The sequence below is a fragment of the Sphingomonas sp. genome (assembly GCF_019635455.1).
In the GTDB taxonomy this organism is placed as follows: Bacteria; Pseudomonadota; Alphaproteobacteria; order Sphingomonadales; family Sphingomonadaceae; genus Sphingomonas.
In genome coordinates, this window is sequence record NZ_JAHBZJ010000007.1 from 1 (window position 1) to 55,693 (window position 55,693).

Here is a 55,693-nt window from a genome sequence, read left to right on the forward strand (position 1 = left end):
TCCCCCCGCGTGTCCCTAGAGGCGGCTGCCCTGCTGTCTCCCTCTCTCGGGAGAAGACCGATGATCACGCTTGGGACTGATGGAGTCCGAAGCGATCATGGTCTAGCGCTCCGTCACTCTCGCGAAGGCCGGGGCTTTATTCGGCAACAAGGCTCGCGAAACCGCTAGTCCGAAGAGCGCGCCGATTACCTGTGCGACGAGGAAGCTGGCGACGTCATCGGGTCGGATGCCGGCGAATGTGTCGGTCAGGATGTGTGCCAGCGTGACGGCGGGATTGGCAAAGGAAGTGGAGGCGGTGAACCAATAGGCGGCGGTGATATAGAGCGCGACGCTCGCCGGCACCCATTGCGGCCTTGCCTTGATCGTGCCCAGGATCGTGAGCAGCAGGCCGAACGTCGCGACGCCTTCCGCTGCCCACTGGCCGACGCCCGAACGCAGTTTCTCCGAAAACTCAAGGATGGGCTGGTCGAACATCAAATGCGCGAGCCAGACGCCGAGGATACCGCCGACCAGTTGCGCGATCAGGTAAGCGAATGCGGCCCCGGTTCCGATCTCGCCTTTCAAGCGGAAGACCAGCGTCACGGCGGGGTTGAAATGCGCGCCCGAGATCGGCCCGAGCATGGTGATCAGGACGAACAGGATCGCGCCGGTAGCCAGCGTGTTGCCGAGCAGCGCAATGGCAACGTTACCGCCGGACAGATGCTCGGCCATGATGCCCGACCCGATCACCGTGGCGAACAGGAAGAGGCTGCCGACTGCTTCGGCGAATATCGCACGCGTAACGGGGGTCATGCAGCGTGCGCGGGGATACGATTGCCCGTCTCGTCGATGACCTGTTCGCCGTCCTCTTTGAAGAATGGCCCGCGCTGCGATGCCGGAAGGAGATCGAGGACTTCTTCCGAGGGGCGGCAGAGCTTCACGCCCAGCGGCGACACGACCAGCGGGCGGTTGATGAGGATCGGATGCGCCATCATGGCATCGATCAACGCCGCGTCGCCAAGGGCCGGATCGCCGAGGCCCAACTCGCCATAGGGCGTGCCTTTCTCGCGCAGAAGCGCGCGGGGAGTGATGCCCGCACGCTCGATCAGGCTTTCGAGCATCGCGCGCGACGGCGGCGTTTTGAGATACTCGACGACGTGCGGTTCGATACCGGCATTGCGGATCATCGCGAGCGTGTTGCGCGACGTGCCGCATTCGGGATTGTGATAAATGATCACATCGGTTGGCGTTTGCGCGCGCCCCGAAGCGCCCTCGCTTTGGCCGATGGCCTTAAGCGCCGCCCTGAGCGCGGCGCGATCCATCGTTTCCACTGGCAGCGCGATCAACTGTCCGATGCGCGCAGCCAGATAGCCATAGGCGCGCAGAAACGCTTCTTGCTTGCCGAGGCCATCGGCGGATGCCGGATCGTCGATGCCCCAATGCACGGTCAGCGGATGACCTGGCCATGCGGGGCAGATTTCGCCGGCGGCGTTGTCGCAGACGGTGACGACAAGATCGATCCGCGGCGCGTCGGCGGCCGCGAACTCGTCCCAGCTCTTAGAGCGGAAAGAAGCCGTGCCGTGGCCGAGCGATTGCAGGACCTCAAGCGCCACGGGGTTCACTTCACCGCGGGGAAAGCTGCCCGCCGAGAAAGCGCGGAAGCGTTCGCCGCCGAGGCGGTTCAAGATCGCCTCGGACAGGATCGAGCGCGCCGAGTTGGCGGTGCACAAAAACAGCACGTTGAAACTGGTGTCGCTCACGCGCAGCCCTCCGCCGCGCAGCGGCTATCCAGCACGAGCGCCGCCAGCGGCGCGCAGATTTCCGGCGACCCGCCGCAGCAATCCTGGAGCAGATATTGGAGCAGCTCGGTCATGTTCTCATAGCGCGCGGAATAGATGATCGACCGGCTCTCGCGCCGTTTGTCGATCAACCCCGCGTTGCTGAGAATGTTGAGATTGGAGGACAACGTGTTGGCCGGAAAATCGAGCCTGCGCGCAATCTCACCCGCCGCGATACCCTCACGACCGGCCTGCACCAACATGCGAAAGACACTCAATCTTCCCTCATGGGCGAGGGCCGATAGTGCCGCGACTGCGCTTTTTAGTTCCATGATTCGACCATACCGGAAATATCGTATTCATCAACGAGCGCCTTTGAGCTGAAGGCGCTCGCCGACGCACTTATTTTGACCGTTTGATGCGGAACTCTCCGCTGCCTCGATTATCGACCAAGGTGCAGTCGCCCTCGGCCGCGCCCTTGAAGGGGCAATCCCAACCAGCGCCGACGATCTTGATCGTAAGCCCGCGCTTGTTCGACTCGTAATGACAGGTGGCGCTCTGCATCCGGCCGTCGCGATAGACAGGGCGTGCCTTGTTGAGTTCGCGAAGCCCTGGATTGATGGCGCTTTCGACATCGCACCGTACATACCAAGTGCCTTCGCCCGAGGCGCTGATTTCAATCGGCGCGCCTGAACCCGTGGGTTCGGCAGCCTGTGCGGAAGCGGAAGCCACGAGCGCGGCCATAAGCGCAATTCTGATTTTCACCTGATCCTCCCACCGAATGGAGATGCATTGATTCGATATTTCTATGATAAAGGAAATATGGAATCATGAAAATTGAGATCGGTAGGTGATCAGAGACAGGTGTGAAGTTTGGACCGATCAGGCCCGGTCGCTGAGCCCCCGAATCGATGCGTTCGATCACCATGGAATTTGGGCTGAAAATCCGCCGAAAGCCGCACATTCTTCGCCACGCCATCCGGCGTTGCGAATTCCGCTGCTTCCGATACGCTTCCAGTTTCAGGAGGGGAGTTTGCCGCCCCTTGAAGGGGCGGCGCTAACCCATTGATCCGCCAGAGGGAATCTGGTGCTGCCGGTGAGGATTGAACTCACGACCTCAGCCTTACCAAGGATGCGCTCTACCACTGAGCTACGGCAGCACTCGGCGCGACCGAAGGCTCGGTCCCGCGCGGGAGCGGCCCTTTCGCGCGACACGCGCCTGTTGTCAAGGCGAAGCGGGGCGGTTTATCGCCGGACGCGATGAACGACGCCGACAAACATGCCCGCCGGGCCGCCGCGCTGCGCGCCAATCTGCGCAAGCGCAAGGAACAGGCGCGACGGGTGGATGCCGAACGCTCCGCCCCCGCGTCGCCCCCGCCCGACGAAACGGCGTGACGCGACGCTATCGCGCGAAGATCGGCCGGCACTTCCCCTCCAGCCATGCCCGCTCGTCGGGCGACAGCTGCGGCCCCAGGATTTCGAGCACCTGGGCGTGATAGGCGTCGAGCCATCGCCGCTCTTCCCCGGTCAGCAGCGCCGGTTCGATCAGGTCGCGTTCGATCGGGCAGAAGGTGAGCGTTTCAAAGCCCAGCATCGGCGATTCGGCGCCGGGAATCTCCTGATCGACCACCAGCACCAGATTCTCGATCCGGATGCCGAACTCACCCGCCTTGTAATAGCCCGGCTCGTTCGACAGGAACATGCCGGCGCGCAGCGGCTCGGCAGGGCCGCCGCCCGGATAATTGGGCGCGGCGATGCGCTGTGGCCCCTCATGCACCGCCAGATACGCGCCGACGCCATGGCCGGTGCCATGGCCATAGTCGCAGCCGACCTCCCATAGTGGTCGCCGCGCGAACGCGTCGATCTGGCCGCCGGTCGTCCCGGCGGGGAAGACCGCCGTCGCGATCGCGATATGCCCCTTGAGCACCCGGGTGAAGCGGTCGCGCATCTCCTCGCTCGGCTCGCCGACCGGGATGACGCGCGTCACATCGGTGGTGCCGTCGGCATATTGGCCGCCCGAATCGACCAGATAGAGCTGACCCAGCTCGATCGGCAGGCTCGACTGGGCGGTCACCTTGTAATGCGGGATCGCGCCATTGGGGCCGGTCGCGGAGATCGTGTCGAAGGACAGGTCCTTCAGCACGCCGGTCTCCTCACGAAACGCCTGTAGCCGGTCGGCGGCGGACAATTCGGTGACGCCGCCCCGCGGCATTTCCGCTTCCGCCCATTTCAGGAACCGGGCCAGCGCGGCGCCGTCGCGCGCCTGTGCCGCCCGGTGTCCGGCGATTTCGGCCTCATTCTTGATCGCCTTGGCCAGCACCACCGGATCGCGCAGCTTCAGCACCTTTGCCCCGCCCGCGTCGAGCGCGTCGAAGATCGCGGCGACCGCGCGTTCCGGGTCGGCGGCGACGCGCTTGCCGGAGAAGTGGGCCAGCGCGGGCGCGAAATCGGCACGGTCGCGCACCCGCACCGCATTGCCCAGATGCTGCGCCACGGCGTCGCCCACCTTGTCCCTGGCGACGAACAGGTCGGCGGTGCCGTCGGCATGGACGATGGCATAGGCGAGCGCGACCGGGGTGTGACTGACGTCCGCGCCGCGCACATTGAACGCCCAGGCGATCGAATCGAGTGCGGACAGCACCACCGCGTCGGCCTTGCGCTCCGCCAGCCAGTCGGCGATCTCCGCGCGCTTGGCGGCGCTCGTGCGGCCCGCCGCAGCGTCATCCTGCACGGTCAGCTGCGCGTCGGACGGCATCGGCCTGTCGCCCCACACCACGTCGATCGGGTTGCGCGTCACCGCGACCAGCTCCGCGCCCTTCTCCGCCAGCGCCTTCGTCGCCTCGACCACCCAGTCGCGGGTGTGCAGCCAGGGATCGTAACCGATCCGCCCGCCCTCGGGCGCATGCTTGCCCAGCCAGTCGGCGATGCTCACCTGAGGCACCGGCACATAGTCCCAATCGCTGCCATCGACCTGCTGGCGCACCTGCAACGTGTAGCGGCCGTCGGTGAAGATCGCCGCCTCTTGAGGCAGGACGACGGCGCTGCCCGCGCTGCCCTGAAACCCGGTGAGCCACGCCAGCCGTTGCGCATAATCGCCGACATATTCGCTCATATGCTCGTCGGTCAGCGGCACGACGAACCCGTCCAGCGCATCGCGCCTGAGCTGTTCGCGCAACGCCTTCAGGCGATCGGCATGGGTGGACATGGCTGGCAATCCTCGACTGTGAATGATGCCGATATGGGGCCGCGCGGGGCGGTCGCAACATGCCGGCACGCGCGGTTGGTGCCGCATCGCGCACGCTTTGAAAAGAGGCCGTGCGCGCGCCTGCGGCCGGTCCCTTAACGTCGCGCGCCGCTGTCCCATGGTGACACGCCGGCCAATCAGGGGGTGGTCAGCGGCATCTCAAATCCCGATCAGGGGTCGGATAGGGATGGCGACGATCGACCGGAGGTAGTTCGACATGCGGTTTTGGGCCTGGGCCTCGCGCACGGCGGCGCTTGGCGGGATCACGGTTGGCGCCGTGGCCGCCGGCGCGCTGTTGCCTGCGCCCGAACCCGCGCGCAGCCAGATGCGGGCCGATGCCGAGCCGACGGCGGGACTGGTCCCGATTCCCGATTTCTCCAGACCGGACGCACGCCCCGCTGCGCCCGCCGTCGCGCCCGCAGCGCAACCGGCGGCTCCAGCGCCCGCGCCCGCCCCGCGCGAGGGCGCATTCGTCGTCAAGCGCATCCTCGACATTCCCGGGCCGATCCGCTTCGGCGACTATTATTGGGATGCCGACGGCATTGCGACCAGCGGACAGCTGATCATCACCGTCGATCTGGAGGCGCAGACGATGTCGGTGTTCCGCGACGGGTATGAGATCGGCGCGACCGCGATCCTCTATGGCTTCGATGAAAAGCCGACGCCGCTCGGCACCTATCCGATCACCCAGAAAAAGGTGCATCACATCTCGACCATCTACGGCGCGCCGATGCCGTACATGATGCGCCTGACCAATGACGGCATCTCGATCCATGGGTCGGAGGTCGAGATGGGCCTCGCCACCCATGGCTGCATCGGCGTGCCGACCCCGTTCGCGAAGCTGTTGTTCGAACAGGCAAAGCTGGGCGACAAGGTCATCATCACCCGGGGCAAGCGGATCGGCGTCGGCAGCACGATCCTCCGCTAGCCTGGACCACGGGCCGGTCGCTCCGCGCGGCCGGCGCGGACGGCGATGCCCGTCGATCGATCCGGCCCGCCTATTCCGCGATGCGCAATGCCTTGCCCACCTGCCGTGCCTTTACCTGCGCCGGGGTGTAGGGAAAGCGGTTCCAGCGCTTCTGCGAATACATCCGCGTCTGGTCGCCATACCAGGGGGAGGCGGGGTCGGGCGACTGCGAATAGGTCAGCACCGTATCCGCGACTGGCCCGTCCGCATCGAACCCGACGATCTGGATATAGCTCGATCCGTGGCGCGGGGTGACGCCGCCCGGCGCGGGGACCGGGATCTGGACGTTCAGCACGCCCAGCTGCCCGTCGCCGCCATGGATCGGGATGCGCGCCTCGCCACGCTGCGCATATTGGACGTCGCCCCATGCGGCTTCCAGCGCGATGCCGGCCTTGCCCACCTCGTCCGCCGCCGCCTTCAGCGCGTCGGCAAGCTTCGTCGCGCGGTCGTCCGACACGCGTTCGATGCGCGGCGTGTTCAGCGGATCGCGGACGTCGAACTTGACGTCCCACAGGTCGGATATCGTCCGCGCCCGCGTCCAGAACCGGTCGAACAGCCACGCCCCCCGGCTGTTGAGATTATAGCGCCGGTCCCACCCGGCGAGCGCGTCGCACGGCGCCTTCAGATCGGCCCGCCCGGCGCAAATCCGCAGCATCGACGGCATCACCAGCTCGGCGGCGTAACTCTTGTTCCCCATCAGCATCGCGATGGCGCGTGCATGGCTGACCTTGTAGACGCGCAGCAGTGTCCCGGTTTCCAGGAACCCGGATCGGGTGCGCAGCGACAGCGGTTGCTCCGCCTCGCCAAGGATCGGCGAAAGCGGGGCATGCGGGTCGCCGGCGTTGCTGATCCAGTAGCTGTCGTTCATGTTGGCGACGTAATCGCGGCGCAGCTGAACCGCCTGGTCGCGCGCCGGCATCAGCCCCGGCACCGGGGTGCCTGCCGCAACGTCCCATGCACAGGCCGACCGCGACCCGTCGAGCAGCACCGCCGATTTCGCGATCACCGGCGACAGCGGGGTCGCGCACGCCTTGATCTTCGCCGCCGATACGTTCGGCACCGCCGTCACGTCGGCGTGCAGCACGTCGCCATTGCGGTCGGCGGCGATGGTGTTGACCCAGGGGATGCCCAGCGTCTCGCTCACCGCCGCGCGAATCTCGCCGACGTTGCGCGCGGTGGCGATACGCGCCCAGGTGCCTAGCCCGCGCTGGTTGCCGGCATTGGCGTCCTTTACCGTGAACGCCATCGCCCTGGTCCAGTTCGCCATCGCCTGGGGCAGCACGATCACCGATCCGAACCGCGTCGAATAGAGCGTGCGCTCGACCGGTGCCGCGCCGCCGGGCATCGGCACCCGCACCGTCTTTGCGATCATCTTTTCCGGCTTGCCATCGACCAGATAGCTGGTCGGATCCCCGGGATCGAGCGTCAGCTGGTACAGGGTGAAATGCCGCGCGGCAGTGACGGTGTGTGTCCAGGCGACATCATGGTTGAACCCCAGGGTGGGGAAGGGCGATCCGGCGATCCCGACGCCGGCCGCGTCGATCACGCCGGGGATGGTGACGTGCATCTCCCAGAACCGGCTCGGTCCGTTCCACGGAAAATGCGGATTGCCGATCACGAGGCCGCGTCCGCCGATCGCGGTCTCGCCACCGAACGCCCATCCGTTGCTCGCAATCTCGAGGCGAGACAGGTCGGGCAGCACCGCGCGGTTCAGCGCCGCCGCCCGGGGCGTGCCGGGCGGTGCCGCATTGGCGATCGCCGGCGCGAAGTTGAGCGAGCTGGCGAGCAGCATCTGCTTTTCGTTGAGGCGCAGCATGTCGTCGGTGGTGATCGGCCGCACCCATGGCTTGCCCCGGCACGCTTCCGGGACGCCCGCCGGACCGATCTGGCGCAGCCAGCGATTATAGCCGGCGACATAGCCCTGGGTGACCTCCAGCGCCGGCCGCCCCTGATTGCGCGCGCCGCGCCGCAATGCCGCCAGGTCGATCGCGCTGCGGAAGAAGATGTCGGACGTCAGGTTATCGACGGTCTGAAACCCCAGCGTCGCGCTCTCCTTCGGCCCGAAATAGAGCGAGCGTTCGCCCGCCACCGTCGCGAATTCCTCCGCGATCATGCACAGATTGTCCTGCGCATAGGCATAGCCGACGCCATAGCCGATCCCGCGCCAGTCCTTTGCGGTCACGTGCGGGATGCCATGTTCGGTGCGCACGATCGTCGCGTCATAGCGTTTCGCCTGCGCGCTGCCGGCGCCCGCGCCCGCAATCGCGATCCCCCCCGCGACCAACAGCATCATCCGCATCGACTCTCTCCCTCTGCGCGCACCATGGCGCACGGTTGACGTAACCGGCAACCCCATTGCCGCCCCGCCGCGCGGCTTTTAGGAAGCGGCGCGATGACCGATCTCACCCCCCCCGTCGCCGCCACGCGCGCGCATTCGTTCGAACGCCATGGCGTACGTGTCGAGGATCCCTGGCACTGGCTGCGCGATCCCGGCTATCCGAACGTCACCGACAAGGATGTCCTGGCCTATCTGGAGGCCGAAAACGCCTATTACGAAACGGTGATGGCGCCGCTCAAGCCGCTCGCCGACACGCTGTTCGCGGAGATGCGCGGCCGCATCAAGGAGGATGAGGCGACCGTCCCGCAACGTGATGGCGATTATCTCTACTGGACCGATTTCGAACAGGGCGGGGAGTATCGCCGCTGGTGGCGGCGGCCGGTTGCCGGTGGCGATGACCAGCTGATCCTGGATGAACCCGCGCTGGCGGCGGGCAAGGACTATTTCCGGCTCGGCGGCTTTTCGGTCTCCAATAACGGGCGGCTGCTCGCCTATGCCTATGACGACAATGGCTCGGAGCGCTTCCTGCTCAGGGTCAAGGATCTCGACACCGGCGCACACCTGCCCGACGAAATTCCCGGCACGCTTTCCGACATCGTCTGGATCGCCGACGATTCGGGCTTTCTCTACGGCACCGCCAACGACCAGTGGCGCACGGACAATGCCCGGTTCCACCGGCTCGGCGAGCCGGTCGAGCAGGACGCGGAACTCTATCACGAGGATGACGAGGGCTATCGCGTCGCGGTCGGCGAGACCCAGTCGCGCAAGTGGATCACCGTCTCGACCGGCGATCACACCACGAGCGAGGTGCGCCTGCTCCCCGCCGACAACCCCTTCGCCGACTTCATCCTTGTCGCGCCGCGCAAGGAGGGGCGCGAATATGATGTCGAGGAGCATGACGGCACGCTCTTCATCCACACCAACGACACCCACACCAACTGGCGGCTATGCACCGCCAGCATCGACGCGCCGGGCGAGTGGGCCGAACGGATCGCGCCCTCGGCCGATTTCTACATGACCGGCGTCACCACCTTCGCCGATTTCTTCGTGGTCGAGGGGCGCGAGGCCGGTCTCGATCAGATCGAACTCCATCGCTACGGCGGCGGCGCGCCGACCCGGATCGCGTTCCCTGAGGCAAGCTATGTCGCCAGCCTGGGCGACAATCCCGAATATGCCATGGATCGCCTGCGCATCGGCTATGAATCGATGGTCACGCCCGGCACCGTCTATGATTATCACGTCGCGGGCGGGAACCTCGAAGTGCGCAAGGTCCAGGAAATTCCATCGGGCTATGACGGGAGCAGATACGCGACCGAACGGCTGCACATCGCCGCGCGCGACGGCACCGACATTCCCTGTTCGATCGTCTATCCAAAGGACTTCCCGCGCGACGGATCCGGGAAGGTCTATCTCTATGCCTATGGCGCCTATGGCTATGCCATCCCGCCCGGCTTCTCGACGGCGCGGATGTCGTTCCTCGATCGCGGCGTCGCCTTCGCGATCGCGCATATCCGGGGCGGCGACGATCTTGGCCAGCAATGGTATCTCGACGGCAAGCTGGAGAAGCGCGCCAACAGCTTCAACGATTTCGTCGATGTGGCCCGGGGGTTGATCGAACGCGGCTATACGCATCGGGGCGGCCTGGCGATCGCCGGGCGCAGCGCGGGCGGTGAGCTGATGGGCGCGGTGATCAACTCCGACCCCGACCTGTGGGGCGTGGTCGTCGCCGATGTGCCATTTGTCGATGTGCTCAACACGATGCTCGACGACAGCCTGCCGCTGACCCCGGGCGAATGGCCCGAATGGGGAAATCCGATCACCGACAAGGCGGCGTTCGATCTGATCCGGGGCTATTCCCCCTATGACAATGTCCGCCCGCAGGACTATCCGCCGCTGTATATTTCCGGCGGCCTCAACGATCCGCGCGTCACCTATTGGGAGCCGGCGAAATGGGCCGCAAAGCTCCGCGCGACCAAGACCGACGACAATATCCTTGTCCTCAAGACCAATATGGGCGCGGGCCATGGCGGCAAGTCGGGCCGTTGGGAGAGCCTGCGCGAAGCGGCGGAGGAGAATGCCTTCATCCTCTGGCAACTCGGTGTCGAAAAGGCGGCCTGACGCGCACGGGCGAGCGCAGGCAGCCTTTGCACCGACGGACTGAGGGACGGCTATCGGCTGGCTGGCGGCCAGGTTGGCGTGCATCGCGAAGGTGGCACATCACCTGCCCCTGCCCCTGCCCCTGCCCCTGCCCCTGCCCCTGCCACCGCCAGCGCTTCAACCCCCGAATGCCGATCCGCCTAGGGACGCTCCGCCGGACGCGCGATCAGTCGCGTGCGGCGGTGGCACTGGTGACAAAAGGCATAGTCGAACAGCTCGTTCAGCACCCATGTCTGTGTCGCGATATCCCATGCCGCCCAGGCCTCACGCGTGACGCGTTCGCTTTCGCAACTTGCGCATATCATGATGACCGGCTCGCTCATTCCTCTTCCCTAGCCGGGTCCGGTGCCGGATCGGCGCCGATCCGATCCGGAATGGACGCGGTTCCCATTGCTCCGGATCGGCGGCATGCCGGTCCGAACCCGATGCGCCGGGAAAGGATTTGGTGACCTCGACGCCCTAGGCTCGCCTCCATCAGGAGGCGAGCCGATGAAGCACCCGCTCGACATGCACCGCAGCCGCCGGATGTGGCGGGACTGGGATCGCCATCAGGCGCCGCTTCGCCTCCGTGGGGATCGCACCCGTCGCCGTCGCTTTGGTCCGCGCCGTCTCGCCGCAACCGCGCTCGCGTTGCTGACCGCCATACTCGCCTGGTCGCTCCTGCCCCAATCGGACGCTGCGCCCGCCGCTTCGGGCGCATCGGGGACGCGGGCGTTGTTCACCACCTGCCACATCGGCGGCGGGCGTGACTGTGTGGTTGATGGCGACACTTTCTGGATGGGTGGCGTAAAGATCCGCATCGCCGATATCGACACGCCCGAAACGCATCCCTCGCGCTGCGCGCGGGAGGCGGCGCTGGGGCAGGCGGCCACCCGTCGGCTGCGGGCGCTGCTCAATTCCGGTCCGGTCGCCCTTACGCCGATCGAACGCGCGTTCGATCGCTATGGTCGCCGGCTCGCGCTGGTGTCGGTGGCGGGGCAACCGGTGGGCGAGACGCTGGTGGCGGAAGGATTGGCACGGCGCTATCATGGGGGTCGCCGCGCGGGCTGGTGCGACTGACGCGCCGCAGCGGCGCAGGAGAATGAAGATGCTGGTCGCCGCGCTTGCCCTGATGCTCCAGACGGCGACCGCGCCGGCGCCGGCACCTGCGCCATCCCCCGCGCCAGAGGCGGCCCGGCTGGGCCGCGAACTTGCCGCCACCGGCCCCCTTGCCACGGTGCTGCCGATGATCGCCGAAAAGGAGACCGGGGAGATGCTGGCCGACCATTCGGACTGGAGCGAAGCGGATCGGGCCGCGTTCCGCGCCACCGCACGGCGCGTCTATGCCGATGGCCGCGACCGCCTGATCGCCGCGATCGGCGCGGGCTATGCGAAGCGGTTGTCGGTCGCCGACCTGAAGACCCTCCTCGCTGCCGCCCGGAGCAAGGCGGCCGGCCGTCGCCGCGCGGTCGAACCGATGGTCATCGCCGAGGCGATGCAGAGCCTGGGGCAGCTCGATTTCAAGGGCGATGTCCGCAAGGCATGGTGCGCGGCGGGTGGCCGGGACTGCCCGCTGAACTAGCGCGCGAAAGGGCGGAAGCGGCGACCGCGACGCTGTCCGCGCGGTGCAACTCCCGCCCTCCCGATCCCGTCATGGGACCGGTCGGTATCGATCGCGGCGATCAGCGCGGCGTCAGCATCGCCACTTCGCCATCCTCGACGATCACCTGGCCGCGCGGAATCATGATCCCGCGTTCGGCCATCTCCTTGCGGAAATCCTTTTTCGCGTCGGCCACTTCGGCCTCATATTCGGCGACCGCGTCGATCCGGTCGCCCTCGTCATGCGCGCGGGCCAGATCGCTCTTCAGCTCGCGTTTCGCCTCGCTGATCGCCGTCTTCATGTCGAGATAGTGGGAATTGCTGTCGGTGAAGACCTCGTCCGGGGCCAGCTTTTTCGCCATTGCCGGGGTCGCGATCATGGCCAGCGCCGTCGCGATCATCAGGGGGGTACGCATCAAATTTCTCCTCATGTCACCATGAACCTGGCGAGAAGAACGACCGTCCCGCCGCGTCGGTTTCGCCGGGAGAACGGGTGACTCGCGCGCATACGTCCGGTGGCTCGGGGCGAACCGTGGCGTGAAAGCGACGGGCGGAAAGCGCCGCGCCGCCGCCTGGCCGCCGGGGCTTCATCGGGCGTTCATCGCACCGCCACATTTCGGCCGGTACGCGCGGCCTCCCGGTCCCTCAGTCGCGGGTGATCGTCACATGCATCGCGTGCTCGCCCGGCTCCGCCGCACCGACGCGATAGCCCAGCGCGGGAAGGTCGATGCCGGTCAACAGCGCTTCGCCCGCGCCCAGCAGAACCGGCGATATCGCCAGATGCAGCGCGTCGATCGCGCCGGTGGTGAGGTAATGGCGCACCGTCGCCACGCCGCCGCCGATCCGCACGTCGCGCCCGCCCGCCGCCACGCGCGCCTGCGCCAGCGCCGCATCCGGTCCGTCGGTGACGAAATGGAACACCGTTCCGCCCTTCATTTCCAGCGGCGGGCGGGGATAGTGGGTCAGCACGAATACCGGGCAGCGATAGGGCGGCTCGTCGCCCCACCATCCCTGCCACGCGAAATCGGGCCAGTCGCCGCGCACCGGGCCGAACATGTTCCGGCCCATCACCCAGGCGCCGACGCCGGCCATCGACGCCTGCGCGAAGCGCTGGTCCACCCCGTCGCTGCCCCCCGCCTGCCCGGTCATCGCGTGGAACACGCGCGTGTGTTTGAGCCACGCGTGCAGCGCCGCGCTGCCCCGCCCCATCGGATGCGCCAGATCCTGGTGCGGCCCCGCGCCGAACCCGTCGATCGAGACGGTAAAGCCGCTCACCCGTGTCTTGCCGTTGCCGCGCTCCATGCCGCGTCTCCCGTTTCGTCCTGCGGTCAGGCGGTGGCGGCGACCTGATAGAGGAAATCGACGAAGCCGAATGCGGCCTCGTCCATTCCCATCACCTTGGGGTTGCTGCTCTCGATCACGAAATATTCATTGGGGGCGTGTGCGCCGCTACCATGGCCGAACCCGAACTGGCCGGCGGGCAGGTTCAGCGGCGGTCCGGTAAAGATCACGCCGGGCCAGCTGCCCGCCAGTCGCGGATACAGCGTCGCCGGCACGCCCAGCCGCTCGCACGTCGCCAGCTCGGCACGGATCAGCGCGCTGTTCTCGTCGGTCTGGGTCGGTCCGTATCCGCCGGTCACGTTGATCTCGACATCGCCGAACCCGCGCCGGTCGAGATGCGCGCGCAGCTTGGCGATCGTATCGTCCCTGGTCATGTCCGGCACCAGCCGCATCTCGATCTTGGCGGTGGCGCGGCCGGGCAGGATGGTCTTGCCGCCCGGTCCCATATAGCCCGACAGCAATCCCTGAATGTTCACCGTCGGCACCTGGGCCAGCCGGATCAGCGACTCTTCCCAGCTCATATCGTCGATCCACCGCTCGACCCCCAGCGCCTTCTTGGCGTCCGCCTCGCTGCTGTTCTTCGCGGTCATCGCGATCAGCTGCTTCTGCCGCGCGGTCAGCGGCGCGACCTCGTCCTGGATGCCGTCGATCGTGACGGTGTTGCCGTCCTTCGAGACCAGCGTCGACAGCGCCGCGACCAGCCGCCAGGGCGGGCTGTCCACCCGCGCCTTTTCGCTCGAATGGATGTCGCCCTTTGGCCCGCGCCCCCATTTCTCGCCCGACACGGTCAGCTCGAACTCGACCGCGCCCTTCGCGCCCAGCGCCAGCGTCACGCCGCCGGTCGCCGGACTCTGCCAGCTGGTCGGGATGATGACGCCCACCGTTTTCTTCAGCGCGGCCGCCACCTTGGGTGTGGTCACGATCTCGTGAAAATGCGGGGAGGCGATCTCTTCCTCGCCCTCGGCCACCAGCACCAGGTTGACCGGCAGCTTGCGCCCGGCCGCGCGCATCGCGTGCAGCGCCGCCAGGAACGTCGCCTCCGGCCCCTTCTGGTTCACCGCGCCGCGCCCGACGATCACCTTGCCGAATCCCGGCTTGTCGACCAGCTGCGCCTCCAGCGGCGGGTGCGACCATTCGGCGGGGTCGAACTGCTTGACGTCATACATGAAATAGATGCCGAGCGTCTTTTTCGCACCCGCGTCCAGCGTGGCGAACACCCCCGGCTTGCCGCTGGACGGGATGATTTCGGCATGTTGAAAGCCGGCGTCCAGCACCAGCTGCTTCATATAGTCCGGCCCCTGCGGATATCCGCGATCCTCCGCCGCGATCGACGGCAGGCGGATCCACTCCTGCAATCGCCTGACCGCCGCGTCATGGCCGGCGGCGATGGCCTTCTTCACATCCGCGAACCCATCCTTGGCCAGCGCCGCGCCCGGCGCCGCCAGCGCGGTTCCCGCCGCCGCCGCCTTCAGCATCGCCCGCCGCCCGATCGCGCGTCCCGTATCGTCCATCGTGCCGTCCCCTGTCGCCGTTCGCTGGCGGTCAGCCTAGCGCAGCGGGCGCGGACGGCAATGGGGCGATGGCCGCCTTCAGCGCCCGCGCCGCGCGCTCGTCACGCTGCGCAGCGCCTCGACCTGGCGTTGCAGGCCCTCGCGTTCCGATTCGCTGAGGCCGTCGCGCGCCAGCCGTGCCTCGACCGCCGCGATGCGGCGCTCCTCGCGCCGCAATTGCCGCGCCTCGCTGCGGGAGAGCTGACCCGCCTTGCGCCCGTTGCGAATCGACCGATCGACCTGGCGCAGGTCGGGACCGACGCCGGGCAGCGCGGGGCGCGGCATCGACCAGCCCGCATTGCTTCCCGCCGGGTCGCGGATCTGCGCCGTCGCAGGGGCCGCCCCCGCCAGGGCAGGTGACAGTGCCAGTGCCGTGATCGCCGCAATTCGCATCGTCGTTCCCCTTGCTTCGGCGGCGCGGCGCGCCGTCTGCGGAACTGTGGCTCACGGTTGCTTTCGCGTTGCTGACCGGATGCCGGTGCGATCGGCCGCGAACTCCCCGGCCGGAAATCTGTGCCGGAAATCTGTGCCAGAAATCTGTGGATGAATCGGTGGACGGAAAAATATCGATGTTCGCCAAGCGTTCGCTTGCAATCCGAAAACCCTAGGAAGGTCCGCGCGTCGCGGCCCGCAGGTCGTTCCCTGGCGTCGGCGAACCGAGTCAAACCAGCGACGAACCGAGTCATTCATTTGTAATTTACCGTATTGCCTCCCGGGCCGAACTGACACAATCTGTAGTGGTCACTAAGGGGGACAAGCCCAAGCACTGGTGGAACGCCGCCTGCGATGCCATATCGCGGATCGGTCGCGCCGTGCCTGGCCGGGGGCGATGGACACTTTTTGTTCTCACGCCCGCGTGCGTGCGATGATAGCATCGCCGGCTTCTCCCGAGTCGTGATCGGACGGGCAGGGGGAACGATCAGTGATGGATTTTCGAGACAGCCAGGAATCGAGCGTGAGTGAAACCGTAACCGACACCGCAGACCTCGTCGCAGACGCCAAGCCGGGCGCGGCGCAGGCGCCCGCCGCCGCCGAAAAGCCGGCCAAGGCGAAGAAGCGCGATTCGAAGGCGGTGAACCCGCGGCCCTATCCGGTCGAGGTCGATCATTCGCGCGACGCGCTGCTCACCGAATTCGGCAAGGAGACGCTGAAGGACCGTTATCTGCTTCCCGGCGAGACGTTCCAGGACCTGTTCGTGCGCGTCGCTTCGGCCTATGCCGACGATGCCGCGCATGCGCAGCGCATCTACGACTATGTGTCGAAACTGTGGTTCATGCCGGCGACGCCGGTCCTCTCGAACGGCGGCACCGGGCGCGGTCTGCCGATCAGCTGTTTCCTCAACTCGGTGCCGGACAGCCTCGACGGCATCGTCGATACCTGGAACGAGAATGTGTGGCTCGCCTCGCGCGGCGGCGGCATCGGCACCTATTGGGGCAATGTGCGCGGCATCGGCGAACCGGTCGGTCTCAATGGCAAGACCAGCGGCATCATTCCGTTCGTGCGCGTGATGGACAGCCTGACGCTGGCGATTTCGCAGGGGTCGCTGCGGCGCGGCTCGGCCGCCTGCTATCTCGACATCTCGCATCCGGAGATCGAGGAATTCCTCGAAATCCGCAAACCCTCGGGCGACTTCAACCGCAAGGCGCTGAACCTCCATCATGGCGTCCTCATCCCCGACGCGTTCATGGAGGCGGTGCGCGACGGCGCCGAATGGACGCTGCGCAGCCCCAAGGACGGGTCGGAGCGCGGCAAGGTCGATGCGCGGGCGCTGTTCCAGAAGCTGGTCGAAACCCGCCTTGCGACCGGTGAGCCGTACATCGTGTTCGCCGATCATGTGAACAACAACATGCCCAAGCATCATCGCGATCTGGGGCTCAAGGTATCGACCTCGAACCTGTGTTCGGAGATCACCCTGCCCACCGGCAAGGATCATCTGGGCAATGAGCGCACGGCGGTGTGCTGTCTCTCGTCGCTGAACCTCGAAACCTGGGACGAGTGGAAGGGGCATAAGGGCTTTATCGAGGATGTGATGCGCTTCCTCGACAACGTCCTTCAGGACTATATCGACCGCGCCGAGCCGGGCATGGAAAAGGCCGCCTATTCCGCCGCGCGCGAACGCTCGGTCGGCCTTGGCGTCATGGGCTATCACTCGTTCCTCCAGGCGCGGGGCCTGCCGTTCGAGGGCGCGATGGCCAAGGCGCTGAACCTCAACATCTTCAAGCACATCAACGCGCAGGTGAACGAGGCGTCGATGCAGCTCGCGGTCGAGCGCGGCCCGTGTCCCGACGCCGCCGACATGGGGGTGATGGAGCGTTTCAGCTGCAAGATGGCGATCGCGCCGACCGCGTCGATCAGCATCATCTGCGGCGGCACCTCGGCGTGCATCGAGCCGATCCCGGCGAACATCTACACCCACAAGACGCTTTCGGGCAGCTTCGTGGTCCGCAACCCCTATCTCGAGAAGATCCTGATCGAGAAGTCGAAGAATTCCGACGCGGTGTGGAATTCGATCCTCGAACATGGCGGCAGCGTCCAGCATCTCGACTTCCTCAGCCAGGAGGAAAAGGATTGCTACAAGACCAGCTTCGAGATCGATCAGCGCTGGCTGCTCGAACTTGCCGCCGATCGCACGCCCTATATCGACCAGTCGGCCTCGCTGAACCTGTTCATCCCGGCCGATGTCGAGAAGTGGGACCTGCTGATGCTCCACTTCCGCGCATGGGAACTGGGCATCAAGTCGCTCTATTACCTCCGCTCGAAATCGGTGCAGCGCGCCGGCTTCGCGGGCGGGGTTGAGGCGGACAACACGATCGAAAAGCCGCAGTTCAACCTGGGTGAGAGCACCGATTACGATGAGTGCCTTGCTTGCCAGTAATCCTTTGAGCCGCCGCGATGGCTCTCCCGCCGGACTGGCGTGTGCGTCGCGACCGGCATCACCGGCGCATGCTCGTGCTCGTCTGGAGCGTGTTCGGCCTGTGGCTGGTCGTGACGTTTTTCGTCGCGATCCATCCGCTGGTCGATCCGGCGATGCCGCAAGTGGGCCGGCTCAAGATCCTGGCGGCGCTCCCGCTCAGCTATCGGTTGCTGTCGGGCGGGTGGTATGCGTGGCTGTTGTTCGCGGCCTTATGGTTGGTGCCGGCCGGCGTGCCGCTGTTCCTTGTCGTCATGAGCCGGGTGGGCCGCGAACGCGAACGCAGGCGCCGCCGCCTGCGCGATCGCGAACGGCGCGCGCAAAAACGGGGCGGGCGACTGGCGGCGCAATCTTCCCCTCCCGTGACGGAAGGGGGAGGTTGACCTCACTTTTCCTCGATGAACATGAACGCGTTCGCCGCGGTGGCGCTCAACCGCACCTTGTCGCCTTCGACATCGGCGATCAGCCCGATCGAGACATAGTGATGATGCCCTTCATGGCTGCCCGTCGCGCCCTCGATCTGCGCGCCGCTATCGGCCTTGGTCAGCTTGATGCGGTCGCCCTCGATCTTATCGACGGTACCCAGGTGGACGCCATCGGCGCCGATGACTTCCATATGTTCGCGGATGTTGCTGGTGTCGGTCACGTCGCGTCTCCTCATGCGTTTCATGTCCCACAACGCCCGCGCGGGCCATTCGATGCAGGAGAATGCCGATGAAGTTTCGCAGCCTCGCCGCCATCCCGGCGCTCGCCATGCTCGCCGCGTGCGCGCAACAGGTATCGACCGCGGTTCAGCCCGGCGCGCCCGGCTTCCTGCTCGGCCTGTGGCACGGCTTCATCTTTCCGGTCGCCTGGGTGCTCTCGCTCTTCGTCCCCGATGTCGCGGTCTATGCGGTTCCCAACAATGGCGGCTGGTATGATTTCGGCTTTTTCCTCGGCATCGTCGTGTTCGGCGTCGGATCGTGGCGCGGCAAGAAGGTGATCGTGCGCGAAAAGGTCGTGAGGGTACCCGATTGACCCGCGCGCTCGCCATTCAGGCCGGGATCGGCCTCGCGTCGGGCGCCGCCGGCGTTGCGCTGCTCCGCCGCCCCGCCGCGACGGTGGAGGCGCGCTATGCCGCGCGCATCGCCGGCATGATGCTGGTCGCGCTCTGCCTCTTCCTCACCGGCTTCGCGCTGGTGTTCGCCCTTTCACTCTGATCAACGCCCAAGGACCCGTCCCATGCCTCTTCTCGAAGCCCGCAAGACCTACAAGCCGTTCGAATATCCCTGGGCGTATGAGTTTTGGAAGCGCCAGCAGCAGGTCCACTGGCTGCCCGAGGAAGTGCCGCTGGGCGAGGATTGCCGCGACTGGGCGCAGAAACTCACCGACCATGAACGCAATTTGCTGACGCAGATCTTCCGCTTCTTCACCCAGGCGGATGTCGAGGTGCAGGATTGCTACCACGAAAAATATGGCCGCGTGTTCAAGCCGACCGAGATCAAGATGATGCTCGCCGCCTTCTCGAACATGGAAACGGTGCATATCGCCGCCTATTCGCACCTGCTCGACACGATCGGCATGCCCGAAAGCGAATATGGCATGTTCCTCGAATATAGCGAGATGAAGGACAAGCACGATTACCTTCAGCGCTTCGGGGTCGAAACGGACGAGGATATCGCGAAGACGCTCGCCATGTTCGGCGGCTTTACCGAGGGGCTTCAGCTCTTCGCCAGCTTCGCGATGCTGATGAACTTCCCGCGCTTCAACAAGATGAAGGGCATGGGCCAGATCGTCAGCTGGTCGGTCCGCGACGAAAGCCTGCATTGCGAAGGCATCACCCGCCTGTTCCACGCCTTCGTCAAGGAACGCCAGTGCCTGACCAAGGCGGTGAAGGACGACATCATGGACGTGTGCCAGACGACCGTCCGGCTCGAGGACGCGTTCATCGACCTCGCCTTCGAACAGGGGCCGGTCCCCGGCATGACGCCCAAGGAAATCAAGAAGTATATCCGCTTCATCGCCGACTGGCGCCTCAACCAGCTCGGCCTGAAGCCGATCTACATGATCGACGAACACCCGCTCCCCTGGCTCACCCCGCTGCTCAACGGCGTCGAGCACGCCAACTTCTTCGAAACCCGCGCGACGGAGTATTCGAAGGGCGCGACCAAGGGGAACTGGAACGAGGTGTGGGACAGTTTCGACAAGCGGCAGAAGGCGAAGGCCGGCCCGGCGGCGAACGAGGATGCGGCCGAGGGTGGGTTGTTTGATGGGACGGTCGCGGCGGAATGACATGACCGACGAGGAAATTTACACGCTAAGGTCTCGCGAATGGGCTGCTGGTCGCTATCGGAGAGCGGGTCATCTTCGTTTTGCCCGACGCGTAGAACGCGGCTTGGAAGATAACTGCTCTCAAATGCGCCTCGCCCGGTTTTTTGTCGAACCGTCAGACCCCCATGGACCCGAGTTTATCTTCTCTTGGAGCGAGCTGACAGCATTCACGGCAGCGAGATCTCTCACCTAGTCAAGGATGTTGCTTCGCCTCCCGGTGGACCCCGGCACGGGGCCGGGGTGACGCAGGGAGGGGAGGGCGCGCTGCGCACCACTGCCCCCAACGTCACCCCGGACTTGTTCCGGGGGCTACCGGTGCCACAGCCACCGCCGTCGGGGGGAGCATAGGCCCGCGCCATTCGCACCGAACCGGACACGACCAGGTCGGGCCAGGCGCGAGACCGCGCATGCTCCCCCATGGCCCCCTCACCGCCAGTAATCGCGCCGCATCATTCCGTCGAAACCGGCCGGAGCGAAGACAGCATGCCTTGAACCGCCGGCCCGATCCGCACGGACACGGATCGTTGCGGCCCAGCCGCTCGAGCAGTTCGACCTCGCCCCCGCGCACGGTACGCAGGCCGCGCTTGACCCGGGTTTCGGATGGATAGCCCCTACGCCGCTTCGCGCTGCGCTCGAAACCGGGGCGCGTCGTCCTGGTGTCGCATGATTGCCTCCTCTTGCGTTGAATGTTCGGTCGCCCCGACGCGGCGGCTCAGTGCCACCGGGTCGGGGTCGCGTCATCGGGCTTGGCGATGATCTGCCAGTCGTCGCGGTACAGGATCGTGCCGGGCCGATCGGTCCGGTGGCGCGTCACCCACACGCCCAGTTCGGTCAGCAACGCCGCCAGCACATGCGCGTGCGCGATCATCGCCCGCGCGTCGTCGCGGAACCAGCAGATGCCGTCGGCCCGCCAGCACCGTTTCGACCGGACGCAGAACGCGCGCCGGCGCGGCACCGGCAGTTCGCGCTCGAACCACTCGATCTCATGACCAATCGCGCGCGCGATGCCATCCGGCGTCGCCGCGTCGCTCAAATGGGAATAGGCCGGGCCAAACAGGCCGCGGTCGACGCCGCGGCGGACTTCCCACCCCGGCGCCATGAAGCGCAGATACATGAATTTGCTCCCCCGCGCGGGCGCGCGGGCCGATCGATCGATGTCGGAAAGCGAAGGCCGGCGGCGTGCGCCGGCGCGCTACACAGCCGTGGCTGGCCGCGATGCCGCTGGACGCGCGTGTGCGTGCGTGAACATGGGCGCCCTCCCCGGCAAATCGGTCCGGACCATCCGGACGAGTGCGTCGCCTCTAGCGCCGGTGCGCGCGAAGGTAAAGACATCCCCCGACGCGCGCATGTTGCGGAACCGCGCTGTACGCACGGGGCCTCCGTGGAAACGTCACGTCGTGCCGGGGACGCCCCTCTCCGCGCGCTCACGTCGCCGCGCGAACCGAAAGAGCGCGCGCAAAAAATCGCCCGGACCGCTCACACGGCCGGGCGATCTGAAACTCGGTACCGGAAACCCGGGATCAGCCGTCGTAGTCGGCGCCCAGATTCTGGTTGCGCGGCGGGGCGGCGGCGGTCAGGCGCAGCGCTTCGGCCGATGCGGCCAGGCTGCCGATTTCGTCCGGCGCTTCCTCGTCGTCGATCTGCACCTTTTGCAGGCTGCCGACCAGCGACTCTTCCAGATGGGTGGGGCGCACGGTCTCTTCGGCGATCTCGCGCAGCGCGACGACCGGGTTCTTGTCGCGGTCGCGGTCGATGGTCAGCTCCGCGCCGCCTGAAATCTGCCGGGCGCGCTGGGCTGCCAGCAGCACCAGATCGAACCGGTTGGATACCTTGTCGACGCAATCCTCGACGGTGACGCGCGCCATGAAACGCTTCCTTCTAACGCAAAGCTGCGGGAAAGCGGGCCAGATAGGGGAGGCGACCTGCGGAGTCAAGAAAATCGGGCGTTTGGCAGGCCGGGATTGGCATCCCGTCCGCGTGCGGCACCAGCCCGCTCCCCCACCCGGCCACCCATCAATATACTCGTTTGGGTGGCCGGGTGGGGGGGCGGGCTGGTGCCGCAAACTCAAACGCGCGGCCGGGCGGCAGAGTGGGCGGAGCAGCAACAGGCCGCGACGGCGCGGCGCATCGCGGGACAGGCTGCGCAGGGCGCAGCGGCGCAGCGGAAAAGGAGGCTGGCATCGCCGCGCGTGCTGGTGCAATCCCGCCGCGCATGGATCAGGCGCCATCTCCCGCCGCGCCGGGGCGCGACATTCCCGCCGGCCTGCCGCCCGCGCCCGCGGTCCAGCCGGTGTTCGCGGTGGACGGCAACCGGCTGACGCTGCTCGACACCGGCCCGCGCCGGCTCGACGCGTTGCTCGGCCTGATCGCCGACGCGCGCATTTCGCTGCGCCTGCTCTATTATATCTACAGCGACGATGCGGTGGGCGCGCGGGTGCGCGACGCGCTTGGCGATGCCGCGCGGCGCGGGGTGCAGGTGACGCTGATCGTCGATGGCCTGGGGAGCGATCCGGCCAAGGACCGCGATTTCTTTGGCGCGCTGCGCGATGCCGGCGGGCGCGTCTGTTTCTTCGTTCCCCGTTTCGGCCGCCGCTATCTGTTGCGCAACCACCAGAAGATCGCGATCGCCGATGCCGAAGGGGCCGACGCGCGGATCATCATTGGCGGCTTCAACATCCAGGACGATTATTTCGGCGCGCCGGGCAGCGACGGCTGGCGCGATCTTGGCCTGCTGGTCGAAGGCCCGGCGGCGGCGCGGCTGTCGGGCTATTTCGACGCGCTGTGGCGCTGGGTCCGGCGCGAACGCGCGCCATTGCGCAAGCTGCGCCAGGCACTGTCGGACTGGAGCGAGCCGGACGGGCGGCTGCGCTGGCTGCTCGGCGGCCCGACCCGCCGGCTTTCGCCCTGGGCGCGCGCGGTGCGCCGCGACATGAAGGGCGCCCGGACGATCGACGTGCTGGCCGCCTATTTCTTTCCCAGCCCGGCGATGCTGCTGCGCCTTGGCCGCGCGGCGCGGCGCGGGGGGCAGGTGCGGGTCGTCGTCCCGTCGATCACCGACAACTACCTGACGCTCCACGCCGCGCGCTTCACCTATCGCGGGTTGCTGCGGCGCGGGGTGCGGGTGTTCGAATATCTGCCGACGAAACTGCATACGAAGCTGTTCGTGATCGACGACGCGGTGCAGATCGGATCCGCCAATTTCGACATGCGCAGCCTGTTCCTCAATCTTGAGGTGATGCTGCGGATCGAGGATCGCGCCTTTGCCGCGCATGTCCGCGCCTATGTCGATGGCGAAGTCGCCCGATCGCGCGAGGTGACGGCCGCGCTGCACCGTCAGCGCACCGGGCTGCTCACGCGGATCATGCAGGCGGCGGTCTATCTGGTGGTCGGCGTGCTCGATTACCGGCTCACGCGCTGGCTCAACATCGGGCCACGGGATTAGGTGCGGGCAATCGCCCCCGGATGCGCGCGCACCCGGGGGCGCCAGGGTCACTTGATCGCCGCGAGGTCCTTCTCGACCTTGGCGAGCACTTCGGGGGTCAGCTTGTCGGCGGCATAGGCGGACAGCTGCTTCAGGCTCATCGCCTTGAACATGTCATAGGACTGGTGCGTCGATACGCCGGGCAGGTCGGCATCCAGCACCGCCTTCGCCTTCTCGTCCGCCACGATCGCCTCGATCGGAGTGTCGAGGTTGAATTTGGCGGTCGCCGCGGCGGTGACCGGCTCGGTCTGGGCCAGCACGGCAGGCGCCGGAAGCAGGGCCGCGAGCGCGGCGGCGTACAGGGCAATCTTCATGGAAGTCACGTCTCCGAACCGGTACGCCGATCGTACCGGTCCGGCCTTTTACCGCGAACCGGCGGCCAGCGCGAGAGGCCCCTTGCGCCCGCGCGGTTCCGACGCGATCTTGGGTCCCGGTATGAGCGGTTTCGCGAACAGTCCGGTCACCGCCGTGCTGGGTCCCACCAACACCGGCAAGACGCATCTGGCGATCGAGCGGCTGTGCGGCCATTCGAGCGGCATGATCGGTTTCCCGCTGCGCCTGCTCGCGCGGGAAGTGTATGACCGCGTCGTCGCGCTGAAGGGGCCGCGCGAGGTGGCGCTGGTCACGGGGGAGGAGCGGATCGTGCCACCGGGCGCGCGCTGGTTCCTGTGTACCGTCGAATCGATGCCGGTGAACCGTGATCTCGGCTTCGTCGCGATCGACGAGGGGCAGCTGGGCGCCGACCCGGAGCGTGGCCATGTCTTCACCGACCGGATCCTGCGCGCACGGGGCCGCGACGAGACGATGATCCTGGGCTCCGACACGCTGCGCCCGGTGCTGCGCAAGCTGGTTCCCGACGCGGAGGTGATCGGACGCCCGCGCTTTTCGACGCTCAGCTATGCCGGCGCGAAAAAGCTGTCGCGCCTGCCCCGCCGCTCCGCGATCGTCGCGTTCAGTGCCGAGGAAGTCTATGCCGTCGCCGAAACGCTGCGGCGACTGCGCGGCGGCGCGGCAGTGGTGATGGGGGCGCTCAGCCCGCGCACCCGCAACGCCCAGGTCGCGATGTTCCAGTCGGGCGAGGTCGATTATCTTGTCGCCACCGATGCGATCGGCATGGGCCTCAATCTCGACGTCGATCATGTCGCCTTCGCCTCGCTGCGCAAGTTCGACGGGAGGCGCGCGCGGCGGCTGACCGTGGCGGAGATGGCGCAGATCGCCGGCCGGGCCGGTCGGCACCAGCGCGACGGCACCTTCGGCGCGCTGGTCGAAGAAGGGCCTGGCGCGTTCACGCCCGAAGAGATCATGGCGATCGAGTCCCACCGGTTTCCGGCCCTCGACCATCTGTACTGGCGCGAGGGCGAGGTCGATCTGACCGGCATCGACGCGCTGATCGCCAGCCTTGAGCGCAAACCCGATTCGCCGGTGTTGCGCGCCGCGCCCGAAGCGGTCGATCTCGCGGTGCTGCGGCGGCTGGCGGGTGAGGACTGGGTGCGCGATCGCACCAGGTCGCCGGCGATGGTCGCGCGGCTGTGGGCGGCGTGCGGACTGCCCGATTTCCGCAAGCTCGGCGCCGATCCGCATGCCCGGCTCGTCGCCCGCGTCTTTCGGCATCTGAGCGAAGGCGCGGGCCATATTCCCCACCCGTGGTTCGCCGACGAGATCGCGCGGCTGGACCGCATCGATGGCGATGTCGAGACGATCGCGGGACGGATCGCCGCGGCGCGAAGCTGGGCCTATATCGCCCAGCGTTCGGACTGGCTGGCCGATCCCGCCCACTGGGCCGACCGCACCCGCGCGCTGGAGGAAAAGCTGTCGGACGCGCTCCATGCCGGCCTGACCCAGCGGTTCGTCGACAAGCGGACGACGGTGTTGCTGCGTCAGATCGGTGCCGACGCGTCGAACCTGCCGGTCGTGGTCGGGCCGGAGGGCGAGGTGAGTGTCGAGGAGCATGTGCTCGGCCAACTGACCGGATTTCATTTCGCCGTCGCCGCGGACGCGCGCGTCGCCGACAAGCGCATGCTGCTCGCCGCCGCCGAAAAGGGGCTGGTCGCGGAATATCGGCGGCGTGGCATGATGCTGGCGGATGCCGGGGCCGCCGATCTGGTGCAGGACGATGATGGCGTGTTCTGGCAGGGCGCGCGCGTCGCGACGCTCGATCGCACCGCGAACCGAATCCGGCCGCGTATCCGGCTGGAGCGTGCGCTGGACGTGCTCGATCCGCCGATGCGCCAGGCGGCGCAGGCGCGGATCGCCCGCTGGATCGCGGAACGCCTCGCCGCCGATCTGCCCGATCTCGCGACCCTCGACGCGCTGCGCGAGAACGTCGATGCCGGACCACGCGTGCGCGCGCTCGCCGGATTGCTGGTGGATGCCGGCGGCCTGCTGCCGCGCCGCGCAGCCGGGGTGCTGGTCGAACAGCTCGACGCCCCGGACCGCAAGTTGCTGCGCAAGGCGGGTGTGACGATCGGGGCGCTCGATATCTTCGCGCCCGGCGTCCTGAAGCCGCGCGCCGCCGCCGCGCGCCGCGCGTTGTTCGGACTGACCGATGCGCCCCGCGATGGCGCCACGACCCTTCCCCGCAACGCGCCCGGCGCGACGCTCGACCACGGGTTCCGGCCGCTCGGCCAACAGGCGGTACGCGTCGATCTGGTCGAACGGATCGCCCGCGCCGCGCATGACGCGCGGCCAAAGGGGGGAAAGGGCGGCCGCGCGCCCTTTGCGCCCGATCCCGCGCTCGCGACCTCGATGGGGCTTACCCCCGACACGCTCTCGCGGCTGATGGCGCAGCTCGGGTTCCGCAGCGTGCGCGCGCCAAAGGACGCGCCGCCGCGCTGGGTGTGGAAGGGGCTGACCCCGCTCGCCCGGCCGCGGCCGGCGCCTCGCGATACGTCGATGGGCCATGCGTTCGCGGCGCTTGGCGAACTGATCGATGACTGACGCCGCCGCGACGATGCGGCTCGACCGCTTTTTGTGGTTCGCGCGGTTGGTGAAGAGTCGCGGCGATGCGCAGGAGCTGGTCGCGACCGCGACGCTGCGGCTGGACGGGCGGCGGATCGAGCGCTCGTCGGCACAGGTCCGCGTCGGCTCGGTCATCGCCTTTCCGCTGCGCGGGCGGGTGCGGGTACTGCGCGTCGAGGCGCTTCCGCGCCGTCGCGGTCCCCCGGCCGAGGCGGCGGCGCTCTATCAGGAACTGCTCCCCGGCCCGGTCTCTCCGCTGGATTGAGAATGTGTCGCAGCAAGCGCGACCTGATTGACGCGCCCGGCACCTGGGCATAGCAGGGGGCATCGACCGCCCGTTTGGGGGCTTTACGGGACCGCCACCGCCATGACCTACGTCGTCACCGACGCCTGTATCCGCTGCAAATATATGGACTGCGTCGAGGTCTGCCCGGTCGATTGTTTCTATGAGGGCGAGAACATGCTCGTCATCAATCCCAATGAATGTATCGATTGCGGCGTGTGCGAGCCGGAATGCCCGGCCGAAGCGATCCTGCCCGATACCGAGAGCGGGCTTGAGCAATGGCTGGAACTCAACAACAATTTCTCCGCCCAATGGCCCAATGTCACCCGCAAGGGCGACCAGACCCCGGCCGACGCCGACGCGCACAAGGGTGAGGAAGGCAAGTTCGAGAAATATTTCTCGCCGGAGCCGGGCGCGGGCGATTGATCGCGCGCCGGCGCGGGTGACGCGCGGCCGAAAATCGAGTCGCGTCAGGCGTTTGTCGATGTGAAGACCCCGGGATCCGTGGATTCCGGGGTGGTAATTTTATTGCATCTATGTTAAACCGCCCACCGAACGCGAGGATTCGCGTTTCGGTACTGGAGACCGTTGTACATTTGCCCCGAACCGGCGTCGTCCTCCCGGTATCCGCACCGGGCGTGCCGCGCAATCCCTTTCGGGCGCACCAAGTTGGAAAGGCTTCCCTACATGGCTGCCAAGGCGCTGTCCTTCGACGTCGGCGATTATGTCGTTTATCCCAAGCATGGCGTGGGCCGTGTGATCGAACTCCAGAAATCTGAAATCGCGGGCATGCAGCTCGAACTTTATGTGCTGCGCTTTGAGAAAGAGAAGATGACGCTCCGCGTTCCGACCAACAAGGCGGAGAGCGTGGGGATGCGCAAGCTGTCGAGCGACAAGACGCTCAAGGAAGCGCTCGACACGCTGAAGGGCAAGCCGAAGGTCAAGCGCACCATGTGGTCGCGCCGCGCGCAGGAATATGAAGCGAAGATCAATTCGGGCGATCTGGTATCGATCGCCGAAGTGGTCCGCGACCTGTTCCGTGCCGACGACCAGCCCGAGCAGAGCTATTCGGAGCGCCAGATCTTCGAGGCCGCCGCCAGCCGGCTCGCCCGCGAACTCGCCGCGATGGAAGAGATCGACGAGAAGGCGGCGCTCGAGAAGATTCTCGACATTCTGCGCAAGGCCGCAGCGATCTATAACAAGGACAAGGCGCCGGCCTGAGCCGCGCCGACTCCCGACAACGAAACGGGCGGCTGGCGACGGCCGCCCTTTTCATTTGCAGTTCGGCCCCAATCAGTGTATTATGTGTACAATACACATGGGAGGACCCGGATGAAAATTGCTCTTCTCGCCGCGATGCTGCCGCTCGCCGCCTGCAACTATGCCAGCGGCATGAGCGGTGAAATCGTCGAAGCCTCCGGCAGCGGCTCGACCCGCAGCTACCAGGTTGCCGGCTTTACCGGCGTCTCGCTGCGCGGATCGGACAATGTCGAGGTGCGCGCGGGACCCTTCGCCGTCACGGCGGAGGGCGATGCCACCCTGCTCGACCGGCTGGAGATCCGCAAGGATGGCGACACGCTGCGCATCGGGCGCAAGAGCGACAGCTGGAACTGGGGCAAGGGCCAGCATGCCAAGGTGATCGTCACCCTGCCGCGCCTTGTCAGCGCCAGCGTCGCCGGATCGGGCGACATGAACGTCGCGCGCGCCCAGGGCGACCTTGACGCGTCCATTGCCGGCTCGGGCAATCTGCGCATCGCGGAGTACCGTGGCGGTAAGGCGGACCTGTCGATCGCCGGCTCGGGCGACCTCGCGATCGCCGGCCTTGCCAGCGTCGTCGATATCTCCATCGCCGGTTCGGGGGACGTCGATGCCCCGAACCTGAAGGCGGAAAAGAGTGACATCTCGATCGCCGGCTCCGGCAATGTCCGGGCGCAGGTGACCGGCACCGCCGACATCTCGATCGTCGGATCGGGGGACGCGGTGCTGACCGGCGGCGCCAAATGCTCGGTCAGTGCGATGGGGTCGGGCAAGGCGCGCTGTAGCTAGGTTCCGGCGTTCGCATCGTGTGGCTTGCATGGGGCGGGGGATCGGTGCGATGCCTCGCCCCATGTTACGTCTGATGCCTCCGATGCGTCTTCGTCGGGTCGCAGCGCCGCTGTTGCTTCCCGCCGCGCTGCTCGCCGCCACCGCCGCGCCGCCCGCCGCCGCACCCGACGAACGCCGGATCATGCTGACCGGTTATGAACGCATCCGCGTCGATGGGCCGTTCAAGGTGCGGGTGATCGGCGATGGCCCGCCCAGCGCCACGATTTCCGGAGAGCGGCGCGCAATCGATCGGATCAGCGTGCGCAACCAGGGCGGGACGCTGATCGTCGGCATCGCCGCCACGACATGGGACGGGTGGCGCGAAAAGGAGGGGACGGCGATCGTCACCCTGTCCGCGCGCGGGCTGCGTGCCGCCAACGTCAATGGCGGTGGCGCGCTCGAAATCGACGCGATGCGCGGCCAGCGGATCGATCTTGGCGTCAACGGCTCCGGCTCGCTCGCGATCGGCCGGATCGAGGCGGACCAGCTGGTGACGACGCTTACCGGAACCGGCGCGGTGAAGATCGCCGGGGGCAGCGCGCGCAACGCCCGTTTCTCGAACTTCGGCGCCGGATCGATCGATGCCGGCGCGATGCCCGCCAACGATCTGTGGGTGAATTCGCAGAGCGCGGGCGACAGCAGCTTCGCCGCGCGCTTCACGGCGGAAGTGACCGTGCTCGGCACCGGCAAGGTCATCGTGGCCGGCAACGCCACCTGCCGCCTCGCCGGCCCCGGCCCCGCCGCCTGCGCGGGCAAGACCGAACGTCGGCGTTAGCCCAGATCCCGCCCCGTCCCGTTTGCCGCTTCCCCTGGCCCGATCACCTTACCGCCATGGCGTCTCAGACCAGCCATGGGCCTGCACGGCGTGCGCCTGGATGAGCCACTCCGGGGCGTGCGCTCCGACCGGATCATGCATCACGCCGTCGATCTGGAACCAGCTGCCGCTCGCCATCTGAAAGATGTCGCCGGGCGACGGGACGACCGCGAACCCGCGCTCGAACATGGCGCTCTGCCCCGCGACGGCGATCCGATAGGCTGACATGATCTCATCCCCCTGAATCGTTCTGGATTCGGGGAGACGGGCGCGGGCGGCATCCGGCGCAATGTGGCGATGGATCGAACCCGGATGCGATCGGCGTCACGCCGCGATGGGAAAGCGCAGCAGCCGGTCCTCCAGCGCTACCAGCGCCTCTGCCCGTCGTCCCACCGCGCGGACGATCTCCGGATGGTGCGCGTCCAGCCCGCCGGTCAGCGCGCCAAATGCCGGCAGGATCAGCTTGCGCTCCGTCGCGACGAAACAGCGCCGCGCCACCTGTCGCCCGCGCAGCCGCACGCGCAGCTTCGGATGGAAATGGCCCGACAGTTCGGGCCGCATCTCGATCGGCTCCGCCTCATGCCGCAGCATCAGGCCATCGACCTCGGCCTCGGCGACGATTTCCCCGCCGCAATGATCGATCATCGCCGCGTCGTGATTGCCGGTAATCCATACCCAGCGCAGCGATCCGGTCAGCGCGGTCAATGTCGCGCGCGCCGCCGCCGGCAAGCGTTCGCATCCGGCCGAATCGTGGAAACTGTCGCCCAGGCACCACAGCTCGCGCGCCTGCGTTCGCGCGATCAGGGCGGCGAGCGCGCTAAGCGTCGCGATCGAATCATAGGGCGGCAGCATCTGCCCGCCCTTCGCGAACCAGCTCGCCTTCTCCAGATGCAGGTCGGCGACGATCAGCGCGCGCCGCGCCGGCCAGTACAGCGCACCCTCGGACAGGGCGTGCAGCGCGCGACCGGCGAACGAAAAGGGAACCATGGCATCGCTATCGCCGCATGGAGCGGCCCCGTCAACCGGTCCCGAAATTCCACATATTGTCGCGGAACCGGGTCCGGTCGCGCGGGATCTGGAACCGCACCTTGCGCGCGGGAAAGTCGATCTCGATCCGGTTGAACACGCGCATCGCATCCATCCCCAGCATCAGCGCCGGCCGCTGGGTCAGGCCGAACTTCTCGAACGGCGCGACATCGGCAAAGGCGACCGGCAGGTTGCGGATCGCGATCCCGCCCAGCTTCACCCGATCCGCGACGTGATAGTTCACCGTCATCTGCTCGCCCGTCACGCTGGTCAGCGTGATCGGTCCCTGCAACGGAATGCGGCGCAGTCGCCGTTGCAGCGCCAGATTGCCCATGCTGATCTGCGACCCGGTATCCATCACCACGGTCACCCGCACGCCCTCGAACTCCGCCTCGGTGACGATCAGCTGGCCGAACCGGTTGCGTGCCGTGACGACGATTTCGGTCAGGTCCGGCCGGACCCGCTCGCCCCGTTCCTCCAGCCTTGAGCGGCGCACCGCCATCTCGTTCCGGTCGAAATCGATCGTGACCATATGCGCGCGCAGCTGGTCGATGCCCAGCAGCCCCTGCGCGCCGAGATGCGCCGCCTCCAGCGCGGGCGCGTTGAACGCGCGTTCGTCGCGGACCGGCCCGACCGCGAGCGAGGGGACGACGACCGTACCGACCCGCGCGCTGCCGGTCATCGTCGTCAGCACCACCTGCGGTCCCGCACCCAGGCCCAGCCGGCTGGCAAGCTGGCGCGAGACCACGGATCGTTCCGCACCGGTATCGATGACGAAGGGTTGCGGCGGCGCATCGCGGATCGATACCGGCACGGTCATCCGCGTCGCCAGTTCGCCCAGCGCCACCGTCCCGTCGGGCGGCGTCCGTGGCGCGGGGCCGGCATCCTGCGACAGGGCCGGGCCGGCCCCGGCAGCGCCGAGCAGCGCAAGGAGGAAACGTAGTCCCATGGCGGCAGGATATGCCGATCCATGCTGCGCAGCAATCACCCTCAATCGATGCGCATCGCCTCCGCCGCCAGCGCCTCGGCCTCGATCAGGATCTCGTCCTCGGCACTGCCCTGCTGAACAGTCTCGCGACCGATCATCACGAGCACCGGCACCGCCAGCGGCGTTACCCGCGGCAGATCGACGTGCAGCATCGTCCCGGCCGCACGATCGAGCAGGTCGGCCAGCCGGCCGACATCGGTCATCCGCGCGCGGGCATCCTCCCATGCCGCGCGCAGCAGCAGGTGGTCGGGCTCGTATTTGCGCAGCACGTCATAGATCAGGTCCGTCGAAAAGCTGACCTGCCGACCGGACTTCCTCTTGCCCGGATGGTGCCGCTCGACCAGTCCGCCGATCACCGCCACCTCGCGGAACGCGCGCTTGAGCAGTGCCGATCCCTGGACCCATTCGACGAACTCGTCCTCCAGGATATCGGGCGAGAAGAGCGCGGCGGGATTCTCGATCTTCTCAAGCCCGTAACAGGCCAGCGCATAGTCGTTGGCGACGAATCCGGTCGGCTTCAGCCCCAGCGCCTCCATCCGCCGCGTCACCAGCATGCCCAGCGACTGATGGGCATTCCACCCCTCGAAACTATAGGCGACCATGTGATGCCGCCCCTCATGCGGAAAGGTTTCGACCAGCAGCCGGTCGGGCGGGGGCAGCTGCGAGCGGCGATCCTGTACCTCCAGCCACGCGCGCACATCCTCGGGAAAGCGCCGCCAGGCATCGCGATCCCACAGGAATTCGCGTACCCGGCGCGACAGGTTCGTGGTCAGCGCCAGCCGCGCACCCATGTAGCTGGGGATGCGCGCCGGCTTTGCGGTCGCACGGACGATCACGTCGGTCGCCTCGATCTTCTCGACCTCCAGGCTCAGCCCGGCGAAGGAAAAGGTGTCGCCGGGGGAAAGCGAGGCGGCGAAATTCTCCTCCACCTTGCCAAGCCGGCGGCCGTTGCGGAACCGCACATCCAGCATCGGCGCCTCGACGATGATTCCGGCATTCAGCCGGTGCTGCGCGACAAAGCCGGGGCTGGTCACCCGCCAGCGGCCGTCGCCGTCGCGCGTCAGCCGTTTGAACTTGTCATAGGCGCGCAGCGCATAGCCGCCATCGGCGATATAGTTCAGCACGCGATCGAACGTCGCGTCGGTCAGTGCGGAATAGGGCAATGCTGCGCGCACCTCGTGCAGCATTTCGTCCGGATCGAACGGCGCGGCGCAGGCGCATGCCATGATATGCTGCGCCAGCACGTCGAGCGCGCCGGGACGAAAGATATCGGCGTCCAGCTCGCCCGCATCGACCGCATCCAGCGCCGCGCGCGCCTCCAGATATTCGAAGCGGTTACCCGGGACCAGCACCGCCTCGCTCGGTTCGTCGAGCCGGTGGTTGGCGCGACCGATCCGCTGCAACAGCCGTGAGCTTCCCTTCGGCGCCCCCATCTGGATCACGCAGTCGACATCGCCCCAATCGACGCCCAGATCCAGGCTGGCGGTCGCGACCAGTCCGCGCAACCGGCCCTCCGCCATCGCCTGTTCCGCCCGCCGCCGTGCCTCCAGGCTCAGGCTGCCATGGTGGATCGCGATCGGCAGCCCCAGCGCGTTCGCCTTCCACAGATCCTGAAAGATCAGCTCGGCCAGGCCGCGCGTGTTGCAGAAGACGATCGTGGTGCGGTGCGTTTCGATCTCCGCCATCACCTGCGGCGCGGCATAGCGGCCCGAATGGCCCGACCATGGCACCCGCCCTTCGGGCAGCAGGATGGCGATATCCGGCGCCGCGCCCGGATCGCCCTTCACCAGCGCGACGGAATCGATGTCGCCATGCGGGGCCAGCCAGGCGCGATAGCCGTCCGGGTCGGCGACGGTGGCAGACAGCGCCACGCGGCGCAGCGCGGGGGCGATCGACTGCAACCGCGCGAGACACAGCGACAACAGGTCGCCGCGCTTGCCGGTGGCAAAGGCGTGGACCTCATCCACCACCACCGTCTTCAGCCCGGCGAACATCGCGAAACTGTCTTCATAGGACAGCAACAGGCTGAGCGATTCGGGGGTGGTCAGCAGAATCTGGGGCGGTCGCGCGCGCTGGCGCACCTTGCGTTCGTGCGGGGTATCGCCGGTCCGCGTTTCGACCCGGATCGGCAGGTCCATCTCCGCGATCGGAGTCAGCAGATTGCGCTGGACGTCCACAGCCAGCGCCTTGAGCGGCGAGATATAGAGAGTGTGAAGTCCGTCGGCGGGTGCCTCCACCAGCTCGGTGAGCGTCGGCAGGAACCCCGCCAGCGTCTTGCCCGCCCCGGTGGCCGCGACCAGCAGCGCATGCCGCCCGGCGCGCGCCTGGGCCAGCATTTCGAGCTGGTGCCGTCGCGGCGTCCAGCCCCGCGCCACGAACCAGTCGCGCAGGATGTGGGGAAGGTCGCTCATCCGATCTGGGAACCGCCGGCCATCCTGCGCATATAGGGGGGATGGCAACGCTCGGCGACTGGCTGCACCCGCAATCGGACGGGATCTACATTCCCGCCGCCGACATCTGGATCGATCCGTCACAGCCCAGGCCGCGCGCCTTTGTCACCCACGGCCATGCCGATCACGCGCGTGGTGGCCATGGCGAGGTATGGGCGACGCCGGAAACGCTGGCGATCATGGCCGCCCGCTATGGCCCCCAGACCGGCCATCCGGTCGGGTACGGGGCAACGGTGACGATGGCGGGCGTCGATATCGGTTTCGTGCCGGCGGGCCATGTCCTGGGATCCGCGCAGATCGTGCTGGACCATGCCGGTGAACGGATCGTCGTGTCGGGGGACTATAAACGCCGGCCCGATCCCACCTGCGAACCGTTCCGGCCGGTGAGATGCGATGTCTTCGTGACCGAGGCGACCTTTGGCCTGCCGGTCTTTCGCCACCCGGAAACCAGCGACGAGATCGACAAGCTGCTCGCGGCGCTGCGTGCCGAGCCCGAACGCTGCGTCCTGGTCGGCGCCTATGCGCTGGGCAAGGCGCAGCGGGTGATCGCCGAGCTGCGCGCCATGGGGTTCGACGACCCGATCTACATCCACGGCGCGCTTCAGAAGCTGTGCGATCTCTATGCCGAACATGGCGTCGATCTGGGCGAACTGCGCCCTGCCACCGGAGTCGCGCGGAAGGAGCTTCAGGGCCGCATCATTCTCTGTCCTCCCGGCGCGCTCAACGATCGCTGGTCGCGCCGGCTGCCCGATCCGGTGACGGCGATGGCGAGCGGATGGATGCGGATCCGCCAGCGCGCACGCCAGCGCAATGTCGAGCTGCCGCTGATCCTGTCCGACCATGCCGACTGGGACGAGCTCACCCGCACATTGCGCGAGATCGCCCCGCGCGAAGTGTGGGTGACCCATGGCCGTGAGGACGCGCTGGTCCACTGGTGCGCCCAGCACCAGATTCGCGCACGCGCGCTCGAACTTTCGGGCTATGAGGACGAGGATGACTGATATCCGCAACATCGTCGTCCTCACCGGCGCGGGAGTCTCCGCCGAAAGCGGCGTCGCGACCTTTCGCGGGCCGGGCGGGCTGTGGGAGGGGCATCGGGTCGAGGATGTCTGTACCCCCGAAGCGCTCGCCCGCGACCCGGCGCTGGTCCACCGCTTCTATGACGAACGCCGCGCCAACCTTGCCCGGGTCGAACCCAATGCCGCCCACCGCGCACTTGCCCGGCTCGATGCGGAATGGCCGGGCGAATTCCTGCTCGTCACCCAGAATGTCGATGATCTGCACGAGCGCGCGGGATCGAAGCGGCTCCTCCATATGCATGGCGAGCTCAGGTCCGCGCTGTGCGCGGCGTGCGGCGAACGGACGCCCCATGCCGGCGCCCTTTCGCCCGGCACCCGCTGTGACCGGTGCGGCGCGCCGGAGCTTCGTCCCGACATCGTGTTCTTTGGCGAGATGCCATACGGGATGGACGCGATCGATGCCGCGATCGCGCGGGCGGATCTGTTCGTTTCGATCGGCACGTCCGGGGCGGTCTATCCGGCCGCCGGGTTCGTGCGCACCGCGCGCTATCACGGCGCCGGCACGCTGGAGCTCAACCTCGAACGGTCCGAGGGCAGCGGATGGTTTGCCGACAGCCGGCTCGGCCCGGCGGGAACGCTGGTCCCCGACTGGGTCGATTCGCTGCTGGGCTGACGTCCGCCGGGCGAGACCGGTCGCAGGGTCCGGGCCTATTCGACCCAGTCCAGCCCGATCTCGCGATACAGGCTGCGATCCTCTTCCCAGCCCGGCCGCACCTTCACGTGCAGATACAGATGCACCTTCACGCCCAGCAGCTGCATCAGCTCCGCGCGGGCGCGCGCGCCGATTTCCCTGATCCGCGATCCGCCCTTGCCCAGCACGATCGCGCGCTGCGTCTCGCGGCCGACCAGGATCTGCTGGTGGATCTCCACCGACCCGTCCTCGCGCTCGCTATAGCGTTCGGTCTCGATCGCGCTGGCATAGGGCAATTCGGCGTGCAGCTGGTGATACAGCTGTTCGCGGGTGATCTCGGCGGCCAGCATCCGGTCGGTCGCGTCGGACACCTGATCTTCGGGGAAATGCCACGGCCCCGCAGGCATCCGCGCGGCCAGCGCCGCCTTCAGTTCCGCGACGCCGTCGCCGGTCGTCGCGGACACGAAATAGGTATCGTCGAACGCGGCCAGCGCGTTGAGCGTCGCGGCATGGCCCAGCAGCCGCGGTTTGTCGGCGATATCGACCTTGTTGAGGATCAGCAGCTTCTTTTCGCGCCGGTCCTTCAGGCTTTCCGCGATCGCGCGCACCTTCGGTCCGATCCCGCCCTTGCCATCGACCACCAGCGCGATCAGGTCCGCGCCGCTCGCGCCCTCCCACGCCGCCGCGACCATCGCCCGGTCGAGCCGCCGGGACGGGTCGAAGATGCCGGGCGTATCGACCAGCAACAGCTGCGCATCGCCCAGAATCGCGATGCCCATCAGCCGGGTGCGCGTCGTCTGCGCCTTCGGGCTGACGATCGCGACCTTCTGCCCGACCAACGCGTTCACCAGCGTCGATTTGCCGGCATTCGGCGCGCCGACGACGGCGATCAGGCCACAGCGTTGCGGTTCACCGCTTGTCAAAAAACCACTCCATTCACCCCAAGAAATGCGCCGCCCCGGACGTTCCGGTCCACCGGGCGGCACATGCCGCCGCCGGCAAAGGTCGGCGCACCGCGCATTTGCCGCACCCCGGACCCCGGGACAAGCCCGGGTGGTGGCTAATCGGAAAGCCGATCCAGCAGCGCCGCGGCGGCGGCCGTCTCTGCCTCCTGCTTGCTGCTTCCCTCACCCTCGGCCTCGGCCAGCGTGCCGATCGCCGCCTTTACCCGGAATCGCGGGGCATGGCCCGGGCCGGACCGGTCGAGCAGCACATAGTCGGGCGGGCGCCGGTTGTTCGCCGCCGCCCATTCCTGCAACGCCGATTTGGGATGTTTGGGTGCCGCCGCCTGGCTGTCGATCCGGCTCGCCCACAGCCGCCGTACCAGCGCGCGGGCCGGATCGAACCCGCGATTCAGGAAATGCGCGCCGATCAGCGCCTCCATCACGTCGCCCAGCACATTGTCGCTCGACGCCGCGCCGTCGTCGCGCGCCTGTTTGCCCAGCTTCAGATGCGCCGGCACGCCGATTTCCCGCGCGACATCGGCGCAGACCGGACCGGTGACCAGCGAGTTGAGCCGGCGCGACAGCTTCCCCTCCGGTTCGTCGGGAAAGCGCTCGAACAGCCAGTCGGCGATCGTCAGCCCCAGCACGCGGTCGCCCAGAAATTCCAGTCGTTCGTAGTTCGACGCGCTCTGGCTGCCATGGGTCAGCGCGCGCGCGTAACGCGCGGTGTCATCCGGCACTTCGTCCAGCACGCCGGCCAGCCAGCCGGACAGCGCCTCGCTCAAAAGCCTTCCCCGATGCGCTTCCATCGCGCGGCGGTGAACCAGGTCCAGGGCTGGATCCATTCGGCGCTGCCGTCGGTCGACCAGAAGCTGACCACCGCCTTGCCCTCCAGATTCTCCATCGGGACGTAGCGGATGCCGCCCATTTCGTGCGGAAAGCGGCTGTCCATCGAATCGTCGCGATTGTCGCCCATCAGGAACACATGGCCCGCCGGCACGGTGAACACGGCGGTGTCGTCGGCGATCGTCTGTCCCTGGTCGAGCACGTCATAGCTCTTCCCGTTGGGCAGCGTCTCGCGATAGCGGGGGTAGCGGCACACGGGCTTGCCGTCCGGCCCCGCCTGTTCGAATACCGCGCTGCACCGCGTATTGGGGGATACGGCCTCGACGAAATCGGCGATCCGCTGTTTCGGGATCGGCTTGCCGTTCAGGATCAGCACGCCGCCGCGCATCTGTACGGTATCGCCCGGCAGGCCGATGACGCGCTTGATCCAGTCCTGCTGATCGCCCGGGGGCGCCTTGAACACGACGACGTCCCCCCGGGTCGGATCGTCGGCGAAAATCCGGCCCGGGATGAGCGGCAGGCTCCAGGGCAGCGAATGTTTCGAATAGCCATAGTTCCATTTGGTGATGAACAGATAGTCGCCGACCAGCAGGCGCGGCAGCATCGACCCGGACGGAATGCTGAACGGTGCGAAGACGAAGCTGCGCACCACGAATACCAGGATCGCGAGCTTGATCAGGAACGACAGCGTGTCGCGCCATTCGGAGCGCGGCTGTAGCGTTTCGGTCGGGGCGGTGCCGGACTCGGCGGGGGCGGTATCGTCCATGACGCTGCTGTGATGCCGGTGTGTGGCATCGTCAAGGCACCACGATGGGCGGTGGTGGCTGGCGATGCCCGGAACGGCACGCTACATGCGCGCCGAACATGCGCAGGAGACAGGCTATGGCGACCCCCGACTGGACCAGGATCGAAACATTGCCGGCGGTGCCGCTCCGCGACCTGTTCGCCGCCGATCCGGACCGGCTCGGCCTGCTGACCGCCGATGTCGCGGACATCCATTTCGATTTTTCCAAGACCCATCTCGATGCGGCGGCGCTCGACGCCTTTGCCGCACTCGCGCGTGATGCCGGCCTCGCCGCGAAGCGTGATGCGCTGTTCGCGGGCGAGGCGGTCAACGTGACCGAGGGGCGTGCCGCCGAACATACCGCCGAACGCGGCGAGGGCGCGGACGATAGCGTCGCGCGCGCCGCCGCCTTTCACGCACGGATGCGCGGCCTGATCGACGCGATCGAGGCGGACGCGCTGGGGCCGATCGCGCATGTCCTGCATATCGGCATTGGCGGTTCCGCGCTCGGCCCCGAACTGCTGATCGACGCGCTGGGGCGTGAGGGCGGGCGCTATGACGTCGCGATCGTGTCGAACGTCGATGGCAGCGCGCTGGAGGAGGCGATCGCCAGCTTCGATCCGCACGCCACGCTGATCGTCCTCGCCTCAAAGACGTTCACGACCACCGAAACCATGCTCAATGCGCAGAGCGCGCTCGACTGGATGCGCGAACATGGTGTGGACGATCCCTATGGCCGCGTCGTCGCGCTGACCGCCGCCCCGGACAAGGCGATCGAATGGGGCATCGACGAAACCCGCATCCTGCCGTTCAGCGAGAGCGTCGGCGGCCGCTACTCGCTGTGGTCCTCGATCGGTTTCCCCGCCGCGATCGCGCTGGGCTGGGACGCGTTCGAGGCGCTGCTCGACGGCGCGGCAGAGATGGACCGCCATTTCCGCCTGACCGATCTGCGCAGCAATGTGCCGGTGCTCGCCGCCTTTGCCGACCTCTATTATACCCAGAATCGCGGCTGTGCGACGCGGGGCGTGTTCGCCTATGACGAACGGCTGCGCCTGCTTCCCTCCTATCTTCAGCAGCTGGAGATGGAATCGAACGGCAAATCGGTCACCGCCGAGGGCGAACCGGTCGGCCGGGCGACCGCGCCGATCACCTGGGGCGGGGTCGGCACCGATGCGCAGCATGCGGTGTTCCAGCTGCTGCATCAGGGGACGCATATCGTCCCGCTCGAATTCGTCGCGGTGATCGAGGGTGGCGACACGCTGGCCGAGGATCATCATCGCCAGCTGTTGCTCAACGCATTCGCCCAGGGCGCGGCGCTGATGGCCGGTCGGGCGAACCCCGACGGCGCACGCGCCTATCCGGGCGATCGCCCTTCGACGACGATCCTGCTCGACGAACTGGAGCCGCGCGCGCTGGGCGCGCTCCTCGCCTTTTACGAGCACCGGACCTTCGTCAACGCGGTGCTGCTCGGCATCAACCCGTTCGACCAGTTCGGCGTCGAACTCGGCAAGGAAATGGCCAGGGCGGCGGAGCAGGGCGGTCAGGATTTCGATCCCTCGACCACCGACCTGATCCGGCGTGCGTTCGGTTGAAACGCAGACCGGTACCTAACCCAGCAAAGGAATGCAGATGAGCGACGACGACTATGTCTATGACGAAGCCAGCGGCGAGTGGGTCCCCGCGTCCCAGCTGGCCGCGACGTCCGCCGAGGACGTGGTGGAGGTCCGCGATTCGGTCGGCAACCTGCTCGCCGACGGCGATCAGGTGACGCTGATCAAGGATCTGACGGTGAAGGGCGCCGGCCAGACGCTCAAGCGCGGCACGCTCATCAAGTCGATCCGTCTGACCGGCGATGCCCAGGAGATCGATTGCAAATATGACGGCATCAAGGGGCTGGTGCTGCGCGCGGAGTTCGTGCGGAAGCGGTGACCCGCCCGCCATCGTCGCCACGGCACCGGACCGGGGTGGCGAGGAGCGCGGGCAATGCGCCCGTCGCGTTGGCAATCCCGGCCCGCGAGCCTATCTCCCGCTGCGACGATCACGCAGGAGTACCCGATGGCCGATACCGACTACGACCTTTTCGTCATCGGCGCGGGTTCCGGGGGCGTGCGCGCCAGTCGCGTCGCCGCCGCGCATGGGGCGAAGGTGGCGATCGCCGAGGAATATCGCGTCGGCGGCACCTGTGTCATCCGCGGCTGCGTCCCGAAGAAGCTGCTCGTCTATGGCGCGCATTTCGCCGAGGATCTGAAGGATGCGCGCCGTTTTGGCTGGAACGTCCCGGATTGCGATTTCGACTGGACGTGCCTGCGCGACAATGTGCTGTCGGAGGTGGATCGCCTGAACAAGGCCTATACCAGCACGCTCGACAGCCATGGCGTCGATATCATCCACGAACGCGCCACCGTGTCCGGCCCGAACACCGTGACGCTGGCGAGCGGGCGGAGGATCACGGCGGGCAAGATCCTGATCGCGGTGGGCGCCCGCCCGCATGTTCCCGGCTGTCCCGGCCACGAACTGGGCATCACCTCGAACGAGGTGTTCCACCTCGATGCGATCCCCCGGCGCGTGCTGATCGCGGGCGCCGGCTATATCGCCAACGAATTCGCCGGCATCTTCAACGAATTCGGCAGCAAGGTGACGCTCATCAATCGCTCCGACGTGATCCTGCGCGGCTATGACGAGCAGATTCGCGACCGGCTGCTCCAGATTTCGATGACCAAGGGGATCGATTTCCGTTTCCACGCCGAATTTCGCGGGATCGAGAAACAGGCGGATGGCTCGTTGAAGGTCGGCATGACCAATCATGACGATATCGAGGTGGATTGCGTGCTGTTCGCCACGGGTCGCGTTCCCAATACCGAAGCACTGGGCCTGGCCGATGCCGGGGTCGAGCTTGATTCGAAGGGTGCGGTGGTGGTTGGCGACGACAACCGGTCCTCGGTCGAATCGATCTATGCGGTAGGCGACGTCACCAACCGGGTCCAGCTGACCCCGGTCGCGATCCGCGAGGGGCAGGCGTTCGCCGACACCGTGTTCGGCGGCAAGCCGACGACCGTCGATTATGGCTGCATCCCCTCAGCCGTGTTCAGTCACCCGCCGATCGCCGGGGTCGGCATGACCGAGAGCGAGGCGAAGCAGAAATACGGGGCGGTGCGCGTCTATACCTCTGACTTCCGCGCGATGAAGAACGTGCTGGCCGCCCGCAACGAACGCGCGCTCTACAAGATGATTTGCGAGCCCAATTCCGGGCAGGTGCTGGGCCTCCACATGATCGGTCCCGACGCGCCCGAAATCCTCCAGGCGGCGGCGGTGGCGGTGAAGGCCGGGCTGACCAAGGACGCGTTCGACCAGACCGTCGCGCTGCATCCCAGCATGGCGGAAGAACTGGTGCTGATGAAGTGATTGGCACGTCAGCGCGTCAGCGGTGACCAGAGGCTGCGCGGCAGCCTCCGCCATTCACTCCCCCGCGCAAGCGGGGCGGAAAGCGATCACTCGGCCCGCAACAACGCGTCCGCCTCGCTCTCCTCGCCCCCCTCGCCGGCGATCGCGCGGGTCGCGGCGACGTCCATCGCGACATTGCCGACCGTGCGAAAGATGTCGGGGATCGTCTCCACCGCGACCAGCAGGCCGAGCGGCGCGATCGGCACCCCCATCGCGATCGCGATCGGCGCGATCGAACTGACGAAGCTGATCGTGCCGGGCAAACCCACCGCGCCCATCGTCGTGATCGCCGCTGCCGCCCATCCGGCCGCAAGCTGCCCCGCGCCCAGCTCGATCCCGAACCAGTGTGCGACATAGATGGCGACCGCGAAATTCATCGCCGGCCCGGTCCACCGGAACAGCGCGACCGCCAGCGGCAGGACCACGCCGGCGCGTGCCACCGGTACGTTCAGCGCTTCGGTCCCGCGCAGCATCGCGGGCAGGCTGGCGAGCGACGACTGGGTCGATGCCGCGACCGACTGGGCCGGCAGGATCGCGCGCACGAACCGGCCCGGCGGCACCTTGGCCGCCACCCATGCGAACGGCACCGACGCCAGCCACAGCACGATGCCCACGCTGCTGACGATCAGCACATAATGGAGCAACGCGCCGAACGCCGACGTACCCGCGCGCGCGCCCACGACATAGGCGAGCGCGCCGACGCCGATCGGTCCCAGCCACAGCACCCAGTTGATCATCACCAGCATCGCGTCGCCGATCGCCCTGAAGAACGCGGTCAGCCGCGTCCGCTCCTCGGCGGGCAGCCTGGTGATCGCGAAGGCGAAGACGGTGGTGAACAGGATCATCGGCAGGAACGCGTCATTGACCGCCGATGCGATCGGGTTCGACGGCACGATCGCGACCAGGAAGGCGGAGAAGGGCGGCACCTCCCCGGTCGGCGGCGCCGCACCCAATGCGCCGCGCAACGCCTCTGCCAGATCGCTTCCCAGCGGAAAGGCCGAGAGAAATCCGAGCGTCAGTGCGCCCCCGAGCGCCGATGACACCCAGAGCAGGGCGATGAAGATCGCCAGCGCCCGCCCCGCCAGCCGGCTCGCCCGCGCCGCCTCTGCCGTCGCGGCGATTCCGGTGATGAGCAGCGAGACGACGAGCGGCACGATCGTCATCTGCAATGCGTGCAGCCACATCGTTCCGATCGGCTGCACCCAGTCGGCGGCGGTCAGCGCCCCTTTCGGCATGAAGGCGGCGACGGCGATGCCGAGAAGCAGGCCGAGGATCAGCGACAGAAAGATGCGGGTCGGTTGCGACATACTCGCCCTTCAGCAAAAGCGGCGCTATCACCGCGCGGCAGGAAGTGGGCAAGGTCGCAAAGCGGACGATTATGGCAAGAAAATATTTCGGCACCGATGGAATTCGCGGCAAGACGAATGTCGGCGCGATGACCGCGGCGATGGCGATGAAGGTCGGCATGGCCGCCGGCGCCCATTTCCGCCGGGGCGATCACCGGCACCGGGTGGTGATCGGCAAGGATACGCGCCTGTCGGGCTATATGCTTGAAAATGCGCTGGTCGCCGGTTTCACCAGCGTCGGCATGGACGTGGTGCTGGTCGGCCCGATGCCGACCCCGGCGGTGGCGATGCTGACCCATTCGATGCGGGCGGATATGGGCGTGATGATCTCCGCCAGCCACAATCCCTATGCGGACAACGGCATCAAGCTGTTCGGGCCGGACGGGTACAAGCTGTCCGACGCCGACGAACTGGCGATCGAGGCGCTGGTGGAGGGCGAGATTTCGCTCGCCGCCTCGTCCGACATCGGACGCGCCCGCCGGATCGAGGACGCGCGGGGCCGCTACATCCATTTCGCCAAATCGACCTTCCCCGAACAGCTGCGCCTCGACGGGCTGAAGATCGTGATCGATTGCGCCAATGGCGCCGCCTATCAGGTCGCGCCGTCAGCGCTGTGGGAACTGGGGGCAGAGGTCGTTGCGATCGGCGTCGAACCCAATGGCAAGAATATCAACGATCAGGTCGGCTCCACCGCGCCGCTGACGCTGTGCGAAACGGTGGTGGCATCCGGCGCACAGATCGGCATCGCACTGGATGGCGACGCCGACCGGCTGATCGTCGCCGACGAACGCGGCGAGGTAGTCGATGGCGACCAGCTGATGGCGACGATCGCCGGCGGCTGGGCGCGGCAGGGGCGGCTGCGCGGCGACGGGCTGGTCGCGACCGTCATGTCGAACCTGGGCCTCGAACGGCATCTGGCGGCGCAGGGCCTGGGCCTTGTCCGCACAAAGGTGGGCGACCGCTATGTCCTGGAGGAGATGCGTGGGTCGGGCTACAATGTCGGTGGCGAACAATCGGGCCACATCATCCTGTCGGACTATGCGACCACCGGCGACGGCCTGGTTGCGGCGCTTCAGGTGCTGGCCGAACTGGTCCGTGCGGACGCTCCGGCCAGTGAGGTGCTGCACCAGTTCGATCCGCTGCCGCAGCTGCTCAAGAATGTCCGCTTCGCCGGTGGCAAGCCGCTCGACGACGATGCGGTCAGGGACGTGATCGCCGCCGCGGAGGCGGAACTGAACGGCACCGGCCGCCTCGTCATCCGCGCGTCCGGCACCGAACCGGTGATCCGCGTGATGGCCGAGGGGGAGGATATGGGGCAGGTCGAAACCGTGGTCGATCGGATCTGCGACGCGGTGCGCAGGGCGGCCGCCTGACCGCGGCGATCCATCGCGGCGCGTGCCTGTGCGGACGGGTGACGTTCACGGTGACCGGCGATGTCCCGGCGCCAGACGCCTGTCATTGCCGCGCCTGCCGAAAGTCGTCGGGCCATTTCTTCGTTTCGACCGATGTGCCGCGCGACCGTCTGGTCGTGCGCGGGAGCGAGCATGTGCGCTGGTATGCCTCGTCACGCGCGGTCCGTCGCGGCTTTTGCGGCACCTGCGGATCGCCGCTGTTCTGGGACCGGCCCGCGCGCGACTGGATCGGCGTGGCGACGGGCGCGTTCGACGATCCCATCGGCACGCGCATCGCCGCGCATGTTCATGTCGGCGAGAAGGGCGATTATTATGCGCTTCCCGCCGACGAACCGGCCTGGCTCGCGGTGCCTCCGCCACACCCTTGCACGGACCGATAAAGTACCATATCCATACTATCAATAAATGGTACGGAGTCGTGGCTGATGTCGGATATGTGGATTGAACGGGTGTCGTTGCCGGCGTTGCTGCGGCATGCGCGTGGTGCCTATGGCCGGGCGATGCGCGCCGCGCTGGAGGCAGAGGGCTATGACGATGTCCCGCGCAACGGCCTGTATGTGATCGGCGGCCTGGCGATCGATGCGGAGGTGCCGCTGGCGCATCTCATCGCCGATCTTGGCCTGTCGAAACAGGCGGCGGGACAATTGGTCGATACGCTCGTCACCCGGGGCTATCTCGATCGCCGGGTCGATCCCCAGGATCGCCGGCGGCTGGTGGTGACGCTCGCCGAACGTGGCCGCGCGGCCGCTGTCGCTCAGCATGCCGCGCGCGACCGCATCGACGCGCTGTTGCGCGATCGCGTCGGCGAAAACGGTGTTACCGCGTTGCGCCGGATGCTCGCCGCGATCATCGCGGTTGGCCGGGAAGACGCGGAATCGGCGGAACCGGCGCCGGCCTAAGCGCCTCACGGTCCCGCGCGCGATGGCCGGCCGACCGTCAATCCGGTCCACCGCGCGCCGGGATCGAAGGGCTAGGCCAGCAACTGGTTCAGAAGCGCGGCGAGGCGGTAGCCGGCCTGTTTCATGCGTTGTGCGGCGAGCGGATATTTCTGCGCCGGATATGTCGTCGGCAGCGTCTCCACCACCGGGCAGATCGGCGAATGCGTCGTATAGCACGGCGAGAGCACGTCGAAAATCTGGTCGCGCGCCATGTCGCTGCTTTCGATCGCCCAGCTTCGCGGAGTGCCGCCCAGCGTCACCGTGACGCCATTGGACATCAACTCGCTCGCGATCGCGGCGGGGTCCTCGCTGTGATCCTCGACCACATCCTTGTCCCAGATGGTGTGGATGGTCTTCACGCTCAACCCCATCACGATGTTGTTGTACCCGATCGGGTCCGACCCATGCAGCGGCTGGTGAAGGTCGCCGACGAGATGGACGATATATTTCAGCGCCTCCAGCCGTGCGGTGGCGCTTTGCTGAGTGCTGGCGAGGATGGGGCTGTAATAGGCGATCGCCTCGTCGGCGCACAGGCCGGTGTCGGGGCAGGCATGGGCGGGCGCCTCCGATCCGTCCACCGGGATGCGGGTGCTGTGGATCGGTGTTCCCGGCACCCGCTGGCTATCCGCCCAGGACGAGACGTCGGACAAATGGGTGGCGCCTTCCTGTGCGAGCAGGGACTGGATCTTCGCAAGGACGGCGGGTTGCAGGTTCGCTTCGGCGATCGTGGCGATCGCGGCATGGCCGACATTGCCCCACGCGCCCGCGGGGGAGGGGCTGGCGCACAGCGCGATCGGCAGCGCCAGGGCGAGCAGTCGGGTCTTGAACGTCATGATCTCTCTCCTCATGAATTCGCTTTTTCACAGCGATAGAAATGCTGGGTCCCGATCCGCACATGGTGCGCGCCCGGCCATTCCACGGCGCGCGTGACGCGCCGGTTGGCCTGCGACAGATCCTCGCCCCCATCGACGTCGTAGAGCACCTGTTCGGAATAGGTGATCGATCGGGCGTCGATCGCGTACCGGCCACGTTCGGTGTTCGCGAGATATTGTCCGTTCGAGAGGTACGACACCGCGCTGAACAGGTCGCATCCGGCCTGCGGGTCGCCCCGATTGTCGCGGCGGCTCCAGGTGCCGATCAGCGATCCGGGCGGGACGACGGCGGCCGGCTTCGGCATGGGCGTCGGCGCGGCGTCGATGCTGGCGGTCGGGGCAACGCGCACGGTTCCCGGGGCGGGGGCGTCTTCCGCCGTGCGCGGCCAGATCCAGATGGTGAAGAGCACGGCCATCGCGCCCGCGCCGCCGACCAGGCAATGTTTCCATTCGCGTGTCGTCATCATGCTCTCCATGGGACGGCCCGGCGGCGGGTCAGCTTCGCGTGGCGCCTCCCGCGGCCCGCCGGCGGGGACTCGGTTGCGCGGGTGTGGCCGCATCCGCGCGCGCGTCCTGCGCGAGCGCGAGCGTGCCGAGCGGCCCGGCCTGGGCGCCCAGCAGCGCCTCGACCAGAATCGGTTGCGCATCGAGGGTCAGATACCCGTTGAGGCTCGCCCGCATCGCGCGCTCGATCGCCGGGGCAAGGCCGGGATTACCCATCACGACACCACCGCCGAACGCGATCCGGTCGGCAACGGTGTGGCACATCAACGCGTGGCAAAGCTGCCCCAGATAGTCGATCGGCGCGGCCCATCGCGGGTCGTTCAGCGCGATGTCCTCGGGGATGACGCCGGCGAAGCGCGCGACGATCGCCTTGCCAGAGGCGAGGCCTTCGACGCAGTCGGTGTGATAGGGGCATACGCTCGGGTGGCGGTCATCGACCTGGCGGACCGCGCGGACATGGCCGAGTTCGGCGTGATGCTCGCGCGCGCCTGCATCACCGGACGCAAAACCGACGCCGACGCCGGTGCCAACCGTCACATAGGCGAACTGGCGGGTATCGCGCCCCGCCCCCCATCGGCGTTCGGCGGCGGCAGCGGCGTTGACGTCGGTGTCGATGCGAACCGGCCGATCGATTCCCGCCGCGATCCGGCGCAGCACCGCCGCGCCGCTCCATCCGGGTTTGGAGGTCTGCTGGATCGATCCGAATTCCGGGTGCAGCGGATTGAGGTTCAGGGGGCCGAAGCTCCCGATCCCCAGCGCGTCGAAACCCGGACCGCGATACCATCGCTCGATCTGGCGGGCGATGGTGGCAAGCGTGTCTTCCGAATCGCCGGTGGGAAGCGACAGCTGATCGATGATCCCGTCCGGTCCGTGGCCGAGCGTACAGATGCATTTCGTGCCGCCCAGTTCGACCCCGGCGAACAATGGCCCTTTCGTCGTCACGCGCATGTCAGCGGCGGCCCCGCTCGACCCGCGCGAGATGCGGCGCGAGCACGCGCTCCATCACCTCATAACCGGCGACGAGCGGGTGGACGCCATCACGGGCCAGCCCCTCGCGCATCCCGCCCTCCGGCGTGGCCAGCGCGGCGTGATAGTCGATCCAGTCCGCGCCGAGCCGGCGGCTCAACGCGCGCAGCATCGCGTTCAGCGCGACGATGTCGTTCGCCGGCCGTTTTTCGGGTCGCCAGCGAAAGGCGGCGGCGGGCGGCACCGATCCGATCAGAACCCTGACGCCCTGCGCCTTTGCCAGAATCGCCATCGCCGCGATATTGTCGCGCGACTGGGCCAGCGTCATCGGGCCGGTATTGCCGGCAATATCGTTCGTCCCCGCCATGATGTGAACCGCCATCGGCCGCAGCGCGATCACGTCGGGCATCATCCGCAACACCATCTGCGGGGTCGTCTGGCCGCTGATCCCACGGCAGATCCGGCGCGGCGTGAAGAATTCCGGCCGCAGGCGATTCCACCCCTCGGTAATGCTGTCGCCCATGAAGACGATCGTGGGACGAATGCCCGCCGCGACGATCCGGGCATTGTCCTCCGCATAGCGGGCGAGGTTGGGGAAATCGTCCCGCAACTGTCGTTCGCGGGCAAGTTCCGCTTCGCTGCGGGGGGTGGTTTGCGCGCCCGCCGTTCCGGCCATGAGCCAGCCGGCGGCGCCGGCGACGGCGGCAAGCGCCTGGCGGCGATACAGGCGCGAACCACGCATCGATTCAGATTGGTCCATTGCCAATTCCTCTCCTTCCCGACCGTGTGGCACGATCGATAATAAATCAATCAAATTTTTAAAATCTTCGAGAACCAGGCTGGGCATCGCGCGTTTCCTGCCGCTTCCAGCCTGCGCAGTGACACAAAAGAGCAATACCGTTGACATATTAAATTCATCGTGTTTTTTTAATGGCCACACGGATCGACAATGAGTCCGGTCATTACGGGAGGATCGAATGCGCAGTTTCCGTGCGATGTTGTTTGCTGGCACCGTTTTCACGCTCGCCATGGGGGCGCCCGCGCTGGCCCAGACGAAGCCGGCGAGCGGCGATGCCGCATCGGCCGACGACCAGCCCGAGGACGCGATCATCGTTTCGGGCTATCGCGAGAGCCTGAGGAGCGCGCGCGCCACCAAGCAGAAGAGCGACGCGATCCTCGACACCGTGGTGGCCGAGGATCTGGGCCAGCTTCCCGACAACAGCGCGACCGAGGCGCTCTCCCGCCTCCCCGGCGTACAGGTGTTCCGCAATCGCGGCGAGGCGCAGGCGATCACCATCCGTGGCCTGTCGCAGACCCTGACCACGCTCAACGGCTCGGAATCCTACAATGGCTCGTCACGCCGCAGCCTGCTCAACAGCTATCCCGCTGGCCTGTTGCGATCGATCACCGTCTACAAGGCGCTGACCCCCGACCTGATCGAGGGCGGTATCGGCGGCGCGGTGAATGTCGAGCTGCGCCAGCCCTTCGATTTCGCGAAGGGACTTGTCGTCGCCGGCACGCTTCGCGGCAGCTATGACGATCAGGTCCGGCGCTTCTTCTACAATGGCGACGTGCTGGTCAGCGACCGGTTCGACACCGGACTGGGCGAAATCGGCATCCTTCTGAATGCGTCCTATCTGCGCCGCGACTATTTCGAATCCTATCGCGAGAGCCTGTCGCCGCGCAACAGCACCACCGGCCAGGCGATCAGCCCCGCCGGTCTGGGGACGGTGCGTTATCCCGGCACCATCCTGGTGAAGCAGCCCAACGGCCGCTACGTCCGCCCGGTGCTGACCGGTTCGATGCAGTGGAAGCCGGCGTCCAACCTCCGCCTCGATCTGCGCGTCACCAATATCGACGATCGCAACGTCAATTACGACACCGATCTTCAGACCGCGCTGCCGACCACGCTGACCAACGTCACGCTCGTCCCCGGCACGAATGTGGTGCAGAGCGCGTCCTTCACGCCATCGGGCGCGTCCGGCCCGCGCGCGTCGCGCAGCGACAACAACATCAACACGACGCAGGCCGAGTTCGGCCTGGAATTCGTCTCTGGCATCGCCACGCTGTCGTCGCGCGCCGTCTATACGCGCTCGACCCAGAGCAGCCGCTCGCAGCTGTTTCTCAACGCGTTCCGCAGCCCGCCGCCGATCAACGCCATCTTCCAGAGCGATTCGAAGTTCGGCGGCCTGAGCTACAGCTATGCGAACAATGTCGATCTCACCGACCCGGCGAATTTCTACGTCCGCGCCTATTCGGATACGCTGAGCAAGGCGAAGGCCGACGGGCTGCAATGGCGCACCGACCTCACCCTCGATACCGGCGGCGGTCTGATCAGGAATTTCAAGGCCGGGTTCCGCTATGCCCAGCGCGGCACCGACTTCCAGAGCGGCACGCGGCTCGCAAATCTCGATTCGCTTCGCCTGTCGATGTCCTCCTTCCCGGGCGGCAGCACGCCACAGATCCTTTATGGCGGATTTCATGGCGACGATGTTTCGGTGCCATCGACCTGGGTGCAATATGACACGCGCCTGCTCGACAATCGGGCCAATCTGGACGCGCTCAACGCCTATATCGCGACCCTGCCGGGGCAGGCGGCGCTGTTCGGCACCGCCGATCCCGTGTTCGACCCGCTCCAGGCGTTCAATGGCGACGAACGCAGCTATGCCGCCTATGCGCAGGTGAAATATGGGTTCGATCTGGGCGGCGACGTATCGGTCGATGGCATTGTCGGCGCGCGGCTCGTCAACACCGATCTGTCGATCTCGGGAACGCAGGTGACGACCACGCGGACCACCGCCGGCACCGTCGTGACCAACACCCCGATCAACGGGCATCAGAACTATGTCGATCTGGATCCAAGCGTCAGCGCAGTCGTCCATTTCGGCCGCAACCTCCAGCTGCGCGCGGCATGGACCAAGACGTTCAGCCGGCCCGATTTCTCGCAGCTCAACCCCAGCCTCAACCTTGCCGAGATCGTCGCGTCGTCCGGGGCGGTCACCTCGGCTGCGGTTGCCGGCAATCCGGATCTTCAACCGATCCGCTCGACCAATTGGGACGCGTCGCTTGAATGGTATTTCGGCCGGGCCGGTTCGGCGACCGCCGCAGTCTTCCTGCGGGACGTCAACGGCTTCATCGTCAACACGCAACAGGATGAAATCGTCCCCGGCTCGGTCGGTACGACGGTCCCGGTGCGCCGCCCGATCAATGCCGGCGACGGCACGATCAAGGGGTTCGAACTGGCGTTCAGCACCTTCTTCGATTTCGCCCCAGGGGTGTTGTCGAACTTCGGCGCATCGGCGAACTTCACCTATATCGACACCAACCAGGTGCTGCCCGCGACCCCGGCGAACACCGCGTTCGAGGGGCGGATCGCCGGCATTTCGAAGCGCAGCCTGAACACCGCGCTGTTTTATGATGACGGAAAGTTCCGCGCGCGCGTCGCCTATGCGGTGCGTGATCGCTTCATCCTGGCCTATGTGCTGAGTGACCCGATCGGCAATCTCGACTGGTATCCGATCAGCCGTCTCGACGCCTCGATGTCGTACCGGCTCACGCCCAACATCACCTTCACCCTCGATGGTCAGAACCTGCTCGGCAAGCCACAGCGTTCGTTCTGGGGGGATGCGCAGGCGGGCGACAGCGCGTTCAACGACCGCGTCTATTATGAAGGACGCGTCATCTCGCTCGCGGCGCGCTTCAAGTTCTGAAGCCGATGGTGCGCCTCCCCGCGTTCCTCGTCGCGCCGCTGGCGCTTGTGACGGTGGCGGCACATGCCGCCCCGGCCGATCGCGACGGGGAACGGGTGGTCGAACGCGCCGTGCTGCTGATGCGGCACGGCGTGCGCGCACCGCTTTCGGATCCGGCGATGCCGGCCGGAACCGCCGCGGCGACCTGGCCCGCCTGGCCGGTGCCGCGCGCGCATCTCACGCCGCATGGCCGTGCCGCAGTAGCGGCGCTCGGCGTCGCGGACCGGACCGCGATCGGGTTGCGTCCCGCGCCGGGCTGTCCGGACGTGGCCACGGTGCGCATCGTCGCCGACAATGACCAGCGTACCATCGAAACCGGGCGGGCCTGGGCGGCCGGTTTCGCGCCCGGATGCGACCTGTCTCCGACCGCATTGCCCGCGGGCGAGGTGGATCCGGTCTTCGCCCCGGTCGAGGCGATGGGCGCGGGCTTCGATACCGCCGCCGCGCGGCGCGCGGTCGAACGCCGCCTGCCGCGCGGCGGCTTCGCGACGCTGGACGCGCGTACCGCACCGTTGCGCGCGCGGCTCGACACGATCCTGTGTGGGCGCGCGGGCATGCCGAATTGTGGCGTATCGCGGCGCCCGACGGCGTTGCGTCCCGTCCGCCCCGGCCGCGAGCCGGCGCTTGTTGGCGCGATCGCCGATGGCGCGAAGGCCGCGCAGATCCTGACGCTGGAATATGCCGACGGGATGGCGGCGCCCGGCTGGGGGCGGCTGCGCAGCGGGGATGTCGCGATGCTCGGGGCGCTACGGGCGGTGGCGTATGACGTCGTGTACCGCACCCCCTATGTCGCGCGCGCGTTCGGCGGGCCGACCCTGCGACGCATGCTCGACGGAATCGAGGGCGTGGACGCGCCACGCCTGACGGTGATGATCGGGCATGACAGCAATATCGCTGCCGTGGCAGGCTTGCTCGATCTTCACTGGCGGGTCCCCGGCTTCGCGGCCGACGATCCGCCGCCAAGCGGGGCGATCGTCATGCAACTGATACGCGACCGGCGCGGACATCGTTTCGTCCGGATGATCTTTCGTTCCCCCACGCTGGACCAGATCCGCGCCGGCGGGGCGCTGTCCGCAGACGGGGCGACGGCACGCCCGATCGCGATTCCGGGGTGCGCGCCGACCCCGTTCGCCTGTCCGCTCGATCGCTTCAGGCGACTCGTTTCGGCGGTTCTGGCGCCATGATGGTCCGCCGGCTCGCCATTCTGCTATGCGCGCTGGTGTCGGTCGGCGCTGCGAGGGGGGAGGCGCGCCCGCGCGCGCCGGTCGATCTCGTCGATCCCTTCATGGGAAGTTCGGGGGATCGCGGACAGCTTTCGCCTGCGGCGGCGGCCCCGTTCGGCATGGTGCAGCTTGCGCCGGATACGACGCCTGCAAATCATATCGGCTATGATCGCGATGCGGCGCTGTTGCGCGGCTTTTCCCACACCCGGGCGCAGGGCGTCGGATGCAATGGCGGGGGCGGCGATCTGCTGATCTCGGCACGCTATGCGGGCGAGGCCGGGCCGTCGCCGATCGATCCGGGCAGCCAGCGGGCCGGAGCGGGCTGGTATCATGTCCGCTATGGCCGGACGTCGATCACCGCCGATCTCGTCGCCGGACAGTCGGTGGCGATCAGCCGGTTCACGGTCGCGCGCGCGGGACGGATCGTCCTCTCGCTCGATCCGCGCCACAGCTATTCCAAGCATATCGGCCATGAATGGCTCGGCACCAGCGCCGGCGATGTCCGCGTGCAGCTCGCCAATGCGACCGTGTGCAGCCGGGGCGTCTATCGGCTCGCCATCGCCGGCCGCCTGCTGCGCAATGGCCAGCCCGTTTCGGCCGCCGGCACGGTCGATGCCGACGGTGTTCTGGGATTCGCGATCGATGCCGGCGCGGGCGACCGGATCGAGTTGCGCACCGCGCTCTCGACCATTGATGCGCGATCGGCGCGGACCACGCTGGCCGCCGAACTGGGCGCGCGATCGGTGGCGCAGCTTGCCGCCGGCACGCGCGAGGCGTGGAACCGGCTGCTTTCGCGGATCGCATTCGATGGCGATCCGGCGCGGCGTGCATTGTTCTACACCTGTCTCTACCGCGCGCTGCAAATGCCCGCCCGCGTGGATGACGGCGCCGGGGTCTATCGCCGGTCCGGTGGCGCGCCCGGTCGCGTCCCGCCCGGCCATCATCGCTACGCCGGCTGGTCGCTGTGGGACAATTACCGGACCCAGGTGCCGCTGATCGCCTTTGCCGCGCCCGACGTGGCCGGGGACATCGCGGATTCGCTGGTCGATCTGTTCCAGTCCGAAAAGGCGCAATGGGCAGGGCCGAACGAGCCGTTTCTGAGCGTGCGGACCGAGCATGCCGGGATCGCCCTGCTCGACCTGCACCGCAAGCGACTGGGGAGTATCGACCCCGCGCGCGCGCTCGACGCCATGGCGGCCGAAACGACGGCCCTGCCGCGGGAGACGCCCGACCAGCAGATCGAACTGGCTTATGACCAGTGGGCGGTGGCACAGCTCGCCGCGGATCGAGGGCGGCCGGCGCTGGCCACGGATTTCACGCGGCGCTGGCAGGGCTATCGAACGATGTGGGGCAGGGTGTTCCGCGATCTGGGTGCCGATGCGGACACCGTCAAGGCACGGGGCCTGTACCAGGGGACGTTGTGGCAGTATCGCTGGGCGCCGGTATTCGATCTCGACTGGATGCGCGGCACGGCGCTGGGAGGCGCACGGTTCGACCGCGAGCTGGACGAATTTTTCGCGCGCGGTCTGTTCAACATGACGAACGAGCCCGACATCCACGCCCCGTTCCTCTTCGCGCTGACTGCTCGCCCGCAGACGGCCGATCGCCTGGTCGCCAGGCTGCGCGATCTGCCGATCGACCATTGGTACGAAAATCAGCGCAAATATGAAAAGCCGATCGTCCAGCGCAGCTTCTCTCTCTCACCCGGATTTGCGGAGGGGATGGACGATGACGGCGGCGCGATGTCGGCCTGGTATGTCTGGGCGTCGATCGGGCTTTATCCGCTCGTGCCGGGCGAGCCGTGGTACACGGTGACCCTGCCCGCCGCGCCGCGCGTCGCGATCGACGTGGGGCAGGGGCGCCGTTTCGTCATCCGCACGCGTGGGCGTGGTGACCAGATCGGATCGCTCCTTCTGAATGGCCGGAGGCTGGACGGCCGGCGGCTGACGCATGGACAGATCATGCGCGGCGGAACATTGACGATCATCAGGGAGTGAAGCGCGTGCAGGTCAGACGATGGGCGCAAGCGAGCTTTGCCGGCATCTTCATACTGGTGACGGCGATGACGGCGGGACCGGCGACGGTGGCGAAGGAGGCGCCGCCCGCCGCGCGCAACCCCTGGGTCGGCGCGTGGGGCTATGCCGCGTCGCCGGCGACCGAGACCCCCGGGCCGACGCGCCCGGCCGGCACCTTTCGCTACCGCATCCGCCTGACCCAGGGCGGGGCGGGGGTCGCGCTGCGCTTCACCAATCCTGAAAATGCGGTGCCGCTTGTCATTTCGGGGGCCAGTGTCGCCATCGCCGCACCGCGCGGATTCGCGGGGATCGCCGCGCCGATGGCGGCGGGCTTTGCCGGAAAAGCGGGCGTGACGGTGGAGGCGGGCGCGTCGATCAGCACCGATCCGATCCGGCTTCCCGTCACTTCGGGTCAGGACGTGATCGTCACCCTGACCACCGCCGCGCCCAGCACCGATGTCGCGGGCAGCGCCGGCTTCGTGACCGAATTCACCCCCGCCGCTCCTGCCGCGCCCGCCGAAGCGACCAGGGCGCGCCCGTTCGTCAGCCTGGTCAGCGTCCACAATCCGCGTGCGCCCTGCACGATCGTGACGCTGGGCGATTCGATCACCGAAGGTGCGCGCGGCAAGGACGCGAGCTGGCGTGGCTGGCCGGGCCGGTTCGCCCGGCGGCTGATCGAGGCGTCACCGCAATCGCATTGCGGCG

General features: G+C 67.3%; 57 protein-coding genes, 1 tRNA gene and 1 pseudogene (1 of these 59 cut by a window edge). 29 read left to right on the forward strand and 30 right to left on the reverse strand.

Features of this window, described 5'->3' with window-relative positions; genetic code table 11:
* Window positions 1–102: 102 nt before the first annotated feature.
* The 6 genes and pseudogenes from KF783_RS09820 to KF783_RS09845 form a co-directional block, all read right to left on the reverse strand.
* Window positions 103–792, reverse strand: a complete 690-nt coding sequence (locus KF783_RS09820) for an MIP/aquaporin family protein (RefSeq protein ID WP_294078690.1) — start codon at window positions 790–792, stop codon at window positions 103–105.
* Window positions 789–1,265, reverse strand: a complete 477-nt coding sequence (gene arsC / locus KF783_RS09825; protein ID WP_294079136.1) for an arsenate reductase (glutaredoxin) — start codon at window positions 1,263–1,265, stop codon at window positions 789–791. Before arsC ends, KF783_RS09820 begins: the two co-directional genes overlap by 4 nt.
* Window positions 1,260–1,739: pseudogene (locus KF783_RS09830) on the reverse strand (arsenate reductase ArsC); the annotation flags it as partial. The gene arsC and the pseudogene KF783_RS09830, both read right to left, overlap by 6 nt.
* Entirely contained in the window at window positions 1,736–2,089 is a 354-nt protein-coding gene (locus KF783_RS09835; protein WP_294078693.1) for a metalloregulator ArsR/SmtB family transcription factor, read from the reverse strand. The pseudogene KF783_RS09830 and the gene KF783_RS09835, both read right to left, overlap by 4 nt.
* Before the next feature lie 70 nt (window positions 2,090–2,159).
* A complete protein-coding gene (locus KF783_RS09840) occupies window positions 2,160–2,522 on the reverse strand; it encodes a hypothetical protein (protein ID WP_294078696.1) in 363 nt (120 codons plus the stop codon).
* Between the two features lie 320 nt (window positions 2,523–2,842).
* Window positions 2,843–2,917: transfer RNA gene (locus tag KF783_RS09845), tRNA-Thr, on the reverse strand.
* A gap of 100 nt (window positions 2,918–3,017) precedes the next feature.
* Between KF783_RS09845 and KF783_RS09850 the strand changes: the two genes are divergently transcribed.
* The gene (locus tag KF783_RS09850) at window positions 3,018–3,152 is read left to right on the forward strand and encodes a hypothetical protein (protein WP_294078699.1); all 135 of its coding nucleotides are present in this window, start codon (window positions 3,018–3,020) and stop codon (window positions 3,150–3,152) included.
* Between the two features lie 7 nt (window positions 3,153–3,159).
* Here the strand turns inward: KF783_RS09850 and KF783_RS09855 are convergent, their stop codons facing one another.
* On the reverse strand, window positions 3,160–4,962 hold the full coding sequence (locus KF783_RS09855; RefSeq protein WP_294078701.1) for an aminopeptidase P family protein: 1,803 nt from the start codon (window positions 4,960–4,962) through the stop codon (window positions 3,160–3,162).
* 256 nt (window positions 4,963–5,218) lie between these two features.
* On the opposite strand from KF783_RS09855, the gene KF783_RS09860 reads away from it, so the two are divergent.
* Window positions 5,219–5,929, forward strand: coding sequence for a L,D-transpeptidase family protein (locus tag KF783_RS09860; RefSeq protein WP_294078703.1), 711 nt, complete (start codon window positions 5,219–5,221; stop codon window positions 5,927–5,929).
* 70 nt (window positions 5,930–5,999) lie between these two features.
* Here the strand turns inward: KF783_RS09860 and KF783_RS09865 are convergent, their stop codons facing one another.
* Window positions 6,000–8,267, reverse strand: a complete 2,268-nt coding sequence (locus KF783_RS09865) for a penicillin acylase family protein (RefSeq protein WP_294078706.1) — start codon at window positions 8,265–8,267, stop codon at window positions 6,000–6,002.
* Window positions 8,268–8,360: 93 nt separating this feature from the next.
* Here KF783_RS09865 and KF783_RS09870 point away from each other — a divergent pair, with 93 nt between their 5' ends.
* Window positions 8,361–10,424: a S9 family peptidase gene (locus KF783_RS09870; protein WP_294078708.1), complete on the forward strand. Its 2,064-nt coding sequence runs from the start codon at window positions 8,361–8,363 to the stop codon at window positions 10,422–10,424.
* Window positions 10,425–10,603: 179 nt separating this feature from the next.
* Here KF783_RS09870 and KF783_RS09875 read toward each other — a convergent pair whose 3' ends face one another.
* A complete protein-coding gene (locus KF783_RS09875) occupies window positions 10,604–10,786 on the reverse strand; it encodes a hypothetical protein (RefSeq protein WP_294078710.1) in 183 nt (60 codons plus the stop codon).
* Window positions 10,787–10,952: 166 nt separating this feature from the next.
* Here KF783_RS09875 and KF783_RS09880 point away from each other — a divergent pair, with 166 nt between their 5' ends.
* Entirely contained in the window at window positions 10,953–11,522 is a 570-nt protein-coding gene (locus KF783_RS09880) for a thermonuclease family protein (protein ID WP_294078713.1), read from the forward strand.
* 22 nt (window positions 11,523–11,544) lie between these two features.
* A complete protein-coding gene (locus tag KF783_RS09885; protein WP_294078716.1) occupies window positions 11,545–12,024 on the forward strand; it encodes a hypothetical protein in 480 nt (159 codons plus the stop codon).
* A 100-nt stretch (window positions 12,025–12,124) separates the two neighbouring features.
* Here the strand turns inward: KF783_RS09885 and KF783_RS09890 are convergent, their stop codons facing one another.
* From KF783_RS09890 to KF783_RS09905, 4 genes are all read right to left on the reverse strand, one after another.
* The gene (locus tag KF783_RS09890; protein WP_294078719.1) at window positions 12,125–12,457 is read right to left on the reverse strand and encodes a hypothetical protein; all 333 of its coding nucleotides are present in this window, start codon (window positions 12,455–12,457) and stop codon (window positions 12,125–12,127) included.
* Between the two features lie 229 nt (window positions 12,458–12,686).
* Complete coding sequence (locus KF783_RS09895; protein WP_294078722.1) at window positions 12,687–13,343, reverse strand: dihydrofolate reductase family protein; 657 nt, start codon at window positions 13,341–13,343, stop codon at window positions 12,687–12,689.
* Window positions 13,344–13,369: 26 nt separating this feature from the next.
* Entirely contained in the window at window positions 13,370–14,893 is a 1,524-nt protein-coding gene (locus tag KF783_RS09900; RefSeq protein WP_294078724.1) for a M20/M25/M40 family metallo-hydrolase, read from the reverse strand.
* Between the two features lie 78 nt (window positions 14,894–14,971).
* Complete coding sequence (locus KF783_RS09905; RefSeq protein WP_294078726.1) at window positions 14,972–15,325, reverse strand: hypothetical protein; 354 nt, start codon at window positions 15,323–15,325, stop codon at window positions 14,972–14,974.
* Between the two features lie 532 nt (window positions 15,326–15,857).
* On the opposite strand from KF783_RS09905, the gene KF783_RS09910 reads away from it, so the two are divergent.
* Window positions 15,858–17,807, forward strand: coding sequence for a ribonucleoside-diphosphate reductase subunit alpha (locus KF783_RS09910; protein WP_294079138.1), 1,950 nt, complete (start codon window positions 15,858–15,860; stop codon window positions 17,805–17,807).
* A gap of 17 nt (window positions 17,808–17,824) precedes the next feature.
* Entirely contained in the window at window positions 17,825–18,226 is a 402-nt protein-coding gene (locus tag KF783_RS09915; RefSeq protein WP_294078729.1) for a hypothetical protein, read from the forward strand.
* A 2-nt stretch (window positions 18,227–18,228) separates the two neighbouring features.
* Here KF783_RS09915 and KF783_RS09920 read toward each other — a convergent pair whose 3' ends face one another.
* Window positions 18,229–18,489 (reverse strand): DUF2171 domain-containing protein, encoded by a 261-nt coding sequence (locus KF783_RS09920; protein ID WP_294078732.1) that lies wholly within the window; start codon window positions 18,487–18,489, stop codon window positions 18,229–18,231.
* 68 nt (window positions 18,490–18,557) lie between these two features.
* Between KF783_RS09920 and KF783_RS09925 the strand changes: the two genes are divergently transcribed.
* Genes KF783_RS09925 through KF783_RS09935 form a run of 3 tightly spaced genes read left to right on the forward strand, consistent with a single transcriptional unit; the run spans window position 18,558 to window position 20,114 of the window.
* Entirely contained in the window at window positions 18,558–18,860 is a 303-nt protein-coding gene (locus tag KF783_RS09925; RefSeq protein ID WP_294078735.1) for a hypothetical protein, read from the forward strand.
* A complete protein-coding gene (locus KF783_RS09930; protein WP_294078738.1) occupies window positions 18,857–19,042 on the forward strand; it encodes a hypothetical protein in 186 nt (61 codons plus the stop codon). The genes KF783_RS09925 and KF783_RS09930 overlap by 4 nt, the downstream gene beginning before the upstream one ends.
* 22 nt (window positions 19,043–19,064) lie before the next feature.
* A complete protein-coding gene (locus tag KF783_RS09935) occupies window positions 19,065–20,114 on the forward strand; it encodes a ribonucleotide-diphosphate reductase subunit beta (protein ID WP_294078739.1) in 1,050 nt (349 codons plus the stop codon).
* A gap of 325 nt (window positions 20,115–20,439) precedes the next feature.
* On the opposite strand, the gene KF783_RS15810 is transcribed toward KF783_RS09935, so the two are convergent.
* From KF783_RS15810 to rpoZ, 3 genes are all read right to left on the reverse strand, one after another.
* A complete protein-coding gene (locus tag KF783_RS15810) occupies window positions 20,440–20,721 on the reverse strand; it encodes an SEC-C metal-binding domain-containing protein (protein ID WP_366511725.1) in 282 nt (93 codons plus the stop codon).
* Between the two features lie 144 nt (window positions 20,722–20,865).
* A complete protein-coding gene (locus tag KF783_RS09940; protein ID WP_294078742.1) occupies window positions 20,866–21,267 on the reverse strand; it encodes a hypothetical protein in 402 nt (133 codons plus the stop codon).
* 406 nt (window positions 21,268–21,673) lie between these two features.
* Window positions 21,674–22,018 (reverse strand): DNA-directed RNA polymerase subunit omega, encoded by a 345-nt coding sequence (gene rpoZ / locus KF783_RS09945; protein ID WP_294078744.1) that lies wholly within the window; start codon window positions 22,016–22,018, stop codon window positions 21,674–21,676.
* Between the two features lie 347 nt (window positions 22,019–22,365).
* Here rpoZ and KF783_RS09950 point away from each other — a divergent pair, with 347 nt between their 5' ends.
* Window positions 22,366–23,595, forward strand: coding sequence for a phosphatidylserine/phosphatidylglycerophosphate/cardiolipin synthase family protein (locus KF783_RS09950; RefSeq protein WP_294078746.1), 1,230 nt, complete (start codon window positions 22,366–22,368; stop codon window positions 23,593–23,595).
* A 47-nt stretch (window positions 23,596–23,642) separates the two neighbouring features.
* Here the strand turns inward: KF783_RS09950 and KF783_RS09955 are convergent, their stop codons facing one another.
* Window positions 23,643–23,948: a hypothetical protein gene (locus KF783_RS09955; protein WP_294078749.1), complete on the reverse strand. Its 306-nt coding sequence runs from the start codon at window positions 23,946–23,948 to the stop codon at window positions 23,643–23,645.
* A 121-nt stretch (window positions 23,949–24,069) separates the two neighbouring features.
* Between KF783_RS09955 and KF783_RS09960 the strand changes: the two genes are divergently transcribed.
* The 6 genes from KF783_RS09960 to KF783_RS09985 all read left to right on the forward strand — a co-directional run bounded on the left by KF783_RS09960 (window position 24,070) and on the right by KF783_RS09985 (window position 29,735).
* Complete coding sequence (locus tag KF783_RS09960) at window positions 24,070–26,571, forward strand: helicase-related protein (protein ID WP_294078752.1); 2,502 nt, start codon at window positions 24,070–24,072, stop codon at window positions 26,569–26,571.
* Window positions 26,564–26,857 carry a S4 domain-containing protein gene (locus tag KF783_RS09965; RefSeq protein ID WP_294078754.1) on the forward strand — a complete coding sequence of 98 codons (294 nt, stop codon included), beginning with the start codon at window positions 26,564–26,566 and terminating at the stop codon, window positions 26,855–26,857. The genes KF783_RS09960 and KF783_RS09965 overlap by 8 nt, the downstream gene beginning before the upstream one ends.
* A 102-nt stretch (window positions 26,858–26,959) precedes the next feature.
* On the forward strand, window positions 26,960–27,301 hold the full coding sequence (gene fdxA, locus KF783_RS09970) for a ferredoxin FdxA (RefSeq protein WP_294078757.1): 342 nt from the start codon (window positions 26,960–26,962) through the stop codon (window positions 27,299–27,301).
* Window positions 27,302–27,562: 261 nt separating this feature from the next.
* Window positions 27,563–28,096 (forward strand): CarD family transcriptional regulator, encoded by a 534-nt coding sequence (locus KF783_RS09975; protein ID WP_294078759.1) that lies wholly within the window; start codon window positions 27,563–27,565, stop codon window positions 28,094–28,096.
* Window positions 28,097–28,207: 111 nt separating this feature from the next.
* Complete coding sequence (locus tag KF783_RS09980; protein ID WP_294078762.1) at window positions 28,208–28,921, forward strand: head GIN domain-containing protein; 714 nt, start codon at window positions 28,208–28,210, stop codon at window positions 28,919–28,921.
* Window positions 28,922–29,003: 82 nt separating this feature from the next.
* Window positions 29,004–29,735, forward strand: coding sequence for a DUF2807 domain-containing protein (locus KF783_RS09985; protein ID WP_294078765.1), 732 nt, complete (start codon window positions 29,004–29,006; stop codon window positions 29,733–29,735).
* Between the two features lie 48 nt (window positions 29,736–29,783).
* Here the strand turns inward: KF783_RS09985 and KF783_RS09990 are convergent, their stop codons facing one another.
* From KF783_RS09990 to KF783_RS10005, 4 genes are all read right to left on the reverse strand, one after another.
* Window positions 29,784–30,002 carry a hypothetical protein gene (locus KF783_RS09990; RefSeq protein ID WP_294078768.1) on the reverse strand — a complete coding sequence of 73 codons (219 nt, stop codon included), beginning with the start codon at window positions 30,000–30,002 and terminating at the stop codon, window positions 29,784–29,786.
* Between the two features lie 96 nt (window positions 30,003–30,098).
* Window positions 30,099–30,761 (reverse strand): ligase-associated DNA damage response endonuclease PdeM, encoded by a 663-nt coding sequence (gene pdeM / locus KF783_RS09995; protein ID WP_294078771.1) that lies wholly within the window; start codon window positions 30,759–30,761, stop codon window positions 30,099–30,101.
* 31 nt (window positions 30,762–30,792) lie between these two features.
* Window positions 30,793–31,749 (reverse strand): retroviral-like aspartic protease family protein, encoded by a 957-nt coding sequence (locus tag KF783_RS10000; RefSeq protein WP_294078774.1) that lies wholly within the window; start codon window positions 31,747–31,749, stop codon window positions 30,793–30,795.
* 41 nt (window positions 31,750–31,790) lie between these two features.
* Window positions 31,791–34,199, reverse strand: a complete 2,409-nt coding sequence (locus KF783_RS10005) for a ligase-associated DNA damage response DEXH box helicase (RefSeq protein WP_294078779.1) — start codon at window positions 34,197–34,199, stop codon at window positions 31,791–31,793.
* 41 nt (window positions 34,200–34,240) lie between these two features.
* On the opposite strand from KF783_RS10005, the gene KF783_RS10010 reads away from it, so the two are divergent.
* On the forward strand, window positions 34,241–35,239 hold the full coding sequence (locus KF783_RS10010) for a ligase-associated DNA damage response exonuclease (RefSeq protein ID WP_294078782.1): 999 nt from the start codon (window positions 34,241–34,243) through the stop codon (window positions 35,237–35,239).
* Complete coding sequence (locus KF783_RS10015) at window positions 35,232–35,930, forward strand: NAD-dependent deacylase (protein WP_294078784.1); 699 nt, start codon at window positions 35,232–35,234, stop codon at window positions 35,928–35,930. Before KF783_RS10010 ends, KF783_RS10015 begins: the two co-directional genes overlap by 8 nt.
* Before the next feature lie 35 nt (window positions 35,931–35,965).
* Here the strand turns inward: KF783_RS10015 and era are convergent, their stop codons facing one another.
* The 3 genes from era to lepB all read right to left on the reverse strand — a co-directional run bounded on the left by era (window position 35,966) and on the right by lepB (window position 38,504).
* Window positions 35,966–36,871, reverse strand: coding sequence for a GTPase Era (gene era / locus KF783_RS10020; RefSeq protein ID WP_294078787.1), 906 nt, complete (start codon window positions 36,869–36,871; stop codon window positions 35,966–35,968).
* Between the two features lie 137 nt (window positions 36,872–37,008).
* On the reverse strand, window positions 37,009–37,701 hold the full coding sequence (gene rnc / locus KF783_RS10025) for a ribonuclease III (protein WP_294078790.1): 693 nt from the start codon (window positions 37,699–37,701) through the stop codon (window positions 37,009–37,011).
* On the reverse strand, window positions 37,674–38,504 hold the full coding sequence (gene lepB, locus KF783_RS10030) for a signal peptidase I (protein ID WP_294078793.1): 831 nt from the start codon (window positions 38,502–38,504) through the stop codon (window positions 37,674–37,676). The genes rnc and lepB overlap by 28 nt, the downstream gene beginning before the upstream one ends.
* A gap of 116 nt (window positions 38,505–38,620) precedes the next feature.
* On the opposite strand from lepB, the gene pgi reads away from it, so the two are divergent.
* From pgi to gorA, 3 genes are all read left to right on the forward strand, one after another.
* On the forward strand, window positions 38,621–40,114 hold the full coding sequence (gene pgi, locus KF783_RS10035; protein WP_294078797.1) for a glucose-6-phosphate isomerase: 1,494 nt from the start codon (window positions 38,621–38,623) through the stop codon (window positions 40,112–40,114).
* 37 nt (window positions 40,115–40,151) lie between these two features.
* A complete protein-coding gene (locus tag KF783_RS10040) occupies window positions 40,152–40,451 on the forward strand; it encodes an alkylphosphonate utilization protein (protein ID WP_294078800.1) in 300 nt (99 codons plus the stop codon).
* A gap of 126 nt (window positions 40,452–40,577) precedes the next feature.
* Window positions 40,578–41,924, forward strand: a complete 1,347-nt coding sequence (gorA, locus tag KF783_RS10045; RefSeq protein WP_294078803.1) for a glutathione-disulfide reductase — start codon at window positions 40,578–40,580, stop codon at window positions 41,922–41,924.
* 86 nt (window positions 41,925–42,010) lie between these two features.
* Here gorA and KF783_RS10050 read toward each other — a convergent pair whose 3' ends face one another.
* Window positions 42,011–43,270, reverse strand: a complete 1,260-nt coding sequence (locus KF783_RS10050) for a cation:dicarboxylase symporter family transporter (protein WP_294078805.1) — start codon at window positions 43,268–43,270, stop codon at window positions 42,011–42,013.
* 71 nt (window positions 43,271–43,341) lie between these two features.
* Between KF783_RS10050 and glmM the strand changes: the two genes are divergently transcribed.
* The 3 genes from glmM to KF783_RS10065 are packed head-to-tail and all read left to right on the forward strand — an operon-like array spanning window position 43,342 to window position 45,620.
* Window positions 43,342–44,682, forward strand: a complete 1,341-nt coding sequence (gene glmM, locus KF783_RS10055) for a phosphoglucosamine mutase (protein ID WP_294078808.1) — start codon at window positions 43,342–43,344, stop codon at window positions 44,680–44,682.
* A 50-nt stretch (window positions 44,683–44,732) separates the two neighbouring features.
* A complete protein-coding gene (locus KF783_RS10060; RefSeq protein ID WP_294078811.1) occupies window positions 44,733–45,101 on the forward strand; it encodes a GFA family protein in 369 nt (122 codons plus the stop codon).
* A gap of 45 nt (window positions 45,102–45,146) precedes the next feature.
* Window positions 45,147–45,620, forward strand: a complete 474-nt coding sequence (locus tag KF783_RS10065; protein ID WP_294078814.1) for a MarR family transcriptional regulator — start codon at window positions 45,147–45,149, stop codon at window positions 45,618–45,620.
* Between the two features lie 71 nt (window positions 45,621–45,691).
* Here the strand turns inward: KF783_RS10065 and KF783_RS10070 are convergent, their stop codons facing one another.
* Genes KF783_RS10070 through KF783_RS10085 form a run of 4 tightly spaced genes read right to left on the reverse strand, consistent with a single transcriptional unit; the run spans window position 45,692 to window position 48,761 of the window.
* Window positions 45,692–46,492, reverse strand: coding sequence for a S1/P1 nuclease (locus tag KF783_RS10070; RefSeq protein WP_294078818.1), 801 nt, complete (start codon window positions 46,490–46,492; stop codon window positions 45,692–45,694).
* A gap of 11 nt (window positions 46,493–46,503) precedes the next feature.
* The gene (locus tag KF783_RS10075) at window positions 46,504–46,995 is read right to left on the reverse strand and encodes a hypothetical protein (RefSeq protein WP_294078821.1); all 492 of its coding nucleotides are present in this window, start codon (window positions 46,993–46,995) and stop codon (window positions 46,504–46,506) included.
* 31 nt (window positions 46,996–47,026) lie between these two features.
* Window positions 47,027–47,977: an ROK family protein gene (locus KF783_RS10080; protein ID WP_294078823.1), complete on the reverse strand. Its 951-nt coding sequence runs from the start codon at window positions 47,975–47,977 to the stop codon at window positions 47,027–47,029.
* Window positions 47,978–47,984: 7 nt separating this feature from the next.
* Window positions 47,985–48,761, reverse strand: a complete 777-nt coding sequence (locus KF783_RS10085; RefSeq protein WP_294078826.1) for a GDSL-type esterase/lipase family protein — start codon at window positions 48,759–48,761, stop codon at window positions 47,985–47,987.
* Window positions 48,762–48,978: 217 nt separating this feature from the next.
* On the opposite strand from KF783_RS10085, the gene KF783_RS10090 reads away from it, so the two are divergent.
* The 4 genes in view from KF783_RS10090 to KF783_RS10105 are tightly spaced (at most 5 nt apart) and all read left to right on the forward strand, a layout consistent with a single transcriptional unit that may run on beyond the window.
* Window positions 48,979–51,711, forward strand: coding sequence for a TonB-dependent receptor (locus KF783_RS10090; protein WP_294078829.1), 2,733 nt, complete (start codon window positions 48,979–48,981; stop codon window positions 51,709–51,711).
* Window positions 51,712–51,716: 5 nt separating this feature from the next.
* Window positions 51,717–52,934 carry a histidine-type phosphatase gene (locus tag KF783_RS10095; protein WP_294078834.1) on the forward strand — a complete coding sequence of 406 codons (1,218 nt, stop codon included), beginning with the start codon at window positions 51,717–51,719 and terminating at the stop codon, window positions 52,932–52,934.
* Window positions 52,934–54,970, forward strand: coding sequence for a glycoside hydrolase domain-containing protein (locus tag KF783_RS10100; protein WP_294078836.1), 2,037 nt, complete (start codon window positions 52,934–52,936; stop codon window positions 54,968–54,970). The genes KF783_RS10095 and KF783_RS10100 overlap by 1 nt, the downstream gene beginning before the upstream one ends.
* A gap of 5 nt (window positions 54,971–54,975) precedes the next feature.
* A protein-coding gene (locus tag KF783_RS10105) for an SGNH/GDSL hydrolase family protein (RefSeq protein WP_294078839.1) crosses the window boundary here: on the forward strand, window positions 54,976–55,693 show its 5' portion. It continues 527 nt past the right edge of the window; only the first 718 of its 1,245 coding nucleotides appear in the window; it begins with the start codon at window positions 54,976–54,978; the stop codon falls past the right edge of the window.

Bases quoted from the DNA above. Each gene is read 5' to 3' on its own strand.
- gorA (WP_294078803.1), top strand. From the start codon at position 40,578: ATGGCCGATACCGACTACGACCTTTTCGTCATCGGCGCGGGTTCCGGG.
- KF783_RS09905 (WP_294078726.1), bottom strand. From the start codon at position 15,325: ATGCGAATTGCGGCGATCACGGCACTGGCACTGTCACCTGCCCTGGCG.
- KF783_RS10065 (WP_294078814.1), top strand. From the start codon at position 45,147: ATGTCGGATATGTGGATTGAACGGGTGTCGTTGCCGGCGTTGCTGCGG.
- fdxA (WP_294078757.1), top strand. From the start codon at position 26,960: ATGACCTACGTCGTCACCGACGCCTGTATCCGCTGCAAATATATGGAC.
- KF783_RS09835 (WP_294078693.1), bottom strand. From the start codon at position 2,089: ATGGAACTAAAAAGCGCAGTCGCGGCACTATCGGCCCTCGCCCATGAG.
- KF783_RS10085 (WP_294078826.1), bottom strand. From the start codon at position 48,761: ATGGACCAATCTGAATCGATGCGTGGTTCGCGCCTGTATCGCCGCCAG.
- glmM (WP_294078808.1), top strand. From the start codon at position 43,342: ATGGCAAGAAAATATTTCGGCACCGATGGAATTCGCGGCAAGACGAAT.
- KF783_RS09965 (WP_294078754.1), top strand. From the start codon at position 26,564: ATGACTGACGCCGCCGCGACGATGCGGCTCGACCGCTTTTTGTGGTTC.
- KF783_RS10100 (WP_294078836.1), top strand. From the start codon at position 52,934: ATGGTCCGCCGGCTCGCCATTCTGCTATGCGCGCTGGTGTCGGTCGGC.
- KF783_RS09985 (WP_294078765.1), top strand. From the start codon at position 29,004: ATGCGTCTTCGTCGGGTCGCAGCGCCGCTGTTGCTTCCCGCCGCGCTG.
- KF783_RS10015 (WP_294078784.1), top strand. From the start codon at position 35,232: ATGACTGATATCCGCAACATCGTCGTCCTCACCGGCGCGGGAGTCTCC.
- KF783_RS09960 (WP_294078752.1), top strand. From the start codon at position 24,070: ATGAGCGGTTTCGCGAACAGTCCGGTCACCGCCGTGCTGGGTCCCACC.
- KF783_RS09885 (WP_294078716.1), top strand. From the start codon at position 11,545: ATGAAGATGCTGGTCGCCGCGCTTGCCCTGATGCTCCAGACGGCGACC.
- KF783_RS09855 (WP_294078701.1), bottom strand. From the start codon at position 4,962: ATGTCCACCCATGCCGATCGCCTGAAGGCGTTGCGCGAACAGCTCAGG.
- KF783_RS10090 (WP_294078829.1), top strand. From the start codon at position 48,979: ATGCGCAGTTTCCGTGCGATGTTGTTTGCTGGCACCGTTTTCACGCTC.
- KF783_RS09820 (WP_294078690.1), bottom strand. From the start codon at position 792: ATGACCCCCGTTACGCGTGCGATATTCGCCGAAGCAGTCGGCAGCCTC.
- KF783_RS09950 (WP_294078746.1), top strand. From the start codon at position 22,366: ATGGATCAGGCGCCATCTCCCGCCGCGCCGGGGCGCGACATTCCCGCC.
- KF783_RS10075 (WP_294078821.1), bottom strand. From the start codon at position 46,995: ATGACGACACGCGAATGGAAACATTGCCTGGTCGGCGGCGCGGGCGCG.
- KF783_RS09860 (WP_294078703.1), top strand. From the start codon at position 5,219: ATGCGGTTTTGGGCCTGGGCCTCGCGCACGGCGGCGCTTGGCGGGATC.
- KF783_RS09980 (WP_294078762.1), top strand. From the start codon at position 28,208: ATGAAAATTGCTCTTCTCGCCGCGATGCTGCCGCTCGCCGCCTGCAAC.
- KF783_RS09850 (WP_294078699.1), top strand. From the start codon at position 3,018: ATGAACGACGCCGACAAACATGCCCGCCGGGCCGCCGCGCTGCGCGCC.
- KF783_RS09975 (WP_294078759.1), top strand. From the start codon at position 27,563: ATGGCTGCCAAGGCGCTGTCCTTCGACGTCGGCGATTATGTCGTTTAT.
- KF783_RS09875 (WP_294078710.1), bottom strand. From the start codon at position 10,786: ATGAGCGAGCCGGTCATCATGATATGCGCAAGTTGCGAAAGCGAACGC.
- KF783_RS10040 (WP_294078800.1), top strand. From the start codon at position 40,152: ATGAGCGACGACGACTATGTCTATGACGAAGCCAGCGGCGAGTGGGTC.
- KF783_RS10050 (WP_294078805.1), bottom strand. From the start codon at position 43,270: ATGTCGCAACCGACCCGCATCTTTCTGTCGCTGATCCTCGGCCTGCTT.
- KF783_RS09925 (WP_294078735.1), top strand. From the start codon at position 18,558: ATGAAGTTTCGCAGCCTCGCCGCCATCCCGGCGCTCGCCATGCTCGCC.
- KF783_RS09915 (WP_294078729.1), top strand. From the start codon at position 17,825: ATGGCTCTCCCGCCGGACTGGCGTGTGCGTCGCGACCGGCATCACCGG.
- KF783_RS10010 (WP_294078782.1), top strand. From the start codon at position 34,241: ATGGCAACGCTCGGCGACTGGCTGCACCCGCAATCGGACGGGATCTAC.
- pdeM (WP_294078771.1), bottom strand. From the start codon at position 30,761: ATGGTTCCCTTTTCGTTCGCCGGTCGCGCGCTGCACGCCCTGTCCGAG.
- KF783_RS10070 (WP_294078818.1), bottom strand. From the start codon at position 46,492: ATGACGTTCAAGACCCGACTGCTCGCCCTGGCGCTGCCGATCGCGCTG.
- lepB (WP_294078793.1), bottom strand. From the start codon at position 38,504: ATGGACGATACCGCCCCCGCCGAGTCCGGCACCGCCCCGACCGAAACG.
- KF783_RS09935 (WP_294078739.1), top strand. From the start codon at position 19,065: ATGCCTCTTCTCGAAGCCCGCAAGACCTACAAGCCGTTCGAATATCCC.
- KF783_RS09895 (WP_294078722.1), bottom strand. From the start codon at position 13,343: ATGGAGCGCGGCAACGGCAAGACACGGGTGAGCGGCTTTACCGTCTCG.
- KF783_RS09940 (WP_294078742.1), bottom strand. From the start codon at position 21,267: ATGTATCTGCGCTTCATGGCGCCGGGGTGGGAAGTCCGCCGCGGCGTC.
- KF783_RS09900 (WP_294078724.1), bottom strand. From the start codon at position 14,893: ATGGACGATACGGGACGCGCGATCGGGCGGCGGGCGATGCTGAAGGCG.
- KF783_RS09870 (WP_294078708.1), top strand. From the start codon at position 8,361: ATGACCGATCTCACCCCCCCCGTCGCCGCCACGCGCGCGCATTCGTTC.
- rpoZ (WP_294078744.1), bottom strand. From the start codon at position 22,018: ATGGCGCGCGTCACCGTCGAGGATTGCGTCGACAAGGTATCCAACCGG.
- KF783_RS10095 (WP_294078834.1), top strand. From the start codon at position 51,717: ATGGTGCGCCTCCCCGCGTTCCTCGTCGCGCCGCTGGCGCTTGTGACG.
- rnc (WP_294078790.1), bottom strand. From the start codon at position 37,701: ATGGAAGCGCATCGGGGAAGGCTTTTGAGCGAGGCGCTGTCCGGCTGG.
- KF783_RS09955 (WP_294078749.1), bottom strand. From the start codon at position 23,948: ATGAAGATTGCCCTGTACGCCGCCGCGCTCGCGGCCCTGCTTCCGGCG.
- KF783_RS09880 (WP_294078713.1), top strand. From the start codon at position 10,953: ATGAAGCACCCGCTCGACATGCACCGCAGCCGCCGGATGTGGCGGGAC.
- KF783_RS09890 (WP_294078719.1), bottom strand. From the start codon at position 12,457: ATGCGTACCCCCCTGATGATCGCGACGGCGCTGGCCATGATCGCGACC.
- KF783_RS09990 (WP_294078768.1), bottom strand. From the start codon at position 30,002: ATGTCAGCCTATCGGATCGCCGTCGCGGGGCAGAGCGCCATGTTCGAG.
- KF783_RS09865 (WP_294078706.1), bottom strand. From the start codon at position 8,267: ATGCGGATGATGCTGTTGGTCGCGGGGGGGATCGCGATTGCGGGCGCG.
- KF783_RS09910 (WP_294079138.1), top strand. From the start codon at position 15,858: ATGGATTTTCGAGACAGCCAGGAATCGAGCGTGAGTGAAACCGTAACC.
- KF783_RS10005 (WP_294078779.1), bottom strand. From the start codon at position 34,199: ATGAGCGACCTTCCCCACATCCTGCGCGACTGGTTCGTGGCGCGGGGC.
- KF783_RS10000 (WP_294078774.1), bottom strand. From the start codon at position 31,749: ATGGGACTACGTTTCCTCCTTGCGCTGCTCGGCGCTGCCGGGGCCGGC.
- pgi (WP_294078797.1), top strand. From the start codon at position 38,621: ATGGCGACCCCCGACTGGACCAGGATCGAAACATTGCCGGCGGTGCCG.